The sequence below is a fragment of the Blastococcus sp. VKM Ac-2987 genome (genome assembly GCF_026967805.1).
In the GTDB taxonomy this organism is placed as follows: domain Bacteria; phylum Actinomycetota; class Actinomycetes; order Mycobacteriales; family Geodermatophilaceae; genus Blastococcus.
Genome location: NZ_JAPVBG010000002.1, coordinates 766,190 through 820,002, shown reverse-complemented (window position 1 = coordinate 820,002; position 53,813 = coordinate 766,190). Strand labels below are relative to the sequence as shown.

Below are 53,813 nucleotides of genomic sequence, written 5' to 3'. Positions count from 1 at the left end.
TCGAAGCCGGTGACCGAGAGGCCGCGGGTGCGGTCGATCTCCACGACCTGGTCCTGGCCGAGCTCGCGGGCCTCGCGGGTGTGGCCGATGAACGCGGCGACGTCGGACCCGAGGAAGTACTCGCCCTCCCCGACGCCGACCACCAGCGGGCTGCTGCGCCGGGCGGCGACCAGGGTGTCGGGCTCGGCGACGTGCGTGGCGACGAGGGTGAAGGCGCCCTCAAGCCGCTGGCAGACCGCGCGCATGGCCTCGGCCAGCCGCCCGGGGCCCGCCGGGGTGCTCTCGTAGACCGCGGCCAGCAGGTGGGCGACCACCTCGGTGTCGGTCTCGGAGGTGAACTCGATCCCGGCCGTCTCGCACTCGGCGCGCAACGCCGCGAAGTTCTCGATGATCCCGTTGTGGATGACCGCGACGGAGCCGTCGGCGGACACGTGCGGGTGGGCGTTGCGGTCGGTCGGGCCGCCGTGGGTGGCCCAGCGGGTGTGCCCGATGCCGATGGTGGCCGCCGGGAGCGGCTGGTCGGCCAGCACCTTCTCCAGGTTGGCCAGCTTGCCGGCCTTCTTCGCCGAGCTCAGCTCACCGGCGGCGACGACGGCGATGCCGGCCGAGTCGTACCCGCGGTACTCGAGCCGGCGCAGCCCCTCGAGGACGACGCCGGTAGCGTCCTGGGGGCCGACGTATCCCACGATGCCGCACATTGGACCGAGGGTACCGGGGCCGGTCGTGCAGCCGTGCTCACCCGCGGACGGGGACGCTCCGACGGGTGAGGTGGGCGAGCCGGGTCAGCGGACCGCCGCGACGACGGCCGCGAGACGCTGGGCGACCTCGTCGGCCTGCTCCTGCGTGGGGGCCTCCACCATCACCCGGACCAGCTGCTCGGTACCCGACGGCCGCAGCAGCACGCGGCCGGAGTCGCCGAGCTCCGACTCGACGGCGTTGACGGCGGCGGCGACCTCGTCGCTCGCGGCCACGGCCAGCCGGTCGTGGACGGGGACGTTGACCAGCACCTGCGGCAGCCGCTGCACCACGGAGGTCAGCTCCGCCAGCGAGGCGCCGGTCGCGGCCATCCGGGACAGCAGGGCGAGGCCGGTGAGCAGCCCGTCGCCGGTGGTGGCGTGCTCCAGGAAGACCAGGTGCCCGCTCTGCTCCCCGCCGAGGCTCAGGTCGGAGGCGCGCAGCGCCTCCAGCACGTAGCGGTCACCGACGGCGGTGGTGCTCACCGAGATGCCGGCGTCGCGCATCGCGTGGTGGAAGCCGAGGTTGCTCATGACCGTCGCGACGACGGTGTCGGACTTCAGAGCCCCGCGCTCGTGCAGGGCCAGCGCGCACACCGCGAGGATGGCGTCGCCGTCGACGACCTCGCCCGCGGCGGTGACGGCCAGGCAGCGGTCGGCGTCCCCGTCGTGGGCGACGCCGATGTCGGCGCCGCGCTCGCGGACCGCCTCGATCAGCGGACCCAGGTGCGTCGACCCGACCCCGTCGTTGATGTTCCAGCCGTCGGGGTCGCAGCCGATCGCGTGCACGGTGGCCCCGGCGCGGCGGTAGACCTCGGGCGCGGCGGTGGCGGCGGCGCCGTGCGCTGCGTCGACGACGACGGAGAGCCCGGTCAGCGGGCGGTCCACGGTCGACAGCAGGTGATCGACGTAGGCGTCGCCACCGTCGGCGAGCGCGCGGGCGCGGCCGATCTGGCCACCGGTGGGGCGGTGCCCGTCAGAGGAGCCGGAGGTCACCGCCAGCTCGATCGCGGCCTCGACGGCGTCGGGCAGCTTGTGCCCGCCCCGGCTGAACAGCTTGATGCCGTTGTCCGGCATCGGGTTGTGGCTGGCGGAGATCATGACGCCGAGGTCGGCGTCGCTGCGGCCGGTGAGCCAGGCCAGCGCCGGCGTGGGGACCACCCCGGCGAGGAGCACCTCGGCTCCGGCGCTCGTGAGACCCGCGACGACCGCGGCCTCGAGCATCTCCCCGCTGGCGCGGGGGTCACGGCCGACGACCGCGACGGGACGCGAGGTCCCGTCGCGGTCGGCGAGCACGCTTGCGGCGGCACGGGCCACCGAGAGGGCCAGCTCCGGCGTGAGGTCGGAGTTGGCCCGACCGCGGACGCCGTCGGTCCCGAAGAGTCTCCCCCCCATAACCGGTGCAGCCGTGCCGGTCAGCGCTTGGAGTACTGAGGCGCCTTGCGGGCCTTCTTGAGCCCGTACTTCTTGCGCTCCTTGACCCGCGGGTCACGGGTCAGGAAGCCGGCCTTCTTGAGGGCCGGGCGGTCCTCGGCCTCGATCTCGATGAGGGCGCGGGCGATGGCCAGGCGCAGCGCGCCGGCCTGACCCGTGACGCCGCCGCCCTTGAGCAGGCCCACGACGTCGTACTGCTCGCCCTTCTCCAGGGTCACGAACGGCTCACGGATGAGCTGCTGGTGCACCTTGTTGGGGAAGTACTCCTCGAGGGTGCGGCCGTTCAGCTTGAACTGGCCGGTGCCGGGGAGCAGCCGGACGCGGACGACCGCTTCCTTGCGCCGCCCGACGGTCTGGACCGGACGCCCCTCGGCGTCGGTCACGGTCAGAGCGCTGGTCACTGGGCCACCTGCTTGATCTCGTAGGTCTGGGGCTGCTGCGCGGCGTGCGGGTGCTCCGGGCCGGCGTAGACCTTGAGCTTCTTGAGCATCTGCCGACCGAGGCTGTTGTGCGGCAGCATGCCCTTGATCGCGCGCTCGACGACGCGGTCGGGGTGCGTGCGAAGCTGGTCGCCGACGTTGATGGTCTTCAGGCCGCCCGGGTGGCCGGAGTGGCGGTAGGCGACCTTGTCGTCCCGCTTCGACCCGGTGAGGGCGACCTTGCCGGCGTTGACGATGACGACGAAGTCGCCGACGTCCACGTGCGGGGCGTACTGGGGCTTGTGCTTGCCGCGCAGGAGCTGCGCGGTCTGGCTGGCCAGTCGACCGAGCACCACATCGGTGGCGTCGATGACGAGCCAGGCCCGGTCGACCTGACCGGGCTTGGGGGTGTACGTGCGCACGGCGCTCGTGTCCTCCGTCGTCGTCGGGATGGCTGGTGGGATCGCCTCACCGAGCACGGGAGACAGGAACGACGCGCGGGCACCAGCCGGCTTGCGCGCGCCAGCCGGTCACGATACCAGGGAGCCACCGAGCGACGCCCTCCGCTCAGGGGACCGGCCCACCGTCCGCTTCCGCGCCCCGGTCCGCTCCTCGCTCGTTCCTCGCTGCGATGCTCCCGGAGCTGTCAGCGGACCTCGCGCAGCCGACCGGTCTCGACGTCGTACACCGTGCCCCGCACCTCGTGCGAGAGCAGGTACGGGGAGTCGCGCAGCAGCCGCATCGACTCGCGCACGTCGGCGTCCACGTCGGTGAAGGTGCGCGCCGCCCACGGCGGGCGCCGGCCGGTCGCCTTCTCGACCAGGTCGGCGAAGTCGACGTCGTTGCTCTTCTGCAGGCCGCAGTCGGTGTGGTGCACCAGCACGGTCTCGCGGGTGCCGAGCAGGTGCTGGGAGATGGTCAGCGAGCGGATGGTGTCCTCGGTGATGACGCCGCCGGCGTTGCGGATGACGTGCGCGTCGCCGACCGCGAGACCCAGCAGGCCGAACAGCGGCATGCGGGAGTCCATGCAGGCCACGACGGCGACCTTCCGCGCCGGCGCGACCGGCTTGCTGCCGGGGAACTGCTCCGCCCACTGCTCGTTCGCCTCGAGCATCCGGTCGATCTCGGCCACGCGGCACCCTCCGTCTCCTGGTCGTGCCGGGGACAGTAACGGGCGGCCGCCGAGGTGCGCCCGGGGGGAATCGGCCAGGATGGGCCGGTGCGCACGGTCGAGGAACACCAGGCGGTGGTGGACGCCCTGCTGCCGGCCTCCCCCCGGGAGACGGTGCCGCTGGCGGCGGCCCACGGCCGGGTGCTGGCCGGCGACGTCGTCGCCGCCGTGGCGCTGCCGGGGTTCGACAACTCCGCGATGGACGGCTACGCCGCCCGGTGGGCCGAGGTCGGCGGCGCGGGCCTGCCCGTACGGCTGCCGGTGGCCGAGGACATCCCGGCCGGGCGCACCGACGTCGTGCCGCTGGCGCCGGGCACCGTGCACCGCATCATGACCGGCGCCCCGCTGCCCCCGGGTGCCGACGTCGTCGTCCCGGTGGAGCTCACCGACGGCGGCACCGACGTCGTCGAGCTGCGGGACTGCCCGCCCGCCGGCAGCCACCTGCGCCGCGCCGGCGAGGACATCGCGGCCGGCACCGTCGCCCTCTCCCCCGGTGCGCCGCTCGGCGCCGCGCAGCTCGGGCTGGCCGCCGCGGTGGGCGTCACCGAGCTGCCCGTCCGGCGGCGTCCCCGCGTGCTGGTGCTCTCCACGGGCAGCGAGCTGGTCGCGCCCGGCGAGGAGCTCGCCCCCGGGCAGATCTACGAGTCCAACTCCACCCTGTTGGTCGCCGCGGTCGAGGAGGCGGGCGGATCCGCCCGGCGGCTCCACTTCGTCCCCGACGACGTCGACCAGTTCCTGGCCACGGTGCGCGCCGAGCTGGCGACGGCAGACCTGCTGGTCACCAGCGGCGGGGTGAGCGCCGGCGCCTACGAGGTCGTCAAGGACGCCTTCCGCACGCTGGGCACCGTCGAGTTCGTCAAGGTCGCCATGCAGCCCGGCGGGCCGCAGGGGGCCGGCACGGTCGACGGCGTGCCGGTGGTGACCCTCCCCGGCAACCCGGTGAGCGCCTTCGTCTCCTTCGAGGTCTTCGTCCGCCCGGCGCTGCGTCGCGCCCTCGGGCACACCGCGCCCGACCGGCTGCGGGTGCCCGCCCGGCTGGCCGGCCCGCTGCGCTCCCCCGCCGGGCGCCGCCAGTTCCTGCGCGGTCGCTACGACGGCGGGGTGGTATCCCAGGTCGGCGGCCCCGGGTCGCACCTGGTGGCGCACCTGGCCCGCGCCAACTGCCTGGTGGTCGTCCCCGAGGACGTCACCGAACTGCCCGCCGACGCCGAGGTCGACGTCGTGCTGATCGAAGGAGCCCTCCAGTGAGTCCACGGCGGGTGATCAGCGCAGCGAGCGCGGGGACGGACAGGGGAACGCAGTGACCGACGAAGGAGGCAGACGATGACCGGACCGCGGCTCACCCACGTCGACGAGCACGGTGCCGCGCGCATGGTCGACGTCAGCGCCAAGGCGGTCACCGCGCGGGAGGCCACCGCCGCCGGCCGCGTGCTGGTCAGCCCGGAGGTCGTCGCCCTGCTCCGCGGGACGGGGGTGCCGAAGGGCGACGCCGTCGCGGTCGCCCGGATCGCGGGCATCGCCGGGGCGAAGCGGACCCCCGACCTCGTCCCGCTGTGCCACCCCATCGCGCTGCACGGGGTCACCGTCGAGCTCGAGGTGACCGACGACGCCGTCGAGATCACCGCCACCGCCCGCACCGCCGACCGCACCGGCGTGGAGATGGAGGCGCTGACCTCGGTCACCGTGGCCGGGCTGACCATGATCGACATGGTGAAGGCGGTCGATCCGCGGGCGTCCATCACCGACGTCCGGCTGCTGCGCAAGAGCGGCGGCAAGAGCGGGGAGTGGACCCGGTGAGCGAGCTCCCCGCGAGCGCTCGGGCGCTGGTGCTCACCGCCTCGAACCGCGCCTACGCCGGCGTCTACGAGGACCGCAGCGGCCAGGCGGTCGCCGCCGGGCTGCGCGAGCTGGGCTTCGCCGTCGAGGGGCCGCACGTGCGCCCCGACGACGTGGACGAGCTGGAGGCGGTCCTCCGGGCGGCGGTCGACCTCGGCGTCGACGTCGTGGTCACCACCGGCGGCACCGGCCTCTCCCCCACCGACGTCACCCCGGAGGCCACCCGCCGGGTGCTCGAGCGGGAGGCCCCGGGCCTGGCCGAGGCGGTCCGGCGCTACGGGGCCGGCAACGGGGTGCCGACGGCGGTGCTCTCCCGCGGCGTGGCCGGCACCGCGGCCCGCACGCTGATCGTGAACCTGCCCGGGTCCACCGGCGGCGTGAAGGACGGCCTCGCCGTCCTCGGGCCGCTGCTCCCCCACGTGGTGAGCCAGCTCCGCGGCGGCGATCACTGAGCACATTGCGGTCCTCCGGACCGCACCGCGGCCAGGTGCCGTTCCCCAGGCGCGCTGAGCGGATCCTGACCTCCGTCGCGGAGGCCTCCGGCCGCCGCTCCTGCGGTCACCTCGCGGGGCGGCTCACCTCCCGAGGTTCCCGTGCCCGTGTCAGTCGAGTTGGATGCGTTCCTGGTGGGTGTAGACGTTGCAGCCGTCGCCGCGGAGGAAGCCCACGAGCGTGATGCCTACCTCGCGGGCCAGCTCCACGGCCAGGGACGACGGCGCCGACACCGCGGCCAGCACCGGGATGCCGGCCATCGCCGCCTTCTGGGTCAGCTCGAAGCTCGCCCGGCCGCTCACCATCAGCACGTGCCCGGCCAGGGGCAGCCGGCCGGCGCGGACGCCGTCGCCGATCACCTTGTCCACGGCGTTGTGCCGGCCGACGTCCTCGCGCACCGCTCCCAGCTCCCCGCCGGCCGTGAACAGCCCCGCCGCGTGCAGCCCACCGGTCTTGTCGAAGACCTGCTGGGCGGCCCGCAGGCGGTCCGGCAGCGCGAGGAGCACCTCCAGCGGCAGGCGCACCGGGTCGGCGGCGACGTCGTAGGCGGTCTTGGTGCGGATCGCGTCGATGCTGGCCTTGCCGCACACCCCGCAGGAGCTGGACGTGTAGAAGTTCCGCTCCAGCCCGGTGTCGGGTACCGGCACGCCGGGGGCGAGGTCGACGTCGACGACGTTGTAGGTGTTGCGCCCGTCGGCGTCCACGGAGTCGCAGTAGCGCAGGCCGGCCACGTCGTCGGCCCCGCGGATCGCGCCCTCGGTGGCGAGGAAGCCGTGCACCAGGTCGAAGTCGTCGCCGGGCGTCCGCATGGTCACCGCCAGCGGCGTGCCGTTCAGCCGGATCTCCAGGGGCTCCTCCGCGGCGACGGCGTCGGGCCGGGTGGTGCGGTGCTGACCTCGGATGCGCAGCACCGGGGTGCGGCTGGTGACTCGTCCCACGACCTGGACGGTACCCACGCCCGGCGGCCTACGGTGCTGCCATGGAGGAGCTCCCGCCGTACGCGGCCGTGGTGCTGGCCGGCGGCCGGGCCCAGCGGCTGGGCGGGCAGGCCAAGCCGCAGCTGCGCGTGGGCGACCGGACGATGCTCGCCGCCGTCCTGGACGCCGTGGCCGACGCCGGGCGAAGGGTCGTGGTCGGCCCTCCCCAGCCGGTCCCGCAGGACGTCGTCCTGACCCGCGAGGACCCACCGGGCGGTGGACCCGTCGCGGCGCTGCGGGCCGGGCTGGCGGCCGTGGACGCCGAGGTCGTGGCGGTGCTCGCCGGCGACCTCCCGTTCGTGAGCCGCGCGCTGGTCGTCGAGCTGCGCCGGCGCCTGCACCGGGACGGGGTCCTCGTCGTCGACGACACCGGCCGGGACCAGCTCCTGCTGGGCGTGTGGCGCACGGCGGCGCTGCGCACGGCGGTGGGCGACCCGGAGGGCCCACGGGCGCTGCACCGCGCCGTGGCCGACCTCGCGGTGGAGCGGCACCACCCGTCCCCGCCGCCGGGCGAGGTGCCGCCGTGGCTGGACTGCGACACCCCCGAGGAGCTGGCCCGGGCCCGGGAGGTAGCTCGCCGCGGTCACGGGTAGGGCCTGGGCATGCGCATCGTCCTCGCCGGGGCCCACGGGCAGGTTGCCCGCCGCCTCGGCCGTCTGCTCACCGCCCGCGACGACACCGTCCTCGGCCTCGTCCGCAACCCCGACCACCGGTCCGACCTGGAGGACGACGGCGTCACGCCGGTGGTCCTGGACCTCGAGTCCGCGTCGGTCGAGGAGGTGGCCGAGATCCTCTCCGGCGCCGATGCGGTCGTCTTCGCCGCCGGAGCCGGGCCCGGCAGCGGCGCGGCCCGCAAGGACACCGTCGACCGCGGCGCCGCGGTCCTCCTGGCCGACGCCGCCGAGCGGGCCGGGGTGCGCACCTACCTGCTGGTCTCCTCCATGGGCGCCGACCTGGTGGCCGACGGCGCCCAGCCCGAGGGCGTCGACGACGTGTTCGCCGCCTACCTGCGGGCCAAGCTGGCCGCCGAGCAGGACCTCCTCGCCCGTCCCGCGCTCGCCGTGACCGTCCTGCGGCCGGGCAGCCTCACCGACGATCCCGGCACCGGCCGGGTCACCCTCGACCGGCACGTGGACCGGGGCGACATCCCCCGCGACGACGTCGCCGCGGTGCTGCTCGCCTTCCTGGACTCGCCCCGGGACGGCGCCGTCGTGGAACTGGTGTCCGGCGGGACGCCCGTGCCGGAGGCGGTCAGCGCCGTGCCGTGACCGGCGTCAGGCCCGACGGGCGCGGGTGACCGTCGCGCGGGCGGCCAGCTCGGCGTCGCCCGGGTAGTCCACCGCCACCAGCGTCAGCCCGTGGGCCGGCGCGACCGGCACGTCGTTCGCGCGCTCCGTGCGGGTGAGGAGGCCGGCCGGCCAGTCCAGCGGCCGCCGGCCCTCCCCGACCGCGATCAGCCCACCGACCAGGCTGCGCACCATCGAGTGGCAGAACGCGTCGGCCGAGGCGTCGACCCGCACGGTCTCGGAGCCGTCGTCCTCCCGGCAGCGGGCCACGGTCAGCCGCAGCAGTGTCCGGATCGTCGTCGCCCCCTCGCGGCGCCTGCAGAAGGCGGCGAAGTCGTGCTGGCCCAGCAGGAGGCCGGCGGCGAGGTCCATCGCCGAGGCGTCCAGCCGGCGGGGCCAGGCGACGGTGTCGGCCCGGCGCAGCGGCGAGGGCCCGGCCGGTGCGTCGGTCAGCCGGTACACGTAGTGCCGCGCGAGCGCTCCGAAGCGGGCGTCGAAGTCCGGGTGCGCCTCCGCCACCTGCGCGACGGCGATGTCCGGCGGCAGCACCCCACGCAGCCGGCGGACCAGCTTCTCCCGCTGCGCCTCCCACACGCCGCGGACCACGTCGGCGTGCACCACCTGCCCGGTGGCGTGCACCCCGGCGTCGGTGCGGCCGGCCACGGTGAGGTCCACGTCGGTCCGCAGCACCGTGGCCAGGCCCCGTTCGAGCTCGTCCTGCACGGTTCGCAGGCCCGGTTGCCGGGCCCATCCGTGGAAACCCGTGCCGTCGTACTGGACCGCGAGACGGAGACGGACGAGCCCGCCACCGGGGTCGGTGGCGGGCTCGTCCTGGCGCTGATCCGTGGTCAGCGGCCGGTCACTTCGGGTCGGGCGCGGCGTCGCCGCCCTGGTACTGCTGGCTGGCCGTGGCGGCGTCGCCGAGCTCGGCGGCCTCGATCTCCGCAGCGGCCGCGCTGGCGACCTCGGGCGAGAGGACCGGGTCCTCGACGACCGCGGCGTTCTGCCGCTCGGGCTCCGGCGTCACGTCGCCGTCGTCCTGCCGGTCACCGTCGGGGTTGTAGACGTCGGTGACGATCTCCTGCGCCTCGTCGGTGACGCTCGGGTGGGCGGGGGACGATGCGGTCACGGCCGGGGAGGTGTCCCCGCCGGGACCGGTGGTCTCACCCTCGAACGTGGCACCATGGTCGCCGCCGCCGGCGGACACGCCGGCCGCGCCCGCACCGGCGACGTTCTCGGGGTTGCTCATCGCGCGGCCGTGCCCTCGTCCTCAGCGGCCGGCGCCTCGACGACGGCCTCGTCCGGGGTGTCCGCCGAGTCCGCGCTGTCGGCCGAGTCGGCGCTGTCGACCGAGTCGACGCTGTCGGCCGAGTCCGCGGGATCGGCGGGCTCGACGGCGTCCGTCGGCTCGACGGCGTCCGCCGTGACCTCGCCGGCCGCAGAGGCCGCGCCGGCACCGGAGGCGAACTGGGTCCCACGGGCCCGCTCGGCCTCGCCGACGGCCTGCTGTGCGACGGTCAGGGCCTCGACCAGCTCGATGACCGCCATGGGGGCGTTGTCGCCCTTGCGCGGACCGACCTTGGTGATGCGGGTGTAGCCACCGGGACGGTTCTCGAAGCGAGGACCGATCTCGGCGAACAGCGTGTGGACGACGTCCTTGTCACGGATGGTCGTCATGACCTGACGACGGGCGTGCAGGTCACCGCGCTTGGCGAAGGTCACCAGCTTCTCGGCCAGCGGACGGAGCCGCTTGGCCTTCGCCTCGGTCGTGGTGATCCGCCCGTGCTCGAACAGCGAGGTGGCCAGGTTGGCCAGCATCAGCCGCTCGTGCGCGGGGGACCCGCCGAGACGGGGGCCCTTGGTGGGGGTGGGCATGTCGGTCCTTCCTCAGGCGGCCGGGCGCTCGCTGCCGGCTGCATCCGTGATGCTGCTGTCGTCCGTACTGCGGTGGTGCTGCACTGCTCGTGGCGTCAGTCTGGCGCGCCCCGCGGCAGGGCCGGACGGCGGGTGCTCCCCGCCGTCCGGCCTGCACCGGTCAGAGCTGCTCGGTCTCCTGGTAGGAGCCCTCGTCGTACTGCGCCTGCTCGTAGCCCGGGGCGAACTCGCCCGTGCCCTGGTAGGCGTCGGTCTCGTAGCCCTCGTCGTAGCTCTCGATCGAGGTGGGGATGAACCCGGGCGGGCTGTCCTTGAGCGCGAGGCCCATGGCGGCCAGCTTCATCTTGACCTCGTCGATCGACTTGGCCCCGAAGTTCCGGATGTCGAGCAGGTCGGCCTCGGAGCGGGTCACGAGCTCACCGACGGTGTGCACGCCCTCGCGCTTGAGGCAGTTGTAGGACCGGACGGTGAGGTCCATGTCCTCGATCGGCATCGAGAAGTTCGCGATGTCGGCGGCCTCGGCCGGGCTGGGCCCGACCTCGATGCCCTCGGCGTCGACGTTCAGCTCGCGCAGCAGGCCGAAGAGCTCGACCAGCGTGGAACCGGCGGACGCGATGGCGTCGCGCGGGGCGATCGACGGCTTGCTCTCGACGTCGACCACGAGGCGGTCGAAGTCGGTGCGCTGCTCGACACGGGTCGCCTCGACGGCGTAGGTGACCTTGAGGACCGGCGAGTAGATCGAGTCCACGGGGATGCGGCCGATCTCCTGGCCGGGCTGCTTGTTCTGCGGCGCGGGCACGTAGCCGCGGCCCCGCTCGACGACCAGCTCGATCTCGAGCCGGCCCTTGCCGTTCAGGGTGGCGATGTGCAGCTCGGGGTTGTGCACCTCGACGCCGGCCGGCGGGGCGATGTCGGCCGCCGTGACCTCACCGGGGCCCTGCTTGCGCAGGTACATGGTCACCGGCTCGTCGGAGTCGGAGCTGACCACGAGACCCTTGAGGTTCAGGATGATCTCGGTGACGTCCTCCTTGACGCCCGGCACGGTGGTGAACTCGTGCAGGGTGCCCTCGATGCGGATGCTGGTGACCGCCGCACCGGGGATGGACGACAGCAGCGTGCGCCGCAGGGAGTTGCCGAGGGTGTAGCCGAAACCCGGCTCGAGCGGCTCGATGATGAACCGCGAGCGCTGCTCCGAGATGGTCTCCTCGGTCAGCGTGGGGCGCTGTGCGATGAGCATTGTGTCTCCTTCAGGTCCTCCGGCACCCGCCATATGACGCCGTGAGGGGTGGTGCTGGCTCCGGCGGGCATCTGTCCGCCCGCCGGAGCCGGTGGTGCTGTGGTGCTTACTTCGAGTACAGCTCGACGATCAGCTGCTCCTGGACCGGGGTGTCGATCACCTGGCGGGCCGGGATGCTGTGCACGAGCACGCGCAGCTGGCTGCTGATGACCTCGAGCCACGGCGGCACGGGGCGCTCGCCGGCGCGGGCCTGGGCGATCTCGAACGGCAGCATGGTGCGCGACTTCTCGGCCACCTCGACGATGTCGTTCTCGGTGACCCGGTAGGACGGGATGTCGACCTTGCGGCCGTTCACCCGGATGTGGCCGTGGCGCACCAGCTGGCGCGCCATGTCGCGGGACTCGGCGAAGCCGGCCCGGTAGACCACGTTGTCCAGCCGCGACTCGAGGATCTGCAGCAGGACCTCACCGGTCTTGCCCGTCTTGCGGTTGGCCTCTTCGTAGTAGCCGCGGAACTGCTTCTCCAGCACGCCGTAGATGCGGCGGGCCTTCTGCTTCTCGCGCAGCTGGAGCAGGTACTCGCTGTCCTTGCTGCGGCCCCGGCCGTGCTCGCCCGGCGGGTACGGCCGGATCTCGATCGGGCACTTCGGGGACTCGCACTTGCTGCCCTTGAGGAACAGCTTCATCTTCTCGCGCCGGCACAGGCGGCAGTCGGCTCCGGTGTAACGGGCCACGTCTATCTACCTCTTCGTCTCGTCAGTGACCGGGTCAGACCCGGCGGCGCTTCTTGGGGCGGCAGCCGTTGTGCGGCTGCGGCGTGACGTCCTGGATCTGCCCGACCTCGAGGCCGGTGGCCTGGAGCGAGCGGATGGCGGTCTCGCGGCCGGAGCCGGGACCCTTCACGAAGACGTCCACCTTGCGCATGCCGTGCTCCTGCGCCTTGCGGGCCGCGTTCTCGGCGGCCATCTGCGCGGCGAAGGGGGTGGACTTGCGCGAGCCCTTGAAGCCGACGTGGCCGGCGGAGGCCCAGCTGATCACGTTCCCGTTGGGGTCGGTGATCGAGACGATCGTGTTGTTGAACGTGCTCTTGATGTGCGCAGCACCGTGAGCGACGTTCTTCTTCTCCTTGCGGCGGACCTTCTTGGCACCGGCCGCGGTGCGAGCCCTGGGAGGCATGTGTCTGTCGAGTCCTTCTCTTCGTGGCCTAGAGAGGCAGCACGCGTGCGCGCTGTCGCTCCCCCCTCACGGGATCTGCGACGACGCGCTCTCGCGGCTTACTTCTTGCCGGCCTTCTTCTTGCCGGCGATGGTCTTGCGCGGGCCCTTGCTCGAGCGCGCGTTGGTCTTGGTGCGCTGACCGTGCACCGGAAGTCCGCGGCGGTGCCGCAGGCCCTGGTAGCAACCGATCTCGATCTTCCGGCGGATGTCGCCGGCGACCTCGCGCCGCAGATCACCCTCGACGCGGAAGTGCTCGTCGATGTAGTCGCGCAGCTTCAGCAGGTCCTCGTCACTGAGGTCCTTGGCGCGCAGGTCCGGGCTGACGCCCGTCGCGGCCAAGGTCTCCTTGGCGTGGTGCTTGCCGATGCCATAGATGTAGGTGAGCGCGATCTCCATCCGCTTCTCGCGGGGCAGGTCGACGCCAGCCAGTCGTGCCATGTTCAGGTACTCCCTCAGCCCTGGCGCTGCTTGTGCCGGGCGTTGTCGCAGATGACCATGACCCGGCCGTGCCGGCGGATCACCTTGCACTTGTCGCAGATCTTCTTCACCGACGGCTGGACCTTCACCGGTGCCGCCCCTCATTCCTCGAAATCGATGTGCCGGTACCCCGCACGCTGTGCGGACCGGCGGTCACTTGTAGCGGTAGACGATGCGACCGCGCGTCAGGTCGTAGGGCGAGAGCTCCACGACCACGCGGTCCTCGGGCAGGATGCGGATGTAGTGCTGCCGCATCTTGCCGCTGATGTGGGCGAGCACCCGGTGTCCGTTCTGCAGCTCGACCCGGAACATCGCATTGGGCAGCGGCTCGACGACGCGACCCTCGACCTCGATGGCCCCGTCCTTCTTCGCCATGCCCGACACGCGCTCCTTGACTCGGTGGTACTGGATCCTCGTGCGCCCGCGCCGGTGCCCGGCTGGACGCGCTCGGAGATTGCAGAACATGTGGTGCAGACGCTCTCGCGAGGGCGTCCCGCGTCATGCGGCCACAGCACGACGACAGGACGGCGCGAACGCCATCGGCCACTGTACCTTGACGCCCCACCCGTCACCAACCCGGTCCCGGGTGACCGCAGTCATGACCCGGACCGCGCCCGGGTCAGGGACCGCTCAGGTGCGGGGCGTGATGCCGAAGGGGGCGAGACCGGAGACGCCGCCGTCCTCTGCCGTGAGGACCCATGGGCCCTCCGGCGTGATCGCGACCGTGTGCTCGAAGTGGGCGGCCCGGGAGCCGTCCTTGGTCACCACCGTCCACCCGTCCTCGAGCTCGACCGTCGCCGGGTCCCCGACCGTGACCATGGGCTCGATGGCCAGGCACAGCCCCTGGACCAGCTTCGGACCGCGGCCCGGGCGGCCGTAGTTGAGCACGTGCGGGTCCTGGTGCATCTCCGTGCCGATCCCGTGCCCGCCGTAGTTGTCGACGATGCCGTACGGGTGGTCCTCGGTCCGGATCTCCTGCTCCACCGCGGAGCTGATGTCGGTCAGCCGTCCGCCGGCCACCGCCCTGGCGAGCCCGGCCCACATCGACCGCTCGGTCACCGCCATCAGCGCGGCGTCCTCGGCGGAGGGCTCCCCCACCGTCATCGTCACGGCGGAATCCCCGTGCCAACCCTGCAGGATCGCCCCGCAGTCGACGGAGATGTTGTCGCCGAGGGCCAGCGCCCGGCTCTTGCTCGGGATCCCGTGCACGATCTCGTCGTTGATCGACGCGCAGATGCTGCCGGTGAAGCCGTGGTACCCGAGGAACGACGGGACGGCGCCCGCGCTCCGGATGTGGTCCTCGGCGATCGCGTCGAGCTCCCCGGTGGTGACGCCGGGGCGGACCTCGGCACGCACCGCGGCGATGGCACCGGCGACGACGAGGCCGGCGGCACGCATCAGCTCGATCTCGTGCGGGGTCTTGATCTGGATCATGCGTCCACTCCACTTCGCGAGCAGCGGAAGGCGGCCGAGGATCCCGCCCGTCATGTGCAGACCCGCCTCCGGTGCCCGGTGATCAGTCTGCGCTCGGCTGCGCGCGGTCGGCGCCCAGTGCGGCCAGCGCGCGGGCGGTGACCTCCTCGACCGCACCGATCGCGTCGATGCGGGCCAGCAGACCCTCGTCCTCGTAGAACCCGGACAGCGGCGCGGTCTGTTCCCGGTAGACCTTCAGCCGGTGCCGCACCGTCTCGGGCTTGTCGTCGTCGCGCTGGACCATCTGGCCGTCGACCAGCATGCGCCGGCCGGAGAGCCGACGGACCAGCTCCTCCTCGTCGACGACCAGCTCCAGGACCCGGTCCAGGCCGTGCCCCAGCTCCGTCAGCGACTCCCGCAGCTGCTCGGCCTGCGAGATCGTGCGGGGAAACCCGTCGAGGAGGAAGCCGCCGGCGGCGTCGGCCTCGGCCAGCCGGTCCTTCACCATCGCGACGGTGATCTCGTCGGGGACGAGGTCACCGGCGTCCATGAAGACCTTGGCCTTGCGGCCGAGCTCGGTCTGCCCGCTCACGTTCGCCCGGAAGATGTCCCCGGTCGAGATCGCGGGGACGCCGAGCTCGCCGGCGATGATCTGCGCCTGGGTGCCCTTGCCCGCTCCAGGAGGGCCCAGGAGGACGACGCGCACTACTTCAGGAACCCTTCGTAGTTCCGCTGGTTCAGTTGCGTCTCGATCTGCTTCACCGTCTCCAACCCCACTCCGACCATGATCAGGACCGCGGTACCACCGAACGGGAAGTTCTGGTTCTGCCCCTCCTGCGTGATCGACAGGAAGAGGTTCGGCAGGACGGCGACCAGACCCAGGTAGATCGATCCCGGAAGCGTGATCCGGGACAGGACGTACTGCAGGTACTCGGCGGTGGGCCGGCCCGGCCGGATGCCCGGGATGAAGCCGCCGTAGCGCTTCATGTCGTCGGCCCGTTCCTCCGGGTTGAACGTGATCGACACGTAGAAGTACGTGAAGAAGATGATCATCGCGAAGTAGACGACGACGTGGACCGGGCTGCTCTGGTCGATGATGTAGTTCTCGAAGAACCGGCGCACCGCCCCGGTCTCGCTGCCCTGCAGCTGGGTGATCAGCTGCGGCAGGTACAGCAGCGACGAGGCGAAGATGACCGGGATGACGCCGGCCTGGTTCACCTTCAGCGGCAGGTAGGTCGACGTGCCGCCGTACATGCGGCGGCCGACCATCCGCTTGGCGTACTGCACCGGGATGCGGCGCTGGGCCTGCTCGACGTAGACGACCGTGCCGATGATGACGACGGCGAAGGCGCAGACGACGGCGAAGACGACGCCGCCTCGGGTCTGCAGGATCGAGCCGCCCTCGGCGGGGATGCGCGCGGCGATCGAGGTGAAGATCAGCACGGACATGCCGTTGCCGATCCCCTTCTCGGTGAGCAGCTCGCCGAGCCACATGATCAGCGCGGTACCGGCGGTCAGCGTGACGACCAGGATGACCGTCGTCCAGACCGACTCGGACGGGATGATCTGCTCGGAGCAGTTGGGGAAGAGCTGGCCGCTGCGCGCCAGGGCGATGATGCCGGTGCTCTGCAGGACCGCGAGCGCGATCGTCAGGTAGCGGGTGTACTGGGTCAGCTTGGCCTGACCCGACTGCCCTTCCTTCTTCAGCTGCTCGAAGCGCGGGATGACCACGACCAGCAGCTGCACGATGATGCTCGCCGTGATGTACGGCATGATCCCCAGCGCGAAGACGCTCAGCCGGAGCAGCGCGCCGCCGGAGAACAGGTTCACCAGCGAGTAGATGTCGCGCTGGTCGGAGGCCTGGGCCTGCTCGAGGCAGCTGTTGATCGCCTCCACGGAGACGCCGGGCCCCGGGATCGCGGCGCCCAGCCGGTAGAGGGCGATGATCGCCAGGGAGAACAACAGCTTGCGCCGGAGGTCTGGCGTCCGGAACGCCGCGGCGAACGCCTGCAGCACGTGCCCTCCCCTGATCGGTCGAGTGAGGCTAGCAACGAGCCCGGCCGCGGAACGCGACCGGGCAGCAGACGACCCCCGCGGCGCGGTTGTCCGCGTCGCGGGGGTCGCCGGCGTCAGATGCGGGTGGTGCTGCCTCCGGCCGCGGCGATCTTCTCGGCCGCGGAGGTCGAGAAGGCGTTCGCGTGCACGTCGACCTTGACGCCGCCGAGCTCGCCGGTGCCGAGCACCTTGACCGGCTGACCGCGCCGCACGGCGCCGGCCTCGGCCAGGGTGTCCGGGTTGACGGACCCGCCCTCCGGGAACAGCGTCGCGATCCGGTCGAGGTTGACGACCTGGAAGACGACCTTGTTGGGCGACTTGAAGCCCGAGAGCTTGGGCAGCCGCATGTTCAGCGGGGTCTGCCCGCCCTCGAACCGCGCGGAGACGGTGCCCCGCGCGCCGGTGCCCTTGGTGCCGCGCCCGGCGGTCTTGCCCTTGGAGCCCTCACCGCGACCCACGCGGGTCTTGGCGGTGTGGGCGCCGCGGGCCGGACGCAGGTGGTGGACCTTGAGAGTCATGAGATGTCCCTACTAGCGCTTCGTCGGACCAGCGTCAGCTGATCTCTTCGACGGTGACCAGGTGGGGCACCGTCGCGACCATCCCGCGGATCTCGGGACGGTCCTCCTGGACGACCGAGTCGTTGATCCGCTTGAGGCCCAGCGAGCGCAGCGTCTGGCGCTGGTTGGGCTTGGTGCCGATGGCCGACTTGACCTGGGTGACCTTCAGCTGTGCCATCTCAGACCCCCTGACCCGCACGGGCGCGCAGCATGGCGGCCGGGGCGACGTCCTCGAGGGGCAGACCGCGGCGGGCCGCGATCTCCTCGGGACGGACGAGGTCCTTCAGGGCCTGCATCGTGGCGTGCACGATGTTGATCGGGTTGGACGAGCCCAGGCTCTTGGAGAGCACGTCGTGGATCCCGGCGCACTCGAGCACGGCACGCACCGGGCCACCGGCGATGACACCGGTACCGGGGCTGGCCGGCTTGAGCAGCACGACACCGGCGGCCGCCTCACCCTGCACGGGGTGCGGGATGGTGCTGGCGATGCGGGGCACCTTGTAGAAGTGCTTCTTGGCCTCCTCGACGCCCTTGGCGATCGCCGCGGGCACCTCCTTGGCCTTCCCGTAGCCGACGCCCACGGTGCCGTCACCGTCGCCCACGATCACCAGGGCGGTGAAGCTGAAGCGCCGACCACCCTTGACGACCTTGGACACGCGGTTGATGGCGACCACGCGCTCGATGTAGTTGCTCTTCTCGGCGGGCGCGCCTCCGGGGCCCCGCCCGCCGTCACGGCGGTCGCGGCGGTCGTTACCGCCGCCGGCGCCGCCGCCGCGTCGCTGTGGTCCTGGCATCAGACGTCCCTCTCGATCTGCTCGCTCGTGCTGGTGGGGTGGGTGGTCATCAGAAGTCCAGCCCACCCTCGCGGGCACCGTCGGCCAGTGCGGCGATGCGCCCGGCGTAGCGGTTGCCCCCGCGGTCGAAGACGACCGCCGAGATGCCGGCGGCCTTCGCGCGCTCGGCCACCAGGGCACCCACCTGACGGGCGAGGGCGGACTTGTCGCCCTCGGAGCCGCGCAGGCTGGCGTCCATCGTGGAGGCGCTCACCACGGTGCGGCCGACGGTGTCGTCGATGACCTGCACGTGGATGTGGCGCGCGCTGCGCTTGACCGCCAGGCGCGGACGCTCCGCCGTGCCCGCGACCCGCTTGCGCAGCCGGTTGTGGCGACGCAGCCGCGAAACGCGGCGCGCCGTGCTGATGTCGGTGCCGACGGGCTTGTGCACCCGGGCGGCCTTCTCTGCCTGAGCCATCACTTACCCGTCTTCCCGACCTTGCGCTTGACGACCTCGCCCTGGTACCGCACACCCTTGCCCTTGTAGGGGTCGGGCTTGCGGATCTTGCGGATCTTGGCCGCGACCTCACCGACCAGCTGCTTGTCGATGCCGCTGACCCGGAGGCGGGTCGGCGACTCGACGGCGAAGGCGATCCCTTCGGGGGCCTTCACCGGCACGGGGTGGCTGAAGCCCAGGGCGAACTCGAGGTCCGAGCCGCGCGCCTGGACGCGGTATCCGACACCGACGATCTCGAGGGTCTTGGTGTACCCCTCGGTGACGCCGGTGATCATGTTGGCGATCAGAGTCCGCGAGAGCCCGTGGAGGGCGCGGTTCTGCCGCTCGTCGTTGGGGCGCTGCACCCGCAGCGTGCCGTCCTCGTCGCGCTCGACGGTGATCGGCGCGGCGACCGTGTGGCGAAGCTCGCCCTTGGGTCCCTTCACGCTGACCGTCTGACCGTCGATGGCGACGTCGACACCACCGGGCACCGCGATCGGGAGTCGTCCGATCCGTGACATCTCTGCTCGCTCCTCTTACCAGACGTAGGCGAGGACTTCCCCACCCACGCCCTTCTTGTTCGCCTGCTTGTCGGTCAGCAGCCCGGTCGAGGTCGAGATGATCGCCACGCCGAGGCCGCCGAGCACCTTGGGCAGTGCGGTGGACTTCGCGTACACCCGCAGACCGGGCTTCGAGACCCGCCGGACCCCGGCGATGCTCCGCTCGCGGTTGGGGCCGTACTTCAGGTCGATCACCAGCTGCTTGAAGGGGTTGCCGTCCTTGTCGGTGTCGTCGACGCGCCAGCCGGCGATGTAGCCCTCCTGCTGGAGGATCTCGGCGATGTGCGTCTTGAGCTTCGACGACGGCATGACCGCGGAGTCGTGGTACGCCTGGTTGGCGTTCCGCACACGCGTCAGCATGTCTGCGATCGGGTCGGTCATGGTCATGGCGTAGTGGTGCCTCTCTCACCGCGGTTCCTCATGCGCCGGGTCTTCCCGGACTTGGCGCGTGGGCCTCTCGGCGATCGGTGGTGCGTTGGTGAGGGGGTGGAACGCCCGGGCCGCCGGACCCCGCGTCGTGGCGGGGAGCGACCCGGTCCTGCTCTGCTACCAGCTGGACTTGCGCACGCCCGGGAGCTCCCCGGCGTGGGCCATCTCCCGCAGGCAGATCCGGCACAGGCCGAACTTGCGGAAGACCGAGTGCGGACGACCGCACCGCTGGCAGCGGGTGTACCCGCGGACCGCGAACTTCGGCTTGCGGGCCGCCTTGTTGATCAGCGCCTTCTTGGCCATAGCTTCTCTCCTGCCCGACTCAGCGGACGGTCGTGACGACGGGCTGGCCGGCGAAGGGGAAGCCGAGCTGGCGGAGCAGCTCGCGACCCTCCTCGTCGGTGGTGGCGGTGGTGACCAGCGTGATGTCCATGCCGCGCTGCCGGTCGATCCTGTCGACGTCGATCTCGCGGAACATCGACTGCTCGTTCAGCCCGAAGGTGTAGTTGCCGTGACCGTCGAACTGCTTGGCGTTGAGGCCGCGGAAGTCACGGATGCGGGGCAGCGCCAGCGACAGCAGGCGGTCGAGGAACTCCCACATGCGGTCGCCGCGGAGGGTGACCTTCGCGCCGATCGGCATGCCCTCGCGCAGCTTGAACTGGGCGATGGACTTGCGGGCCCGGACGACGGCCGGCTTCTGCCCGGTGATGGCGGTGAGGTCGCGGACCGCGCCGTCCATCAGCTTCGCGTCGCGGGTGGCTTCGCCGACGCCCATGTTGACGACGATCTTCGTCAGCCGCGGGATCTGCATGACGTTCTCGTAGCCGAACTCGCCCTGCAGCGCAGGCACGATGTTCTCGCGGTAGTTGGCGAGCATGCGGGGCAGCTCACGGGTGGGTGCGCTCATGATCAGAGGTCCTTACCGGTGCGCCGCGAGACCCGGATGTTGCGGCCTTCCTCGTCCTTGCGGTAGCCGACCCGGGTCGGCTTGTCCTCGGAGTCGATCACCATCACGTTGCTCACGTGGATGGGCGCCTCCTGCGTGACGATCCCGCCCTGCTGGGCGCCGCGCTGCGTCGAGCTGATGCGGGTGTGCTTCTTCACCCGGCCGACGCCCTCGACCAGCACCTTCTGGAGCTTGGGGTAGGCGGCGATGACACGGCCCTTCGCGCCCTTGTCCTTGCCGGACAGCACGAGGACGGTGTCGCCCTTCTTGACCTTCATCGACGGGGTCTTCCCGCTGGCTGCCTGAGCCATGATCACAACACCTCCGGGGCGAGCGAGATGATCCGCATGAAGCGCTTGTCGCGCAGCTCCCGGCCGACCGGGCCGAAGATGCGCGTGCCGCGCGGGTCGCCGCTGTCGCGGATGATGACGGCGGCGTTCTCGTCGAAGCGGATGTAGGAGCCGTCCGGACGACGGCGCTCCTTCACCGTGCGGACGATGACGGCCTTGACCACGTCGCCCTTCTTGACGCCGGCGCCCGGCAGCGCGTCCTTCACGGTGCCGACGATGACGTCACCGATGCCCGCGTAGCGTCGCCCGGAGCCACCGAGAACCCGGATGCAGAGGATCTCCTTCGCACCGGTGTTGTCGGCGACTCGCAGCCGCGACTCCTGCTGGATCACGTCCTACTCCCCAATACTTGTGGTGACAGCCGGGCCGGAACGGTGAACCGGCTGTCCGGTACTCGCGTGCGGACGCACCGGCGGCTGATCAGCCGCCGGTGCGTCCGAAGCACGGGTACCGGGATGCGGCGCGCGACCCCCTCAGAACGTCGAGGTGCGCGCCAGTCGTTCAGGGTACTCCTACCCGCAGCGGCCCCGGAGGGCCGCCCGGTACGGGCTTACTTGGCCCTCTCGATGACCTCGACCAGCCGCCACCGCTTGGTGGCCGACGTCGGCCGGGTCTCCATGATCTGCACGCGGTCACCGATGCCGGCGACGCCCTGCTCGTCGTGCGCCTTCAGCTTGCTCGTCCGGCGGATGACCTTGCCGTACAGGCCGTGCTTCACGCGGTCCTCGACCTCGACGACGATGGTCTTCTCCATCTTGTCGCTGACGACGAGGCCCTCACGGACCTTGCGGTAGCCACGGCCGGCCAGGCCGGGACCGGACGACGTAGCGCCCACCGTCTGGGGATCGCTCATGCCACACCCTCGTTCGGGGCGACCGAGAGACCCAGCTCGCGCTCGCGCATGATCGTGTAGATCCGGGCGATGTCGCGGCGGACGGTCTGCAGTCGCCGGTTGTTGTCCAGCTGGCCGGTGGCCACCTGGAACCGCAGGTTGAACAGTTCTTCCTTCGACTCGCGCAGCCGCGAGGCGAGCTCGTCAGCAGAGAGCTCGCGCAGCTCGGGAGCGGTCAGACCGGCGGCCATCACACTTCTCCTTCACGCGTGATGAAGCGGCACTTCATCGGCAGCTTGTGGATCGCGCGGCGCATGGCCTCGCGGGCCACGGGCTCGGCGACACCGGACAGCTCGAACAGCACGCGGCCGGGCTTGACGTTGGCCACCCACCACTCGGGCGAACCCTTACCGGAACCCATGCGGGTCTCGGCGGGCTTCTTGGTCAGCGGACGGTCGGGGTAGATCGAGATCCACACCTTTCCGCCACGCTTGATGTGCCGGGTCATCGCGATACGCGCCGACTCGATCTGCCGGTTCGTCACGTAGGCCGGCTCGAGGGCCTGGATGGCGAACTCACCGAAGTTGATCTCGGTGCCACCCTTGGCCCGGCCGGATCGGCTGGGGTGGTGCTGCTTGCGGTGCTTGACGCGCCGTGGGATGAGCATGGCTCAGCTCTCCGTGTTCTCGGTCGCCGTGTTGTCGGCAGCGGTCGTCTCGGCGGCCGCGGTGGCCTCGGGACCCGCGGCCTGCGCGATGGTCTGCTCGGTCGCGGACTCGCCGGACGTCTGCGCGACGGTGCTCTCCGCAGCCGCCGGCGTCGTGTCGGCGACCGGCCCGGTGGAGGACTCCACCGCGGCCCGCCCGGCCTCGGTTCCGCCGGCGGTGGTGCCGGAGGAGCCCGAGCGGCGCTGGGGCCGCTGCGCGCGCTCACGCCGCTGCTGACGCTGGGCGAGGGCCTCGAGGGCCTCCCGCTCGGCGCGCGAGCCGCTGACGTCGCCCTTGTAGATCCACACCTTGACGCCGATGCGACCGAAGGTCGTGCGGGCCTCGTAGATGCCGTAGTCGATGTTCGCCCGGAGCGTGTGCAGGGGCACGCGGCCCTCGCGGTAGAACTCCGACCGGCTCATCTCCGTGCCGCCGAGGCGGCCCGAGCACTGCACCCGGATGCCCTTGACCTGCGGGCTCCGCTGCGCGGACTGCATCGCCTTGCGCATGGCACGGCGGAAGCTGACCCGGCTGGACAGCTGCTCGGCCACGCCCTGGGCGACCAGCTGCGCGTCGGACTCGGGGTTCTTGACCTCGAGGATGTTCAGCTGCACCTGCTTGCCGGTGAGCTTCTCGAGCTCGCCGCGGATGCGGTCGGCCTCGGCGCCGCGGCGGCCGATGACGATGCCCGGGCGGGCGGTGTGGATGTCGACGCGGACCCGGTCACGGGTGCGCTCGATCTCCACCTTCGAGATGCCGGCCCGCTCCATGCCCTTGGACATGAGCTTGCGGATCGCGACGTCTTCCTTGACGTAGTCCTTGTACAGCTTGTCCGCGTACCACCGGGACTTGTAGTCGGTGGTGATCCCGAGTCGGAAACCGTGCGGGTTGACCTTCTGACCCACTAGCGGGTCCCTCCCCTCGTGTTGCTGGTGGACTGCTGGGTGGCCGGGCCGGACTGACCGGTGTCCCGGCGCGCCTTGCGCGACTTCTGCGCGAGGACGGCGCTGGTGGCCACCTCGCTCACCTCGATGGTGATGTGGCTGGTCCGCTTGTTGATGCGGAACGCCCGGCCCTGCGCACGCGGACGGATCCGCTTGAGCGTGGGGCCCTCGTCGACGTAGGCCGCGCTGACCACGAGTGCGGCCGGGTCCAGCTGCAGGTTGTGCTCGGCGTTGGCCACCGCGCTGGCGACGACCTTGGCGACCGGCTCACTGGCCGACTGCGGCGCGAACCGCAGCAGGGCCAGGGCCTCGTCCGTGGGCAGGTAGCGGATCAGGTCCACCACCCGGCGGGCCTTCATGGGGGTCACGCGGACGAAGCGGGCCGTAGCCCGGGCGACCGGTGCCTCCTGTCCCAACTGGGAAGTCATCTGAATCTCTCTCTACCTGGTCAGCCCCGCCGCGAGCGGCGGTCGTCCTTGATGTGGCCGCGGAAGGTGCGCGTCGGCGCGAACTCCCCGAGCTTGTGCCCGACCATCGCCTCGGTGACGAACACCGGGACGTGCTTGCGGCCGTCGTGCACCGCGAGGGTGTGGCCCAGCATGTCGGGGATGATCGTCGAGCGGCGTGACCAGGTACGGATCACGTTCTTGGTGCCCTTTTCGTTCTGGGCGTCCACCTTGGCGAGCAGGTGGTCGTCGACGAACGGGCCCTTCTTCAGGCTGCGTGGCATGTCTGTCAGACTCCTTTACCCGCTCAGCGCTTCTTGTTGGTGCGCCGGCGGCGCACGATCAGGGCGTCACTGGCCTTCCGCTTGCGCGTCCGGCCCTCCGGCTTGCCGTTCGGGTTCACCGGGTGGCGACCACCGGAGGTCTTTCCCTCACCACCACCGTGCGGGTGGTCGACCGGGTTCATCGCGACACCACGGACGGTCGGGCGCTTGCCCTTCCACCGCATCCGGCCGGCCTTGCCCCAGTTGATGTTCGACTGCTCGGCGTTGCCCACCTCGCCGACGGTCGCGCGGCAGCGCACGTCGACGTTGCGGATCTCGCCCGACGGCATGCGCAGCTGGGCGAACCGGCCTTCACGGGCGACCAGCTGGACGCTGGTACCCGCCGACCGGGCGATCTTGGCGCCGCCACCGGGACGGAGCTCGATGGCGTGAACCACCGTGCCCACCGGGATGTTCCGCAGCGGCAGGTTGTTGCCGGGCTTGATGTCGGCAGCGGGGCCGCACTCGACGGGGTCGCCCTGCTTGAGCCGGGCGGGAGCGATGATGTACCGCTTCTCCCCGTCGGCGAAGTGCAGGAGCGCGATCCGCGAGGTGCGGTTCGGGTCGTACTCGATGTGCGCGACCTTGGCCGGCACGCCGTCCTTGTCGGCACGACGGAAGTCGATCACCCGGTACGCGCGCTTGTGACCGCCGCCCTGGTGACGAGCGGTGACCTTCCCGTGCACGTTGCGCCCGCCACGACCGTGCAGCGGCCGGACCAGCGACTTCTCGGGGTGGTCGCGGGTGACCTCGGCGAAGTCGGCGACGCTGGAGCCGCGTCGGCCCGGCGTCGTCGGCTTGTACTTGCGGATAGCCATTGCTGACTCAGTCCCTGTCTTCTATCTCTGGTCCGTGGATCCGGGGTCGTGGGGCGGGCGGGGAGCCCGGCCGCCTCAGACGCCCGGGCCCCCGAAGATCTCGATGCGGTCGCCGGCAGCCACGCTGACGATGGCGCGCTTGGTGTCCTTGCGCTTGCCCATCTGCGCACCGCGGCTGCGCTTGCGCTTGCCCTGGCGGTTGATCGTGTTCACGCCGAGGACCTTCACCTTGAAGATCTGCTCGACCGCGATCTTGATCTGCGTCTTGTTGGCGTCCGGTCGCACGATGAACGTGTACTGGTTGCCGTCCAGGAGGCCGTAGCTCTTCTCGGAGATGACCGGGGCGAGCAGGACGTCCCGGGGGTCGCGGACGCTCATGCCTTCTCCTCGGTGGTCTCTTCGACGGTGCCCTCACCGGCGGCGGGGGCGATGGACGGGATGCCACCGGGGATCTCGGAGGTGGCGAGGTCCGGCAGGTCGGTGCCCGGACGCTTGCCCTTGGCCGGCCCGGCCACGAACTCGGCCAGCGCCGCCTCGGTGAAGATGACCTCGTCGGCGACCAGCACGTCGTAGGTGTTGAGCTGGCCGGCCTCGATCAGGTGCACCTCGGGCACGTTGCGCAGGCTGACCCAGTTCAGGACGTCGTCCCGGTCCAGGACGATCAGCACGCGCGGGGCCTGCGTAACGGCGCGCAGGGTGGCCAGCGCCGCCCGTGTCTTGGGGGCGTCGCCGTCGACGAACGCGGAGACCACGTGCACCCGGCCCTCGCGGGCCCGGTCGGAGAGGGCGCCGCGCAGGGCAGCTGCCTTCATCTTCTTCGGGGTCTTCTGCTCGTAGCTGCGCGGCTGCGGGCCGTGCACGGTGCCACCGCCGGCGAACTGCGGCGCGCGGGTCGAGCCCTGGCGGGCGCGGCCGGTGCCCTTCTGGCGGTACGGCTTGGCGCCACCACCGCTGACCTTGCCGCGGGTCTTGGTGGAGTGCGTGCCCTGGCGGGCCGCGGCCAGCTGGGCCACGACCACCTGGTGCATCAGCGAGACGTTGGCGTTGGCGTCGAAGAGCGCACCGGGCAACGTCACGCTGCCGGAGGTCTCCCCCGCCGGGGTGCGGACGTCGACCTGGCGGTCGGTCCGCGTCTCGATGGACTGGCTCACTTCTCGTCACTCCCCACGGGGCCACCCTTGACCGCGGAGCGGACGAGGAGCAGGCCACCCTTGGGACCGGGGACCGCACCCTTGATCAGGATGAGCCCGCGCTCCGCGTCGACCTTGTGCACGACCAGCGAGAGCGTGGTCGTCTTCACCGCACCCATGCGGCCGGCCATCTTCAGGCCCTTGAACACGCGGCCGGGGGTGGACGCGCCACCGATGGAACCGGGCGACCGGTGCTTGCGCTGGGTACCGTGCGACGCGCCGAGGCCCTTGAAGCCGTGACGCTTCATGACGCCGGCGGTGCCCTTGCCCTTGCTGGTGCCGATGACGTCGACCTTGGCCACGCCGTCGAACACGTCGGTGGTCAGCTCCTGGCCGACCGTGTAGTTGCCGGCGTCCGAGGTGCGGAGTTCCACCAGGTGCCGCCGCGGCGTCACGCCCGCCTTGGTGAAGTGCCCGCCCTCAGGACGGTTCACCTTGCGCGGGTCGAAGTCGCCGAACCCGATCTGGACGGCGGAGTAGCCGTCGACCTCGGGGGTGCGCACCTGGGTCACCACACACGGGCCCGCCTTGACGACGGTCACCGGCACGAGACGGTTGTTCTCGTCGAAAACCTGGGTCATCCCCAGCTTCTCGCCGAGGAGACCGCGAAATGTGCTCGCCATGTCTGGAAACAGCCCTTACTGGATGTTGACGTCGACCGAGGCCGGCAGGTCGATGCGCATGAGCGCGTCGACCGTCTTCGGCGTCGGGTCGAGGATGTCGATGAGCCGCTTGTGGGTCCGCATCTCGAAGTGCTCGAAGGAGTCCTTGTACTTGTGCGGAGACCGGATCACGGCGTACACGTTCTTCTCCGTCGGCAGCGGCACCGGGCCGACGACGCGCGCTCCGGTCTTCGTCACCGTCTCCACGATGCGCCGCGCCGATGCGTCGATGGCCTCGTGGTCGTAGGCCTTCAGCCGGATGCGGATCTTCTGTCCCGCCATCGCCTGTTTTCGCTCCTGCCGATCGGTTGTGAAAGTTCGAGTGGGTCTGCTGACCCGCGAGCGGGTCCGCGGACCCGGCGAAGGGCGGCGGCCGGGTCCCCGGCCGCCGCCCGTCGAGGTGTTACTTGTTGATCTTCGTGACGCGCCCGGCGCCGACGGTGCGGCCACCCTCGCGGATGGCGAAGCGGAGACCCTCCTCCATGGCGATGGGCTGGATGAGCTCCACCGTCATCTCGGTGTTGTCGCCCGGCATGACCATCTCGGTCCCGGCGGGCAGGGTCACGACGCCCGTCACGTCCGTCGTCCGGAAGTAGAACTGGGGACGGTAGTTGTTGAAGAACGGCGTGTGACGGCCACCCTCGTCCTTCGAGAGGATGTAGACCGAACCCTCGAAGTTGGTGTGCGGGGTGATCGAGCCGGGCTTCACCACGACCTGGCCGCGCTCCACGTCCTCGCGCTTGATGCCGCGGAGGAGCAGACCCACGTTGTCGCCGGCCTGGCCCTGGTCGAGCAGCTTGCGGAACATCTCCACACCGGTGACGGTCGTCTTCGTCGAACCCTCGCGGATACCGACGATCTCGATCTCCTCGGAGACCTTGACGATGCCACGCTCGACGCGGCCGGTGACGACCGTGCCACGACCGGTGATCGTGAAGACGTCCTCGACGGGCATGAGGAACGGCTTGTCGATCTCGCGCTCCGGCTCCGGGATCGCGGTGTCGACGGCGTTCATCAGCTCCATGAGCTTGTCGCCCCACTCGGCGTCGCCCTCGAGGGCCTTCAGCGCCGAGACGCGGACCACGGGGACGTCGTCGCCCGGGAACTCGTACTCGCTGAGCAGCTCGCGGACCTCCAGCTCGACGAGCTCGAGGATCTCCTCGTCGTCGACCATGTCGGCCTTGTTGAGCGCCACGACGATGTAGGGGACGCCGACCTGGCGGGCCAGGAGGACGTGCTCCTTGGTCTGCGGCATCGGGCCGTCGGTGGCGGCCACGACCAGGATCGCGCCGTCCATCTGCGCGGCACCCGTGATCATGTTCTTGATGTAGTCGGCGTGCCCGGGGCAGTCGACGTGCGCGTAGTGCCGGTTCTCGGTCTGGTACTCGACGTGCGCGATCGAGATCGTGATGCCGCGAGCCTTCTCCTCGGGCGCCTTGTCGATCTGGTCGAACGCGGACGCCTCGTTGAGGTTCGGGTACTTGTCGTGCAGGACCTTGGTGATCGCCGCGGTCAGCGTCGTCTTGCCGTGGTCGATGTGCCCGATGGTGCCGATGTTGACGTGCGGCTTGGTCCGCTCGAACTTGGCCTTGGCCACTGGGTTCCTCTCCTCGTGGTTACGCAGGTGGTGCGTGCTCTGGGGATTGCGGGCTGTGCTCGGGTGGTGCCGGGACTACTCGCCCGTCACCTTCGCGATGATCTCCTTGGCGACGTTGGCCGGGACCTCGGCGTACGAGTCGAAGACCATCGAGTAGCTCGCCCGTCCCTGGGTGCGGCTGCGCAGGTCGCCCACGTAGCCGAACATCTCCGACAGCGGCACCAGGGCCCGGACGATGCGGGCGCCGGAGCGCTCCTCCATCGCCTGGATGATCCCGCGGCGGGAGTTGAGGTCGCCGATGACGTCGCCCATGTTCTCCTCGGGCGTCGTCACCTCGACCGCCATCAGCGGCTCGAGCAGGGCCGGGCTGGCCTTGCGCGCCGCCTCCTTGAAGGCGATCGATCCGGCGATCTTGAAGGCCATCTCCGAGGAGTCGACCTCGTGGTACTGGCCGTCGAGGAGGGACGCCTTGACGCCCACCATCGGGTAGCCGGCCAGCACGCCGTACTGCATGGCGTCCTGCATGCCCTGGTCGACCGAAGGGATGTACTCCCGCGGGATGCGACCACCGGTGACCTTGTTCTCGAACTCGTAGGTCGCGGAGTCGGCACTCATCTCGAGCGGCTCGATCGCGATCTGGACCTTCGCGAACTGCCCGGAGCCACCGGTCTGCTTCTTGTGCGTGTAGTCGTAGCGCTCGACGGCCTTGCGGATCGTCTCGCGGTAGGCCACCTGCGGCTTGCCGACGTTGGCCTCGACGTTGAACTCGCGGCGCATGCGGTCGACGAGGATCTCCAGGTGGAGCTCGCCCATGCCGGAGATGACGGTCTGACCGGTCTCCTCGTCCAGCTTCACCTGGAAGGTCGGGTCCTCCTCGGCGAGCTTCTGGATCGCGGTGCCGAGCTTCTCCTGGTCGCTCTTGGTCTTCGGCTCGATGGCGACCGAGATGACCGGGGCCGGGAAGGTCATCGACTCGAGGATCACCGGCTTCTGCGGGTCGCAGAGGGTGTCACCCGTCGTCGTCTGCTTCAGGCCGTTGACCGCCACGATCTGCCCGGCACCCACGCCGGCGCGCTCTTCGCGCTTGTTGGCGTGCATCTGGTAGATCTTGCCGATCCGCTCCTTGCGGTCCTTGGTGCTGTTCAGCACCGGGGACCCGGCGTCGAGCCGGCCGGAGTACACGCGGACGTAGGTCAGCTTGCCCAGGTGCTGGTCGGTCTGGATCTTGAACGCCAGCGCCGAGAACGGCTCGTCCTCGTCGGCGTGCCGGAGGACCTCGGTCTCGCCGTCGAGGGCGGTGCCCACGATCGACTCGACGTCCAGCGGGCTGGGCAGGTAGTCGACGACGGCGTCGAGCAGGGGCTGCACGCCCTTGTTCTTGAACGCCGTGCCGGTGAGCACCGGGTTGACCTGGCCGGCGATGGTCGCCTTGCGGATGGCCGCCTTCAGGCGGTCGGTGGCGATCTCCTCGCCGCCGAGGTAGTCCTCCATCAGCGAGTCGTCGAAGTCCGCGATGTTCTCGAGCAGCTTCTCGCGGTACTCCGCGGCCTGGTCGGCCAGCTCGGCCGGGATCTCCTCGACCGCGTAGTCCTCGCCCATCTTGGTCTCGCCGCGCCAGGTGAGGGCCTTCATGGTCACCAGGTCGACGACGCCGATGAAGTCGGCCTCGGCGCCGATCGGCAGCTGCAGCACCAGCGGGTTGGCCGCCAGTCGCTCGACCATCATGTCGACGCAGCGGAAGAAGTCCGCACCGGTGCGGTCGAGCTTGTTGACGAAGCACATGCGGGGGACGCCGTACTTCTCGGCCTGCCGCCACACCTGCTCGGTCTGCGGCTCCACGCCGGCGACGCCGTCGTAGACCGCCACCGCGCCGTCGAGCACGCGCAGGGACCGCTCCACCTCGACGGTGAAGTCGACGTGCCCGGGGGTGTCGATGATGTTGATGTCGTGGTCGTTCCAGGAGCACTTGGTCGCGGCGGACGTGATGGTGATGCCGCGCTCCTGCTCCTGCTCCATCCAGTCCATCGTGGCCGCGCCGTCGTGGACCTCACCGATCTTGTACGTGATACCGGTGTAGAAGAGGATGCGCTCGGTCGTGGTGGTCTTGCCGGCGTCGATGTGCGCCATGATGCCGATGTTGCGGGTCTTGCGGAGCTGGGCCTCGTTGCTGGCCATTGCTTCTCCTCTTCGTCCTGGTCCGTGTGCGGGTGCCGGGGATCGCCCGGGGCTCCCGCCGACGGCGGGCGCTGGTGGCGTGCGTTACCAGCGGTAGTGCGCGAAGGCCTTGTTCGACTCGGCCATCTTGTGCGTGTCCTCGCGCCGCTTCACGGCGGCACCGAGACCGTTGCTCGCGTCGAGCAGCTCGTTCATCAGGCGCTCGGTCATCGTCTTCTCGCGACGTGCCCGGCTGTACTGGATGAGCCAGCGCAGGCCGAGGGTCGTGCTGCGGGAGGCGCGGACCTCGACCGGGACCTGGTAGGTCGCACCACCGACACGTCGGCTGCGGACCTCGAGGGCCGGCTTCACGTTGTCCAGCGCGCGCTTGAGCGTGACCACCGGGTCGGTGTCGGTCTTGGCGCGGGCGCCCTCGAGGGCGCCGTAGACGATCGCCTCGGCGACCGAACGCTTGCCGTCGACCAGCACCTTGTTCACCAGCTGGGTGACCAGCGGCGACTGGTACACCGGGTCGGCGACCAGCGGACGCTTCGGCGCGGGGCCCTTGCGCGGCATTAGCTCTTCTCCTTCTTCGCGCCGTAGCGGCTGCGAGCCTGCTTGCGGTTGCGGACACCCTGGGTGTCCAGCGAGCCGCGGATGATCTTGTAGCGCACGCCGGGCAGGTCCTTCACGCGGCCGCCGCGCACGAGCACCATCGAGTGCTCCTGCAGGTTGTGGCCGACGCCCGGGATGTAGGCGGTCACCTCGATGCCACTGGTGAGGCGGACGCGAGCGACCTTGCGCAGCGCCGAGTTCGGCTTCTTCGGCGTCGTCGTGTACACGCGCGTGCAGACTCCGCGACGCTGGGGCGAACCCTTCAGCGCCGGGGTCTTGGTCTTCTCGACCTTGTCCTCGCGGCCCTTGCGGACCAGCTGGTTGATCGTGGGCATGGGTGGCCTGGATCTCCTACCTGCGCTGGGTGAAGCTGTCGAATACCTGCTGACTAGGTCGTGCTCTGCGGTGGTGCTCGGGTGCCGGCCCCTTGCGGAACCTTCCCGACCCCGGCCGTGTTCCATCGTCCGGTCCACGCGGTCGGGTGTGTCGCCCTTCCCGGGACCGGTCCGCGTCGGACCGAACTCGGTTGCCCCTCGCGACTCGGCGCCGCCACCCACCCCGGCCGGGCCGGGAGGACGGTCCCCGGCGACCCTGAGATTCGTCATCTCCGGCCACCCAGGCGCACCGCGAACGGGAGCAGGCCCAGGGCACCCTGGGCACGGCTGACCACGATACCCGTGCCTGCTGAGCCGGTCAAAGCCGGGTGCCTCACACCGGTCGACAGGTCGACCGGGGAGGGCGCGGGCGGCAGCCGAGGTGCCCGGACACTACCCCCGCCGGCAGCCGTGGGACAGCTCCACCGCGCCCCCCGCGACGGGACCGATAGCGTGCGGGACGGCGCCAACGGTGGTGCCGCGACACAGAGGAGTGCACGTGCGCATCGGCATCCAGGCCAGCTACAGCGGCGGCTTCCAGGAGACGGCGGCGGAGATCCGCGACCTGGAGTCGGCCGGTCTCGACCTCGCCATGGTGGCCGAGGTGTACACGTTCGACGCGGTCAGCCAGCTCGGCTACCTGGCGGCGGTCACCGAGCGGGTGGAGCTGCTCAGCGGGATCCTGCCCATCTACAGCCGCACCCCTGCGCTCACCGCGATGACCGCGGCCGGCCTGGACTTCGTGTCGGGCGGCCGCTTCACGCTCGGCCTGGGCGCCTCCGGCCCGCAGGTGATCGAAGGGTGGCACGGTCTCCCCTACGACGCCCCTCTGCAGCGCACCCGCGAGATCGTCGAGATCTGCCGCTCGGTGTGGCGCCGCGAGCGCCTGGACCACCAGGGCAAGAAGTACTCGGTGCCCCTGCCGGCCGACCAGGGCACCGGCCTGGGCAAGCCGCTGAAGCTGATCAACACCCCGGTCCGCGAGCGGATCCCGGTCATGCTGGCCGCGCTGGGCCCGAAGAACGTGGAGCTCGCCGCCGAGATCGCCGAGGCGTGGGAGCCGATCTTCTTCGTGCCCGAGAAGGCGGCGTCGGTGTGGGGCGAGTCGCTGGCCGCCGGCAAGGCGAAGCGCGACCCGTCGCTGGGTCAGCTGCAGGTCATCACCGGCGTCCCGGTGGCGATCGGCGACGACGTCGAGCCGATGCTCGACTTCGTGCGGCCGACGCTGGCCCTCTACATCGGCGGCATGGGCGCCCGCGGCAAGAACTTCTACAACGACCTCGCCGTCCGGTACGGCTACGAGGCCGAGGCCAAGACGATCCAGGACCTCTACCTCGACGGCAAGAAGGACGAAGCCGCGGCCGCGGTCCCCGACGAGCTGGTGCGGGCGTCGGCGTTGATCGGCCCGGAGTCCCACGTCGCGGAGCGGATCGCCGCCTTCCGCGAGGCCGGCGTCTCGACGCTCGTGCTGCAGCCCCTGGACAGCAGCCGCGAGGGCCGGCTGAAGACCGTGGAGACCATGAAGCGCCTCGCCGGCTGATCGCGCACGCACGGACGGCACCCCCGCCGTCCTGGCTCACCTGGTGGGGTCCTGGCTCACTGTCGACGGTGAGCCAGGACCCCTGATGATCAGGTCACCTGATCATCAGGAGGGGGACCGCGGACAGACGGAAGGGCCCCGCGGACCTGACGGTCCGCGGGGCCCTTTCGTCACCTACCGGGGATCAGCCCCGCCAGTCGTACTCCTCGAGGCGGACGGCCTCGCCGGTGCCCTGACCGAAGACGTCCGGGCTGTAGTACTGCCCGTCCTCGTAGCCGGCCATGGTGTAGACGGCGGCCCGCGCCTCCTCGGTCGGCTCGACCGTGATGTTCCGGTAGCGGCTGATGCCCGTCCCCGCCGGGATCAGCTTTCCGATGATCACGTTCTCCTTGAGGCCGAGCAGGCTGTCGCTCTTGCCCTGGATCGCGGCGTCGGTGAGCACCTTGGTCGTCTCCTGGAACGAGGCCGCGGACAGCCACGACTCGGTCGCGAGCGAGGCCTTGGTGATGCCCATGAGCACCGGACGGGCCGAGGCGGGCTCGCCGCCCTCGGCGACGACGCGGCGGTTCTCCGTCTCGAAGATCGTCCGCTCCACCAGCGCACCGGGCAGGAACTCCGTCGCCCCCGAGTCGATGATGGTCACCCGCTTCAGCATCTGGCGGATGATCACCTCGATGTGCTTGTCGTGGATCGACACACCCTGCGAGCGGTAGACCTCCTGGACCTCGCGGACCAGGTGCAGCTGCACCTCGCGGGGGCCCATGATCCGGAGCACCTCGTGCGGGTCGACCGCACCCTCGGTCAGCTGCTCGCCGACCTCGACGTGGGCGCCGTCCTCGACCCGCAGCCGCGACCGGCGCGACAGCTTGTCGTAGACGACCTCGTCGGAGCCGTCGTCCGGGGTGATGGTGAGCTTCCGGAACTGCTCGCCGTCCTCGATCCGGACGGAGCCGGCCAGCTCGGCGATCGGGGCCTTGCCCTTGGGGACGCGGGCCTCGAAGAGCTCCACCACACGCGGCAGACCGTGGGTGATGTCCTCACCAGCGACGCCACCGGTGTGGAAGGTGCGCATCGTCAGCTGGGTGCCGGGCTCGCCGATCGACTGGGCGGCGATGATGCCGACCGCCTCGCCGACGTCCACCAGCTTGCCGGTCGCCAGCGACCGGCCGTAGCAGGTGGCGCAGGTGCCCAGCAGCGACTCGCAGGTGAGCACGCAGCGGACCTTGACCTCGGACACCTGCGCGTCGATCAGCGTCTGGATCAGGACGTCACCCAGGTCGGCGTTCGCCGGGGCGATGACCGTCCCGTCCTCGGCCACCACGTCGGCGGCCAGGGCGCGGGCGTAGACGCTGGTCTCCACGTGGGCGTCACGCGTGACGACCCCGTCGACGACGGTGCCGATCGGCATGAGCACGCCGCGGTCGGTGCCGCAGTCCTCCTCGCGGATGATGACGTCCTGCGAGACGTCCACCAGACGACGGGTGAGGTACCCGGAGTCGGCGGTCCGCAGGGCGGTGTCGGCCAGGCCCTTGCGGGCGCCGTGCGTGGAGATGAAGTACTCCAGCACCGACAGACCCTCCCGGAAGTTGGCCTTGATCGGCCGCGGGATGATCTCGCCCTTCGGGTTGGCGACCAGACCGCGCATACCGGCGATCTGGCTGATCTGCATCATGTTGCCTCGGGCACCCGAGTTGACCATGACCCAGACCGGGTTGGTGGTCGGGAAGTTGTCCACCATCGCCTGGGAGACCTCGGCCCGCGCGCGGGTCCAGATCTCGATCAGCTCGCCACGACGCTCGGCGTCGGTGATGACGCCGCGCTCGTACTGGCGCTCGATCTTGGCGGCCTCGGCCTCGTGCCGGTCCATGATCGCCGGCTTCGACGGCGGCGTGACGACGTCGTCGATGGCGATCGTGATGCCCGCGCGGGTGGCCCAGTGGAACCCGGCCGACTTGAGGGCGTCCAGCGTCGCCGCGACCTGCACCTTGGGGTAGCGCTCGGCGAGGTCGTTGACGATCGCCCCGAGCTCCTTCTTCGGCACCTGGTAGTTGACGAAGCGGTAGTCCTCGGGCAGGGCCTCGTTGAACAGCACCCGGCCCAGGCTGGTCTGCACGAGCGCGGGGGCACCCGGGGTCCAGTCCTCGGGCTGCTCCCACGGCTCGTTCACCGTGCCGTTGTCGACGCCGTAGACCTCGTCGAGGCGGATCCAGGCCCGCTCCTGCAGGGCCAGGTCACCCTTGTCGTAGGCCATGACGGCCTCGGACGCCGAGGAGAAGGCACGCGGCTGACCACCGTCGGCCTCCAGCGGCGAGGCCACCAGGGTCGTGAGGTGGTACAGGCCCAGCACCATGTCCTGCGTCGGCGCGGTGATCGGGCGACCGTCGGCCGGGCTGAGGATGTTGTTGCTGGACAGCATCAGGATCCGGGCCTCGGCCTGCGCCTCGGCCGACAGCGGCAGGTGCACCGCCATCTGGTCACCGTCGAAGTCCGCGTTGAACGCGGTGCAGACGAGCGGGTGGATCTGGATGGCCTTGCCCTCGACCAGCTGCGGCTCGAAGGCCTGGATGCCCAGGCGGTGCAGCGTCGGCGCGCGGTTGAGCAGCACCGGGTGCTCGGTGATGACCTCTTCCAGCACGTCCCAGACGACGGGGCGCGCGCGCTCGACCATCCGCTTGGCGGACTTGATGTTCTGCGCGTGGTTGAGGTCGACCAGCCGCTTCATGACGAAGGGCTTGAACAGCTCCAGCGCCATCTGCTTGGGCAGGCCGCACTGGTGCAGCTTCAGCTGCGGGCCGACGACGATGACAGAGCGGCCGGAGTAGTCGACGCGCTTGCCGAGCAGGTTCTGGCGGAACCGGCCCTGCTTGCCCTTGAGCAGGTCGCTCAGGGACTTCAGGGGCCGGTTGCCCGGGCCGGTGACCGGCCGACCGCGACGACCGTTGTCGAACAGCGCGTCCACGGACTCCTGGAGCATCCGCTTCTCGTTGTTCACGATGATCTCGGGGGCGCCGAGGTCCAGCAGGCGCTTCAGCCGGTTGTTCCGGTTGATCACGCGGCGGTACAGGTCGTTCATGTCGCTGGTCGCGAAGCGGCCACCGTCGAGCTGCACCATCGGGCGCAGGTCCGGCGGGATGACCGGGACGCAGTCCAGCACCATGCCCATGGGCGAGTTGCGGGTCTGCTGGAACGCCGCGACGACCTTCAGCCGCTTGAGGGCCCGCAGCTTGCGCTGGCCCTTGCCGCTGCGGATGGTCTCGCGCAGCGAGGCGGCCTCGGCGTCGAGGTCGAAGCCGGAGAGCAGCTTCTGCAGCGCCGCGGCACCCATGCCGCCCTCGAAGTACTCGCCGAAGCGGTCGCGCAGCTCGCGGTACAGGCCCTCGTCGGCGATGAGCTGCTTGACCTCGAGCTTGCGGAAGGTGTCCATCACCTCGTCGAGGCGGTCGATCTCCCGCTGGGAGCGGTCCCGCAGCTGGCGCATCTCGCGCTCGCCGCCCTCGCGCACCTTGCGGCGGACGTCGGACTTGGCGCCCTCCGCCTCCAGCTCGGCCAGGTCGGCCTCGAGCTTCTGCTGGCGCGCCTCGACGTTCGCGTCGCGCTGGCCCTCGAGGTTGGACTTCTCCGCGCTGATCTCGGCCTCGATGGTCGGGAGGTCGCGGTGGCGCGCCTCGTCGTCGACCGAGGTGATCATGTAGGCCGCGAAGTAGATGATCTTCTCGAGGTCCTTGGGCGCCAGGTCGAGCAGGTAGCCCAGGCGCGAGGGGACGCCCTTGAAGAACCAGATGTGCGTGACCGGCGCGGCCAGCTCGATGTGGCCCATCCGCTCGCGGCGGACCTTGGCCCGGGTCACCTCGACGCCGCAGCGCTCGCAGATGATGCCCTTGAACCGGACGCGCTTGTACTTACCGCAGTAGCACTCCCAGTCCCGGGTGGGACCGAAGATCTTCTCGCAGAAGAGACCGTCCTTCTCCGGACGGAGGGTCCGGTAGTTGATGGTCTCGGGCTTCTTCACCTCACCGTGGCTCCACTGGCGGATGTCGTCGCCGGTGGCCAGCCCGATGCGGAGCTCGTCGAAGAAGTTGACGTCGAGCAAGGTGTGACCCCTTTCAGGGGCTAGTGCTTCGCTTCTATGGCTTGGAGGTGGTGGCCGGCCGGCCCCGATCGCTCAGGGCCGGCCGGCTACCGGTCAGACGTCTTCGACGGACGACGGCTCGCGGCGGGACAGGTCGATGCCCAGCTCCTCCGCGGCCCGGAAGACCTCGTCGTCGGTGTCGCGCAGCTCGATCGCGTTGCCGTCGCTGGAGAGGACCTCCACGTTGAGGCAGAGCGACTGGAGCTCCTTGAGCAGCACCTTGAACGACTCCGGGATGCCCGGCTCGGGGATGTTCTCGCCCTTGACGATGGCCTCGTAGACCTTGACGCGGCCGAGGATGTCGTCGGACTTGATGGTGAGCAGCTCCTGCAGCGCGTAGGCCGCGCCGTAGGCCTGCATCGCCCAGCACTCCATCTCGCCGAAGCGCTGGCCACCGAACTGCGCCTTGCCACCCAGCGGCTGCTGCGTGATCATCGAGTACGGGCCGGTCGAGCGGGCGTGGATCTTGTCGTCGACCAGGTGCAGCAGCTTCAGGATGTAGACGTAGCCCACCGAGATCGGCTCGGGGAAGGGCTCCCCCGACCGGCCGTCGAACAGCCGCGCCTTGCCGGTCTCCTTGACCATCCGGTCGCCGTCGCGGTTCGGGATCGTCGAGCCCAGCAGGCCGACGATCTCGTCCTCCTTGGCGCCGTCGAACACCGGGGTCGCGGTCCGGGTGCCCGGGCCCGCGGCCTTCGCCTTCTCGGGCAGGTTCTTCGCCCAGTCCGGGTCCCCGTCGACCTGCCAGCCCTGCTTGGCGACCCACCCGAGGTGGGTCTCCAGCACCTGCCCGACGTTCATCCGGCCGGGCACGCCGAGCGGGTTCAGGACGATGTCCACCGGGGTGCCGTCCTCGAGGAACGGCATGTCCTCCTGCGGCAGGATCTTCGAGATGACGCCCTTGTTGCCGTGGCGCCCGGCGAGCTTGTCGCCGTCGGAGATCTTGCGCATCTGGGCGACGTAGACCCGGATCAGCTCGTTGACGCCGGCGGGCAGCTCGTCGCCGTCCTCGCGCGAGAACACGCGGACGCCGATGACCTTGCCGGACTCACCGTGCTTGACCTTCAGCGACGTGTCGCGCACCTCGCGGGCCTTCTCGCCGAAGATCGCCCGCAGCAGCCGCTCCTCGGGGGTCAGCTCGGTCTCGCCCTTGGGCGTGACCTTGCCGACGAGGATGTCGCCGGGGACGACCTCGGCACCGATGCGGATGATGCCGCGCTCGTCCAGGTCGGCCAGCACGTCCTCGGAGACGTTCGGGATGTCCCGGGTGATCTCCTCGGCACCGAGCTTGGTGTCGCGGGCGTCGACCTCGAACTCCTCGATGTGGATCGAGGACAGGACGTCGTCCTGCACGAGGCGCTGCGACAGGATGATCGCGTCCTCGTAGTTGTGGCCCTCCCACGGCATGAAGGCGACGAGCAGGTTCTTGCCCAGCGCCATCTCGCCCTCGTCGGTGCAGGGACCGTCGGCGATGACCTGGCCGGCCTCGACGCGCTGGCCCTCGTCGACGACGGGGGTCTGGTTGATCGAGGTCCCCTGGTTCGAGCGGCGGAACTTCAGCAGCCGGTAGGTCTGCCGGGTCCCGTCGTCGGCCATGACCGTGACGTAGTCGGCGGTGGAGTCCTCGACGACACCGGCCTTCTCCGCCACGACGACGTCGCCGGCGTCGACGGCGGCACGCAGCTCCATGCCGGTGCCGACCAGCGGGGCCTCGCTGCGCAGCAACGGCACCGCCTGACGCTGCATGTTGGCGCCCATGAGCGCGCGGTTCGCGTCGTCGTGCTCGAGGAACGGGATCATCGCGGTGGCGACCGAGGTCATCTGCCGCGGCGAGACGTCCATGTAGTCCACGTTCTCGGGGGCGAGGTAGTCGACCTCACCGCCCTTGGTGCGGACCAGGACGCGCTCCTCGGCGAGGCGGCCCTGCGCGTCGAGCGGCGAGTTCGCCTGCGCGACGACGAAGCGGTCCTCCTCGTCGGCGGTCAGGTAGTCGATCTGGGTGGTGACCTGACCGTTCTCGACCTTGCGGTACGGCGTCTCGATGAAGCCGAACGCGTTCACCCGGCCGAACGAGGACAGCGAGCCGATCAGGCCGATGTTCGGGCCTTCCGGCGTCTCGATCGGGCACATGCGGCCGTAGTGGCTCGGGTGGACGTCGCGGACCTCCATGCCGGCCCGCTCACGGCTCAGACCACCCGGACCCAGCGCCGACAGGCGGCGCTTGTGGGTCAGGCCCGCGAGCGGGTTGGTCTGGTCCATGAACTGGGACAGCTGGCTGGTGCCGAAGAACTCCTTGATGGAGGCGACGACCGGCCGGATGTTGATCAGGGTCTGCGGCGTGATCGCCTCGACGTCCTGGGTCGTCATCCGCTCGCGGACCACGCGCTCCATGCGGGAGAGGCCGACCCGGATCTGGTTCTGGATCAGCTCGCCGACGGTGCGCAGGCGGCGGTTGCCGAAGTGGTCGATGTCGTCGGTGCCGTGCTCGGGCTCGCCGGCGTGGAGGCGCACGACGTACTCGATGGTGGCGACGATGTCGTCCTCGGTCAGCGTGGAGGTGCCCTGCGGCACCGCGACGCCCAGCTTCTTGTTGACCTTGTACCGGCCGACCTTCGCCAGGTCGTAGCGCTTGGGGTTGAAGAACAGGTTCTCCAGCAGCGCCTGCGCCGACTCGCGCGTCGGCGGCTCGCCCGGCCGCAGCTTGCGGTAGATGTCGAGCAGCGCCTCGTCCTGGCCGGCGATGTGGTCCTTCTCGAGCGTGGCCAGGACCGTGGGCGACCACTGGAAGTGCTCGCGGATGCGGTCCTCGCCCCAGCCGAGCGCCTTGAGCAGCACGGTGACGGGCTGGCGGCGCTTGCGGTCGATGCGGACGCCCACGGTGTCGCGCTTGTCGACGTCGAACTCCAGCCACGCACCGCGGCTGGGGATGACCTTGGCGGAGAAGACGTCCTTGTCCGACGTCTTGTCCAGGGTCTTGTCGAAGTAGACGCCCGGGCTGCGGACCAGCTGGGAGACGACGACGCGCTCGGTCCCGTTGATGACGAACGTGCCCTTGTTCGTCATGATCGGGAAGTCGCCCATGAACACCGTCTGGCTCTTGATCTCGCCGGTGGTGTTGTTCATGAACTCGGCGGTGACGAACAGCGGCGCCGCGTAGGTCATGTCCTTGTCCTTGCACTCCTCGAGGGACGCCTTGACGTCCTCGAAGCGCGGGTTGGAGAAGGACAGCGACATCGAGCCGCTGAAGTCCTCGATCGGGGAGATCTCCTCGAGGATCTCGGCCAGGCCGCCGACGGCCTCGGCCTGCTCCTCGGGCGAGAGCGTGGCCCGCCACTCGGGGCTGCCGACCAGCCAGTCGAAGGACGCGGTCTGCAGGGCGAGCAGATCCGGGACCTCGAGCGGCTCGGAGATCTTGGCGAAGGAGACGCGCAGCGGCGCGCCGGGGATCTTCTGCTGGTCGGCCTCGCCGGTGCGGGGGCCGTCCTGTGGAACCGGGGTGGTCTGGGTGCTACCCGACTCGGTGGTGCCGGGGGTGATGCTGGTGGGGCGAGAGCCTGCCAAGATGCGTCCTTCCAAGGACCTCACGACGTGCGGGCGGTGGGTGCGGGTCGTCCTGGGTCGTCGTCGGTAATGGCGAGGCTGTCCGCGACGGCCGCGATCGCCCGCTACGACGGTCAGCGCGGGCGACGCCAGGAGGATTCCCGGGCACCCGTCGTGACCCGTCTCGGCGGGCAGGCAGTCAGAGGGCAGCGCAACAGGAGACCCTACCCCTGGTGTTGCGCGATGTCCACGCGGGGGGTACCGGTGCGACCGGCACCACAACCCTGGACGAGGACCGCGACCGGCCGGCGGGGCGTGCGCCACCACCATGATGCACGCCGCCCCGCCCCGGCGGGACCGCCACGCCGGGGCGGCAGGGGAGCCGCGCCCCGCCCGTGGCGGGCAGCGCCGGCTCACCGGCGCATCACCCGCCGGCCGCACCCGGACGTGCGACAGGGGCCGCCCTCCTGGTGGAGGACGGCCCCTGTACGAGGTGAAGCGCTCCCCGGCCGGGCCGGGGGAGGCGTCACGTCGCCGTGACGTACCCGGCGGTCGGGACCGCCGGGTGGGGGGTCACTTGACGGTGACGGTGGCGCCGGCGCCCTCGAGGGCGGCCTTGGCCTTCTCCGCGGCGTCCTTGGCGACCTTCTCCAGGACGGGCTTCGGCGCGTTGTCGACCAGGTCCTTGGCCTCCTTGAGGCCGAGGGACGTCAGGCCGCGCACCTCCTTGATGACCTGGATCTTCTTGTCGCCGGCAGCCTCGAGGACGACGTCGAACTCGTCCTGCTCGGCAGCGGCCTCGTCGCCACCGCCGCCGCCACCGGCGGCCGGGGCGGCCGCGACGGCGACCGGGGCAGCCGCGGTGACGTCGAACGTCTCCTCGAACTGCTTCACGAAGTCGGACAGCTCGAGGAGGGTCATCTCCTTGAAGGCGTCGAGCAGCTCGGTGCTGGAAAGCTTGGCCATGGTGTCTCCTTCTGGGATCAGTCGTCGCTGGCCGCGTCGGCGGCAGCGGTGTCAGCGGTATCGGTCGTGGTGTCGGCAGCAGCGGCGTCGGCGGTGGAGTCGGCACCCTCGGCGGGCTTCTTCTCCTTGAGCGCCTCGGCCAGGCGGGCGACCTGCGACAGCGGGGCCTGGAACAGCCCGGCAGCCTTGGTCAGGTTGCCCTTCATCGCGCCGGCCAGCTTGGCCAGCAGCACCTCGCGCGGCTCGACGTCGGCCAGGGCGGTGACCTCGGCGGGGCTGACGGTGCGGCCCTCGACGACACCACCCTTGACGACGAGCAGCGGGTTGGCGCGCGCGAAGTCGCGGATGGCCTTGGCGGCCTCGACGACGTCGCCCTCGATGAAGGCGATCGCGGTGGGGCCGTTGAGCAGCGGGGCCAGGTCGGAGTGACCGACCTGGTTCGCGGCCCGCTTCGTCAGGGTGTTCTTGACGACGGCGTAGCTGCTGCCCTCACCGAGGGATCGGCGCAGCTGGGTCAGCTGGGCCACGGTCAGCCCGCGGTACTCGGTGAGCACCGCTGCGCTGGACGACTGGAACCGCTCGGTGATCTCGTCGATCACCGCGGCCTTCGCCTGCGTGGGCATGGGCCTCCTCTCGTCTGTCGGGCGACCACTGGACGCTGCACGACGACGGGCGATCGACGCCCCGGAGACACGAGACGCCCCGGCGCAGGCGCACGGGGCGAAGGGCGGGCGCACGTGGGCGCCCTGCTCTCGAACCGTCCTCCTGCGCGGGTCGTCCGACATCTGCGGACCTTCGATCGCACGTGGACGTGCGACGACCAGCGGTCTTGGGGGGAACGTCGACAAGGGTACGCCATGTCGGCACGTGCCCGGGAGGCACCCCGGCCGGACGTGCGAGGGCCCCGCAGCGCGGTGCGCTGCGGGGCCCTCGGAGCACGTCGCTCAGGCAGTGCCCATGGTGTGGCTACGCGCCCCGGTCCGCGCCTCGCTCGTTGCTCGCTGCGATGCTCCCGGGGCTGTCGCTCAGGCGCTGGGCTCGTCCACCGTGAGGTTGCGGGTGCGGTTCGGGTCGACCGGGATGCCCGGGCCCATCGTGGTGGAGATGGTGACCTTCTTGACGTACCGGCCCTTGGCCGAGGAGGGCTTGGCCCGGAGGACCTCGTCGAGGGCGGCGGCGTAGTTCTCGACCAGCTTGGCCTGGTCGAACGACGTCTTGCCGATGACCAGGTGCAGGTTGGCCTGCTTGTCGACGCGGAAGTTGATCTTCCCGCCCTTGATGTCGTTGACCGCCTTGGTGACGTCGGGGGTCACGGTGCCGGTCTTCGGGTTCGGCATCAGGCCGCGGGGGCCGAGGATGCGGGCGATGCGGCCGACCTTCGCCATCTGGTCAGGGGTCGCGATCGCCGCGTCGAAGTCCAGGAAACCGCCCTGGATCCGCTCGATCAGGTCCTCGGAGCCCACGACGTCGGCGCCGGCCGCCTCGGCCTCGGCCGCCTTGTCGCCGGTCGCGAACACGATGACGCGGGCGGTCTTGCCGGTGCCGTGGGGCAGGTTGACCGTGCCGCGGACCATCTGGTCGGCCTTGCGCGGGTCGACGCCCAGGCGCATGGCGACCTCGACGGTGGCGTCGTAGGCGGTCGTCGACGTCTCCTTGGCCAGCGTGGCGGCCTGGAGCGGGCTGTACAGGGTGTCGCGGTCGACCTTGTCGGCCGCGGCGCGGAACTTCTTGCCGTGCTTCGCCATGGGGATTCCTCTCCGGGGGCGGATGCCCCGGTCATGTGGTGTCCGGGCCTGGCGGGGCCCTCCCACAGGTGCTGGGTGGTGCGGGTGCGGGCTGGTCAGCCCTGGACCGTGATGCCCATCGACCGCGCGGTGCCGGCGATGATCTTCTCGGCCTGCTCGAGGTCGTTGGCGTTGAGGTCGACCATCTTGGTCTGGGCGATCTCGCGCACCTGGTCACGGGTGACCGTGGCGACCTTGGTCTTGTGCGGCTCGCCCGAGCCCTTCTCGACACCGGCGGCCTTGAGCAGCATGCGCGCGGCCGGCGGGGTCTTGGTGACGAACGTGAAGGTCCGGTCCTCGAAGACCGAGATCTCGACCGGGACGACGTCGCCGCGCTGCGACTCGGTCGCCGCGTTGTAGGCCTTGCAGAACTCCATGATGTTGACGCCGTGCTGGCCGAGCGCCGGACCCACGGGCGGCGCGGGGGTGGCCGCACCGGCCTTGATCTGGAGCTTGATGACCGCGGTCAACCGCTTCCTGGGGGGCATGACTTCCTTCTTCTGGGACTGAACAGCTCGTACGGGTTACCGGGTCAGATCTTCTGGACCTGGCTGAACGACAGCTCGACGGGGGTCTCGCGGCCGAAGATGGACACCAGCACCTGCAGCTTCTGCTGCTCGGCGTTGATCTCGTTGATGGTGGCGGGCAGCGTCGCGAACGGACCGTCCATGACGGTGATCGACTCGCCCACCTCGAAGTCGACGACGGCGGCCGGGGCGGCCGGGGCACCGCCGGTCGACGCGGCGGCCTCGGTGGCCCGGGGCGCCTGCGGCGCGGTGGCGGGCACCAGGATCTTGACGACCTCGTCGAGGGTCAGCGGCGAGGGCTTCGAGGTGGCCCCCACGAAGCCGGTGACACCGGGGGTGTTGCGGACCGCTCCCCACGACTCGTCGTTGAGCTCCATGCGGACCAGCAGGTAGCCCGGCAGCACCTTGCGGTTGACCTGCGAGCGCTTGCCGTTCTTGATCTCGGTGACCTCCTCGGTGGGCACCTCGATCTGGTAGATGTAGTCCTCGACGTCCAGCGACTGGATGCGCGCCTCGAGGTTGGTCTTCACCTTGTTCTCGTAGCCCGCGTAGGAGTGCACGACGTACCAGTCGCCCGGAGCGATCCGCAGCGCCTTCTTCATCGCCTCGGCGGGGTCCTCGTCCTCCTCCGGCTCGACGTCGGAGTCGGGGGCCGCCGCGGCCAGCGGGTCGCTGACGAGGGTGTCCGGGTTCCCGGTCTCGATCTCCGGCGCCACGTCGGAGACGGCGGTGTCGGTGTCGAGGTCGGCGGTGTCGCTGGAACCCTCGGCGGAACCGGTCTCGCCGGCGCCGGTCTCGACGTCGGCGGTGCCGCGCTCGTCGAATCGGGCGTCGTCCAGGTCGGTGCCTTCGACCGCACTGTCGGTCTCGAAGGGCTCGCGGGGGTCGGTCACTGCTTCTCCTCGCTGGCGCTCGTCGGCGTCGTGACCGACGGTGCTGCGCTCATCGGTGATCTCGCAAGCTCGATCACGGGGGTCTCTTCCTTGTCAGGGGGTGTGCAGGCGCGGGACGACGGTCAGCCGAAGACGGCGATCACGCCCTGCGCGAAGAGGAGGTCGAGGCCGGCGACGAGCGCGACGATGAAGGCCACGAAGATGATCACCACGGTGGTGTAGGTGATCAGCTCGCGGCGGCCCGGCCAGATGACCTTGCGCAACTCGGCGACGACCTCGCGCAGGAACCGCGCGAGCGAGCGGCGGGGCTGCATCTCCTCGGCGCGGGCCCGCTCCGCCGCGGCCCGCGAGCGGGTCCCGGCGCCGTCCCGGCCGGCCGCGGTGGCCGATCGCCCGGCCCGGCCCGTGCCGGCAGCCGGCTCGTCGTCCTCGTCACCCTCGGCGGTGATCCGGCCCCGACGGCGGCCGTGCCGGTCACCGGTGCCGGCGACGACCTTGTCCTCCTCGGACTCCGCCTCACCGGCGATCTGGTCCTCGGCGGCCTCGAGCGCGGACGCGTCGTCGACCCCCGGGGCCTCGCGGTCGAGCTGCTCGTCGGTGAGCTCGGCGTCGGAGGCGGCGCGAGCGTCGTCCTCGCGGTCCGGCTTCTCGTCGCTCACTGCGCCTCGCTCGCCTCGTCGTGGTGGCCGCTCGCGCGAGGGCCGTCGGTCGGTGGTCTTCGTGTCCTGCTGGCAGGGGTGACAGGACTTGAACCTGCAGCCTGCGGTTTTGGAGACCGCTGCTCTGCCAATTGAGCTACACCCCTGTGCCCTGGGTGGGCCCGGAACGGCGTCCTCGCCATGACGGCACCCGACCTCGGGAGGAGATCCGGGGCACGCCGGTGACGGGGTCAGCTGCCCCAGAGCCGCAAGTGTACGGGACCGGTTCCGCCGGGAGCCAACCTCCCGGCCGGGGCGCACCCCGGGGGTGGTTCGGCGCCGGAGCCGTGACCGGGGCCCGCGCGCGGAGGGTGGTCTTTGACACGATGGTCCCATGACCGCCGCCTCCTCCTCGGAGTCCGCCGCCCCCACGACCCCGCTGCCGCCCACCGAGCGGCGCGTGTCCCGCCGCATCGGCGCGATCACCGAGTCCGCGACCCTGGCCGTGGACGCCAAGGCGAAGGCGCTCAAGGCCGCCGGGAAGCCGGTGATCGGCTTCGGTGCCGGTGAACCCGACTTCCCGACGCCCGACTACGTGGTCGAGGCGGCCATCACCGCGGCCCGCACCCCGGCCATGCACCGCTACACCCCCGCGGGCGGGCTGCCGGCGCTCAAGGAGGCGATCGTCGCCAAGACCGCGCGCGACTCGGGCCTCCAGGTCACGCCCGCGCAGGTCCTGGTGACCAACGGCGGCAAGCAGGCGGTCTACGAGGCGCTGGCCACCATGCTCGACCCGGGGGACGAGGTCCTGCTGCCCGCCCCGTACTGGACCACCTACCCGGAGGCGATCCGCCTGGCCGGCGGCGTCCCGGTGCCCGTGATCGCCGACGAGCAGAGCGGGTACCTGGTGTCTGCCGCCCAGCTGGAGGCCGCCCGCACCCCGCGCACCAAGGTGCTGCTGTTCTGCTCGCCGTCCAACCCGACGGGCGCGGTCTACCCCCTCGAGCAGGTCGAGGAGATCGGCCGCTGGGCCGTCGAGCACGGTCTGTGGGTGCTCACCGACGAGATCTACGAGCACCTGACCTACGGCGGCGCGACCGCGCCGTCCATGCCGGTGGTCGTCCCGGAGCTGGCCGACCGATGCGTGGTCGTCAACGGGGTCGCGAAGACCTACGCGATGACCGGGTGGCGGGTCGGCTGGATCGTCGGCCCGGCCGACGTGGTGAAGGCCGCGACCAACCTCCAGTCGCACGCGACGTCGAACGTCGCCAACGTCTCGCAGGCCGCGGCCGTCGCGGCGCTGAACGGTGACCTCTCCGCGGTGGCCACCATGCGCGAGGCCTTCGACCGGCGGCGGCAGACGATCGTGTCGATGCTGCGGGACATCCCCGGCATCGCCTGCCCCGAGCCGCAGGGCGCGTTCTACGTCTACCCGTCGGTGAAGGGGCTGCTGGGCCGGCCGATCGCCGGGCGGACCGCGCAGACCAGCGTGGAGCTGGCCGAGCTCATCCTCGAGGAGGCCGAGGTGGCCGTCGTCCCCGGCGAGGCCTTCGGCACCCCGGGCTACGTCCGCATGTCCTACGCGCTCGGTGACGACGACCTCGTCGAGGGCGTCACCCGCATGCAGCGCCTGCTCGGTCAGGCGGGCTGAGCACCGGCCCCGTCCTCCTCGCGCGGCGTGCGAGGAGGACGGGGCCGGCCTCGGTGCCGGGTCATGGGATGCGGACGACCGCGCGGGCGAGCGAGAGGACCTTCTCACCGGAGCTGGTGACGGTCAGGTCGATCCGGGCGCGGCCGTCGTCCCCCACGGAAGCGACCCGGCCGCGGACCACGACCTCGGCACCGGCGTCGTCGTCGGGCACGACGACGGGACGGCCGAAGCGCACCTGGTACTCGACGAGCGCCGCCGGGTCGCCGGTCCACTCGGTGACGGCGCGGGCGGCCAGCGCCATGGTGAGCATGCCGTGCGCGATCACCCCGGGCAGCCCGACGGCCGTGGCCACCCGGTCGCTCCAGTGGATGGGGTTGAAGTCCTTGGAGGCGCCCGCGTAGCGCACCAGGTCGGCGCGGGTCACCGGGAAGGTCCGGTCCGGCAGCTCGGTGCCGACGGCGATCTCCGGCCGGCTCATGCCGCTCCCCCGTCCGCTCCCCGGGCGACGAGCATCGTCGTCGCCGTGCAGACGGCCTCGCCGTCCTCGGTGGTCAGCTCGACCCGCGTGGTCAGCAGGTCGTTGCCCCCGACGCTGCGCACCGCCTCGATGCTGGTGGTGGCGACCAGCCGGTCACCGGCGCGGATGGGCCGGTGGTGGGCGAACCGCTGCTCGCCGTGGACCACCCGGCTGTAGTCCAGGGAGACGTCCGGGTCGTCCAGGACGACGTTGGCCGCGCCCAGCGACACGACGACGGCGTACGTCGGGGGCGCGATGACGTCGGGGTGGCCGGCGGCACGGGCGACCTCCGGGTCCAGGTGCACCGGATCGGTGACACCGACCGCGGCGGCGAACTCGGCGAGCACCACCCGGCCGACCTCGTGGACGGCAGAGGGCGGGTAGCTGCGCCCGACCAGTCCTCGGTCCAGCGTCATGCTCCCGCCCTCCTGCTCAGTCGCGGACCGCGGTCAGCGGGTCTCGCGGTGCAGCGTGTGCTTGCGCTCGCGCGGGCAGTACTTCTTCAGCTCGAGCCGGTCGGGGTCGTTCCGCCGGTTCTTGCGGGTGATGTAGTTGCGGTTCTTGCACTCCTGGCAAGCCAGGGTGATCTTCGGACGGACGTCGGTGGCTGCCATGGAGTTCTCCTAGCCTTGTGGGACAGGGCCGCGGGTCGGGCCCTGCTGCCGGGCCGGCACGGGGCCGACACGGCGACGGACCCCGGGGCGGGGTCCGTCGTGAGTAGCGGTGACCGGACTTGAACCGGTGACACAGCGATTATGAGCCGCTTGCTCTACCAGGCTGAGCTACACCGCCGGGATGACCTCGCGGGCCGGTCTCGCGACAGGACCGGTAGGTCGGGTTACTGCCAGAGCCCCTTTACGGAATCGAACCGTAGACCTTCTCCTTACCATGGAGACGCTCTGCCGACTGAGCTAAAGGGGCGTTGCTCGGAGCCTCGGAGACTGTACCTGGCCGTGCTGACCGGGTCTGCGCCGGGGCGCAGGTCCCTTCCGAACCGTGCGGGGAAAACTCTAGCAGTCAGGTCCGGACGAACAGACGACGGTGGGTGGCGCCCGGCGCGGCCGACCGCACGCCCGTGCGCGCGAGCAGCCACTTCTCCAGCCGGTCCTCCGGCAGCGGGCGGCTGATCAGGAACCCCTGCAGCTTGTCGCAGCCCATGGCCATCAGCTGGTTGCGGGTCATCTCGTCCTCGACGCCCTCCGCCACGACGCACAGGCCCAGGTTGTGCGCCAGCTCGATGATCGAGCGGGCGATGAACGACTCCCCCTGGCTGGTGGCCATCGTGAGCACGAAGGACTTGTCGATCTTGACCTCGTCGATGGGCAGCTGCCGCAGCTGCGACAGCGACGAGTAGCCGGTGCCGAAGTCGTCCATCGACAGCCGGAGACCGAGGGCGTGGAGGTCCTCCAGGACCGCGCTCTCGCGCACCGAGTCGTCGACGACGCTGCTCTCGGTGAGCTCCAGGACGAGCAGCTCCCCGGGCACCTGGTGCCGCGCCAGGGCGCCCCGGACCCGCTCGACGAGGTCCGGCTCGCTCAGCGAGCGGGCGGAGACGTTGACCGCGACCGACAGCGAGATGCCCTGGTCCAGCCAACGCCGGCAGCGTGCGAGCGCGAGGTCGAGGACGTGGTCGGTGACGTCCTCGGGCGGGATGGCCCCGTACCGCGGGTGGGTCCAGCGGACCAGCGTCTCCACCGACACGATGTCGGAGGTGTGGGCGTCGATGACCGGCTGGTAGACGACCCCGATCTGGCCGTCGGCCATGGCCTGCTCCAGCTCGGTGCCCAGCTGCAGCCGGCGGAGGCTCTGCTGGTCGAGCACCGGGTGGTAGCTCGCCACACCGCCGGAGCTCCCCGCCGCCAGCAGGGCGACGTCGGCCCGCTGCATGAGCGTCCCGGCGTCGGTCCCGTGCACCGGGGCGGCGGCGACGCCGATGGTCAGCGACACCTCGAGGTCGAGCCCGGCCACCCGGACACGGGTGGCCGCGCCCTCCCGCAGGCGCCGCGCGGCCTGCTCGGTGGCCGCGAGGGAGAGGCCGGGCAGCAGCACCGCGAACTGCTCGCGCTCCATGCGGGCCAGCAGCGCCCGGGGCGGGGCGTGCTCGCGCAGCAGGCCGGCGGTGACCAGCAGCAGTTCGTCGCTGGCCGCGTGGCCGAGGGTGTCGGTGACGTCGGCGTAGGTGCCGAGGGAGGCGAGGATCAACCCCGCCTCCCCGCCACCGCCGGGCGACACCAGCCGGCTGACCTCGTCGGCGAGCCGCTGCCGGTTGGGCAGGCCGGTGAGCCGGTCGTGGTCGGCGTCGTAGCGGATGCGCGTCAGCAGCTGCTGCTGCCGGATCGCGGCGTTGACGTGGGTGAGCATGGAGTCCAGCGCGCCGCGCTCGCTGCGGCCGAAGGACACGATGTCGCTGCGGCGGTCGCAGACCTCGAGGTAGCCCGGTTCGCCGGCGGCCGTGGTCACCGGCGCGCCGAGCAGCTCGGACACGCCCCGGCGGGCCAGGGCGGCGGTCTCGGGCCCGTCGGCGCGGCCCACCGAGACCCGGATCGCCCCGCCGGTGGAGGCGACCGCGCGGCGCCGCACCAGGTCGTCGGAGTCACCGGGCCCGTCGTACCAGTCGGCGCCGTCCTCGGTGGCCACGACGAGCCGGGGCCCCTCGTCGAGGTAGGGCGGCAGCCAGAGCGCGACCCGCTCGGCGTTGAGCAGCTCGCGCACGGCCTGGACGATCTGCCGGGTGCCGGCCTCGTCGGGCTCGATCTCCTCCACCCGGCGGGCGAACTCGTAGACCCGCTCGAGCGAGTGGCTCTCGCGGGTGACCGCGGCGAACCGGCGGTAGACCAGCACGAGCGCCACGGCCATGGGCACGACCAGCAGCCACGACCACAGCGTGGTGTGCAGCAGCAGGAGGACGACCAGCCCGATCGTGACCGCGACCGGCTGGACCACGACGACCGGGACGAACAGGCTGGTCCAGATCGCGCGGCCGGGGTACCCCTGGGTGAAGGTGATCGCCCCGGCGACGAGGCCCGCACCCACCACGTTCGCGGCGAACACGGCAAGCAGGCAGGACAGCCAGGTCGACGGCGCGGCGAGAGCACCGGTCGGCAGGAGCGTCAGGATGGCGGTGGCGACCCCGGCCTCCAGCACCGCGACCGCGGTGTTGAAGGCAACCTTCGCCGCGGGGAGCCGCTGGGCCAGGAGTACGACCGCCACGGCAGCCGCCCGGGTGGCAGCGGTCCATGCGCCACCCACCTCGAGCAGCGCGATGACGAACGCCACCTCGCTCGCCGAGCTGTGGAAGCTCTGCCGGCGGAACTCGACGTGGACATTGACCCACTCCGCGGCCACCGCGGTGAAGAGCACTGCGAGGAGCACCGGCGCCGAGACTCGCAACGGCTGATCGGCGAGCAGCAGCAGGACCCCGACCGGGCAGGCGACCGACAGACCCAGCAGCGCGACCGTCCACGGGCTGCGCGCAGGGCGCGGCCGCCGAGGCTCGCTGATGTCCTGCTCAGGCACGTGCAACCGCGCTCTCTCCCGGGTCGATGGGCGGGCGAAGGCTAACAGCGACTTCCTTCACCACCAGCCCCATCCGCCCCGGAAGGGTCAGTCGGTCCCGTGCCGGAACGTGCCGTTCACGTCCAGGGAACCCTCGGGGGTGGCCGCTCCGCGGAACGGCCGCCCCCGGGACGGGCGGGAGGGGCGGTCAGGCCGACCGACGCGTCCACTTGACGCCACGCGTCCACTTGACGCCGCGGCTTGCCTGGACATTGCGCTGCACGGTGCTGTTCATGGCGTCTCCCTCTGGGCACGATTGATTGGCTGAGCGGCAGCCATCTACGCGCGGGGGCAGAGCGTCGTCGAATACGGACCGCGCGTGAGACACTCCTTCCCGTCACCATTAGCGACAAGCATGTCGGTGATGACACGCCGCGTCCGCCGTCATGTCGTGACCAACCGCCACTTTGATCACACGGTCCGTGAGTCGGCGCGCCGGGCGGCGCCGCGGGCGAGGGGCGATACTCCCCGGCGCCGGAACGGGGCGGCGGACCGCCGTCCCGGGTCCGCCGCCGCCGTCGTCCACAGGGGTCACCGGCGTGTGCGTCGGATGGGTGAACCGCCGTCCACAGCGTCCACAGTTCGTGTCCACAGCTGGTGGACGACCGGCCCCGGGTGCCTAGGCTGCCGCGCGTGCGCCCCGCCCAGGACGACCGCGAGCGCGGGTCGACGCTGCCCTTCGTCCTGGTGTGCTGGCTGGTCGCCGCCCTGATGACCCTGGGCGCCATCGCCGCCTCCGACGCCTTCCTGGAGCAGCAGAGGGTCCAGTCGGTGTGCGACAGCGCCGCCCTCGCCGCGGCGAACCAGGCCGACGAGGCCGTCGTCTACGCGCGGGGGGTCGGCACGGAGCTGCCGCTCACCCGTGCCGCGGCGCAAGCCGCGGTGGCCGACCAGCTGGCCGACGGCGGGGTGCAGCTGGACAGCTGGGCAGCCGAGACCGACGGCGCGGAGGTGACCGTGCGGTGCACCCGCCACGTCGACATCGCCTTCGGCTGGCTCTTCCTGGGCGGTCAGCAGCTCGAGCGGACGGCCGTCTCGAGCGCCCGGGCGCCCACGCTGCCCTGATCCCACCCCGGGAACGGCGACGGCCCCCGACCTGGTGGTCGGGGGCCGTCGTACCGGGTGTGGCGGGTGAAGGATTCGAACCTTCGTAGGCTAAGCCGACGGATTTACAGTCCGCTCCCATTGGCCACTCGGGCAACCCGCCGCGATTGGTACGCGGGAGAGAGTAACAAGACGCGGGCCCGGCACGTGACGGGTCCCCACCGACGGGCCGCTGCAGCGGCCCCGTCCCGCACGGAGAGGAACGACATGGCCGACGCATCCTTCGACGTCGTGAGCAAGGTCGACCGCCAGGAGGTCGACAACGCCCTCAACCAGGCGGGCAAGGAACTCTCGCAGCGCTTCGACTTCCGCGGCACGAACGCCACCATCGCCTGGGCCGGGGAGGATGGCGTCACCCTGCAGGCCGACACGGAGGAGCGGGTCGCCGCGGCGCTCGAGGTGTTCAAGGAGAAGCTGATCAAGCGGAACATCTCGCTCAAGGTGCTCGACGCCGGCGAGCCGCAGTCCTCCGGCAAGAGCTACAAGATCGGCGCGACGATCAAGCAGGGCATCGAGTCCGACACCGCCAAGAAGATCGCCAAGCTGATCCGCGACGAGGGCCCCAAGGGGGTCCAGGCGCAGATCCAGGGCGACCAGCTGCGGGTGAGCGGCAAGAAGCGCGACGACCTGCAGGCGGTGCAGCAGCTGCTGCGCGGGGCCGACCTCGACGTCGCCCTGCAGTTCGACAACTACCGCTGATCCACGCGGAGGGCCGCCTCGTCCTGCCGTGGCAGGACGAGGCGGCCCTCGGTGGTGTTGCGCCGGTCAGGCGATGGAGCGCACGTTCGACCCGCGGTCAGCGGACCGCTCGTTCGCCGCACCGTCGGTGTCGACGACGGCGCGCAGGAGCAGCCCACCCTGCAGCTTGATCAGGCGCGAGGTGAGCGTCGCCACGTAGCGCACGCCCACCCGCGGGTCGAGCACGGTGCGCGGCGTGACGTCCAGCGCCGCCCGCCGGACCTTGGCGACCAGCTCAGCGGGGCTGGGCTGGTGCAGCCAGGCCGGACCCGCCGGGCCCTGGGGACCCTGCACGCCGGGCAGACCGACGGGGCCCACCGGCCCGGACCGACCCTGCTCCCCCTGTGCGCCCTGCAGGCCGAGGACACCTGCCGCGCCCTGCTCGCCCCGGGAGCCGGGCAGGCCCTGCACGCCGCGCAGGCCCTTCTCGCCCTGGTCGCCGGTCTCGCCGATGACCCCGCGCGGACCCTGGGCGCCCAGGAGTCCCTGCTCACCGCGGGGACCCTGCTCGCCCTGCTCACCGGCCGCACCGAGCAGGCCGGTCTCGCCGCGCGCCCCGGTCTCGCCGGCAGCACCCTGCTCGCCCTGCTCACCGGGACGACCGGTGGAGCCGGGCAGACCCTGCTCGCCCTGCGGGCCGGTCTCCCCCTCCGGACCCTGCGCACCGATCTCGCCCTGGACGCCGGCCTCGCCGCGGGGACCGATCGGCCCCTGCTCGCCCTTGTCGCCGCGCTCGCCGGCGGGGCCGACCTCGCCCTTCTCGCCCTTGTCGCCGCGCTCGCCGGCGGGGCCGACCTCGCCCTTCTCGCCCTTGTCGCCGCGCTCGCCGGCGGGGC

General features: G+C 71.1%; 65 protein-coding genes and 4 tRNA genes (1 of these 69 cut by a window edge). 9 read left to right on the top strand and 60 right to left on the bottom strand.

Features of this window, described 5'->3' with window-relative positions:
• From glmS to O2W17_RS12890, 5 genes are all read right to left on the bottom strand, one after another.
• Positions 1-698, bottom strand: partial view of a glutamine--fructose-6-phosphate transaminase (isomerizing) gene (gene glmS / locus O2W17_RS12910; protein WP_269192819.1) — the start only. It extends 1,165 nt beyond the left edge of the window; only the first 698 of its 1,863 coding nucleotides appear in the window; the start codon lies at positions 696-698; its stop codon lies beyond the left edge, outside the window.
• Positions 699-782: 84 nt separating this feature from the next.
• The gene (glmM, locus tag O2W17_RS12905; RefSeq protein ID WP_269192818.1) at positions 783-2,129 is read right to left on the bottom strand and encodes a phosphoglucosamine mutase; all 1,347 of its coding nucleotides are present in this window, start codon (positions 2,127-2,129) and stop codon (positions 783-785) included.
• Between the two features lie 20 nt (positions 2,130-2,149).
• A complete protein-coding gene (gene rpsI, locus O2W17_RS12900; RefSeq protein WP_346620114.1) occupies positions 2,150-2,569 on the bottom strand; it encodes a 30S ribosomal protein S9 in 420 nt (139 codons plus the stop codon).
• A complete protein-coding gene (gene rplM / locus O2W17_RS12895; protein ID WP_269192817.1) occupies positions 2,566-3,009 on the bottom strand; it encodes a 50S ribosomal protein L13 in 444 nt (147 codons plus the stop codon). Before rplM ends, rpsI begins: the two co-directional genes overlap by 4 nt.
• Positions 3,010-3,233: 224 nt before the next feature.
• Complete coding sequence (locus O2W17_RS12890; protein WP_269192816.1) at positions 3,234-3,719, bottom strand: beta-class carbonic anhydrase; 486 nt, start codon at positions 3,717-3,719, stop codon at positions 3,234-3,236.
• Positions 3,720-3,806: 87 nt separating this feature from the next.
• On the opposite strand from O2W17_RS12890, the gene moeA reads away from it, so the two are divergent.
• The 3 genes from moeA to O2W17_RS12875 all read left to right on the top strand — a co-directional run bounded on the left by moeA (position 3,807) and on the right by O2W17_RS12875 (position 6,046).
• A complete protein-coding gene (gene moeA, locus O2W17_RS12885) occupies positions 3,807-5,006 on the top strand; it encodes a molybdopterin molybdotransferase MoeA (protein WP_269192815.1) in 1,200 nt (399 codons plus the stop codon).
• A 75-nt stretch (positions 5,007-5,081) separates the two neighbouring features.
• A complete protein-coding gene (moaC, locus tag O2W17_RS12880; RefSeq protein WP_269192814.1) occupies positions 5,082-5,555 on the top strand; it encodes a cyclic pyranopterin monophosphate synthase MoaC in 474 nt (157 codons plus the stop codon).
• Complete coding sequence (locus tag O2W17_RS12875) at positions 5,552-6,046, top strand: MogA/MoaB family molybdenum cofactor biosynthesis protein (RefSeq protein ID WP_269192813.1); 495 nt, start codon at positions 5,552-5,554, stop codon at positions 6,044-6,046. Before moaC ends, O2W17_RS12875 begins: the two co-directional genes overlap by 4 nt.
• Positions 6,047-6,196: 150 nt before the next feature.
• Here the strand turns inward: O2W17_RS12875 and fdhD are convergent, their stop codons facing one another.
• Positions 6,197-7,024 carry a formate dehydrogenase accessory sulfurtransferase FdhD gene (gene fdhD, locus O2W17_RS12870; RefSeq protein WP_269192812.1) on the bottom strand — a complete coding sequence of 276 codons (828 nt, stop codon included), beginning with the start codon at positions 7,022-7,024 and terminating at the stop codon, positions 6,197-6,199.
• A gap of 41 nt (positions 7,025-7,065) precedes the next feature.
• Here fdhD and mobA point away from each other — a divergent pair, with 41 nt between their 5' ends.
• Positions 7,066-7,656 (top strand): molybdenum cofactor guanylyltransferase, encoded by a 591-nt coding sequence (gene mobA / locus O2W17_RS12865; protein ID WP_269192811.1) that lies wholly within the window; start codon positions 7,066-7,068, stop codon positions 7,654-7,656.
• Between the two features lie 9 nt (positions 7,657-7,665).
• Positions 7,666-8,331: an NAD(P)H-binding protein gene (locus O2W17_RS12860; RefSeq protein WP_269192810.1), complete on the top strand. Its 666-nt coding sequence runs from the start codon at positions 7,666-7,668 to the stop codon at positions 8,329-8,331.
• Between the two features lie 6 nt (positions 8,332-8,337).
• Here the strand turns inward: O2W17_RS12860 and truA are convergent, their stop codons facing one another.
• The 37 genes from truA to rpsL all read right to left on the bottom strand — a co-directional run bounded on the left by truA (position 8,338) and on the right by rpsL (position 31,356).
• Positions 8,338-9,201, bottom strand: coding sequence for a tRNA pseudouridine(38-40) synthase TruA (gene truA / locus O2W17_RS12855; protein ID WP_269193297.1), 864 nt, complete (start codon positions 9,199-9,201; stop codon positions 8,338-8,340).
• A 7-nt stretch (positions 9,202-9,208) separates the two neighbouring features.
• Positions 9,209-9,598 (bottom strand): hypothetical protein, encoded by a 390-nt coding sequence (locus O2W17_RS12850; RefSeq protein WP_269192809.1) that lies wholly within the window; start codon positions 9,596-9,598, stop codon positions 9,209-9,211.
• Complete coding sequence (rplQ, locus tag O2W17_RS22205; protein ID WP_331254301.1) at positions 9,595-10,224, bottom strand: 50S ribosomal protein L17; 630 nt, start codon at positions 10,222-10,224, stop codon at positions 9,595-9,597. Before rplQ ends, O2W17_RS12850 begins: the two co-directional genes overlap by 4 nt.
• Before the next feature lie 160 nt (positions 10,225-10,384).
• Positions 10,385-11,461: a DNA-directed RNA polymerase subunit alpha gene (locus O2W17_RS12840; protein ID WP_269192808.1), complete on the bottom strand. Its 1,077-nt coding sequence runs from the start codon at positions 11,459-11,461 to the stop codon at positions 10,385-10,387.
• Between the two features lie 106 nt (positions 11,462-11,567).
• Positions 11,568-12,194, bottom strand: coding sequence for a 30S ribosomal protein S4 (gene rpsD, locus O2W17_RS12835; RefSeq protein WP_269192807.1), 627 nt, complete (start codon positions 12,192-12,194; stop codon positions 11,568-11,570).
• A gap of 34 nt (positions 12,195-12,228) precedes the next feature.
• Positions 12,229-12,636, bottom strand: a complete 408-nt coding sequence (gene rpsK, locus O2W17_RS12830) for a 30S ribosomal protein S11 (RefSeq protein WP_026857037.1) — start codon at positions 12,634-12,636, stop codon at positions 12,229-12,231.
• A 98-nt stretch (positions 12,637-12,734) separates the two neighbouring features.
• On the bottom strand, positions 12,735-13,115 hold the full coding sequence (gene rpsM, locus O2W17_RS12825) for a 30S ribosomal protein S13 (RefSeq protein ID WP_269192806.1): 381 nt from the start codon (positions 13,113-13,115) through the stop codon (positions 12,735-12,737).
• 14 nt (positions 13,116-13,129) lie between these two features.
• Entirely contained in the window at positions 13,130-13,243 is a 114-nt protein-coding gene (gene rpmJ / locus O2W17_RS12820) for a 50S ribosomal protein L36 (RefSeq protein ID WP_012950458.1), read from the bottom strand.
• A gap of 64 nt (positions 13,244-13,307) precedes the next feature.
• Positions 13,308-13,529: a translation initiation factor IF-1 gene (gene infA / locus O2W17_RS12815; protein WP_012950459.1), complete on the bottom strand. Its 222-nt coding sequence runs from the start codon at positions 13,527-13,529 to the stop codon at positions 13,308-13,310.
• Positions 13,530-13,784: 255 nt separating this feature from the next.
• Complete coding sequence (gene map, locus O2W17_RS12810; protein WP_269192805.1) at positions 13,785-14,588, bottom strand: type I methionyl aminopeptidase; 804 nt, start codon at positions 14,586-14,588, stop codon at positions 13,785-13,787.
• An 82-nt stretch (positions 14,589-14,670) separates the two neighbouring features.
• Positions 14,671-15,273, bottom strand: coding sequence for an adenylate kinase (locus tag O2W17_RS12805; RefSeq protein WP_269192804.1), 603 nt, complete (start codon positions 15,271-15,273; stop codon positions 14,671-14,673).
• Positions 15,273-16,583 carry a preprotein translocase subunit SecY gene (gene secY, locus O2W17_RS12800; protein WP_269192803.1) on the bottom strand — a complete coding sequence of 437 codons (1,311 nt, stop codon included), beginning with the start codon at positions 16,581-16,583 and terminating at the stop codon, positions 15,273-15,275. Before secY ends, O2W17_RS12805 begins: the two co-directional genes overlap by 1 nt.
• A gap of 113 nt (positions 16,584-16,696) precedes the next feature.
• The gene (gene rplO, locus O2W17_RS12795) at positions 16,697-17,140 is read right to left on the bottom strand and encodes a 50S ribosomal protein L15 (RefSeq protein ID WP_269192802.1); all 444 of its coding nucleotides are present in this window, start codon (positions 17,138-17,140) and stop codon (positions 16,697-16,699) included.
• Between the two features lie 34 nt (positions 17,141-17,174).
• The gene (gene rpmD, locus O2W17_RS12790) at positions 17,175-17,357 is read right to left on the bottom strand and encodes a 50S ribosomal protein L30 (protein WP_222173664.1); all 183 of its coding nucleotides are present in this window, start codon (positions 17,355-17,357) and stop codon (positions 17,175-17,177) included.
• A gap of 1 nt (position 17,358) precedes the next feature.
• On the bottom strand, positions 17,359-17,973 hold the full coding sequence (gene rpsE / locus O2W17_RS12785; protein ID WP_026857030.1) for a 30S ribosomal protein S5: 615 nt from the start codon (positions 17,971-17,973) through the stop codon (positions 17,359-17,361).
• 49 nt (positions 17,974-18,022) lie between these two features.
• Positions 18,023-18,430 carry a 50S ribosomal protein L18 gene (gene rplR / locus O2W17_RS12780; protein ID WP_269193296.1) on the bottom strand — a complete coding sequence of 136 codons (408 nt, stop codon included), beginning with the start codon at positions 18,428-18,430 and terminating at the stop codon, positions 18,023-18,025.
• Positions 18,430-18,969, bottom strand: coding sequence for a 50S ribosomal protein L6 (gene rplF, locus O2W17_RS12775; RefSeq protein ID WP_269192801.1), 540 nt, complete (start codon positions 18,967-18,969; stop codon positions 18,430-18,432). The genes rplR and rplF overlap by 1 nt, the downstream gene beginning before the upstream one ends.
• A 15-nt stretch (positions 18,970-18,984) precedes the next feature.
• Complete coding sequence (rpsH, locus tag O2W17_RS12770) at positions 18,985-19,389, bottom strand: 30S ribosomal protein S8 (RefSeq protein ID WP_442864573.1); 405 nt, start codon at positions 19,387-19,389, stop codon at positions 18,985-18,987.
• Between the two features lie 165 nt (positions 19,390-19,554).
• Positions 19,555-19,740 carry a type Z 30S ribosomal protein S14 gene (locus O2W17_RS12765; protein WP_089336472.1) on the bottom strand — a complete coding sequence of 62 codons (186 nt, stop codon included), beginning with the start codon at positions 19,738-19,740 and terminating at the stop codon, positions 19,555-19,557.
• Between the two features lie 19 nt (positions 19,741-19,759).
• Positions 19,760-20,344, bottom strand: coding sequence for a 50S ribosomal protein L5 (gene rplE, locus O2W17_RS12760; protein WP_442864572.1), 585 nt, complete (start codon positions 20,342-20,344; stop codon positions 19,760-19,762).
• A 2-nt stretch (positions 20,345-20,346) separates the two neighbouring features.
• Entirely contained in the window at positions 20,347-20,694 is a 348-nt protein-coding gene (gene rplX, locus O2W17_RS12755) for a 50S ribosomal protein L24 (RefSeq protein ID WP_442864571.1), read from the bottom strand.
• Positions 20,695-20,696: 2 nt separating this feature from the next.
• Entirely contained in the window at positions 20,697-21,065 is a 369-nt protein-coding gene (rplN, locus tag O2W17_RS12750) for a 50S ribosomal protein L14 (protein ID WP_014377983.1), read from the bottom strand.
• Positions 21,066-21,283: 218 nt separating this feature from the next.
• A complete protein-coding gene (gene rpsQ, locus O2W17_RS12745) occupies positions 21,284-21,586 on the bottom strand; it encodes a 30S ribosomal protein S17 (RefSeq protein ID WP_269192799.1) in 303 nt (100 codons plus the stop codon).
• Positions 21,583-21,816, bottom strand: a complete 234-nt coding sequence (gene rpmC / locus O2W17_RS12740) for a 50S ribosomal protein L29 (protein ID WP_097194642.1) — start codon at positions 21,814-21,816, stop codon at positions 21,583-21,585. The genes rpsQ and rpmC overlap by 4 nt, the downstream gene beginning before the upstream one ends.
• Entirely contained in the window at positions 21,816-22,232 is a 417-nt protein-coding gene (gene rplP, locus O2W17_RS12735; RefSeq protein ID WP_104523783.1) for a 50S ribosomal protein L16, read from the bottom strand. The genes rpmC and rplP overlap by 1 nt, the downstream gene beginning before the upstream one ends.
• A gap of 3 nt (positions 22,233-22,235) precedes the next feature.
• Positions 22,236-23,177 carry a 30S ribosomal protein S3 gene (gene rpsC / locus O2W17_RS12730; protein WP_269192798.1) on the bottom strand — a complete coding sequence of 314 codons (942 nt, stop codon included), beginning with the start codon at positions 23,175-23,177 and terminating at the stop codon, positions 22,236-22,238.
• The gene (gene rplV / locus O2W17_RS12725; RefSeq protein WP_442864569.1) at positions 23,177-23,644 is read right to left on the bottom strand and encodes a 50S ribosomal protein L22; all 468 of its coding nucleotides are present in this window, start codon (positions 23,642-23,644) and stop codon (positions 23,177-23,179) included. Before rplV ends, rpsC begins: the two co-directional genes overlap by 1 nt.
• A gap of 20 nt (positions 23,645-23,664) precedes the next feature.
• Positions 23,665-23,946, bottom strand: a complete 282-nt coding sequence (gene rpsS, locus O2W17_RS12720) for a 30S ribosomal protein S19 (protein WP_091536448.1) — start codon at positions 23,944-23,946, stop codon at positions 23,665-23,667.
• A gap of 23 nt (positions 23,947-23,969) precedes the next feature.
• Positions 23,970-24,803: a 50S ribosomal protein L2 gene (rplB, locus tag O2W17_RS12715; protein WP_269192797.1), complete on the bottom strand. Its 834-nt coding sequence runs from the start codon at positions 24,801-24,803 to the stop codon at positions 23,970-23,972.
• Between the two features lie 75 nt (positions 24,804-24,878).
• Positions 24,879-25,181 carry a 50S ribosomal protein L23 gene (gene rplW, locus O2W17_RS12710; RefSeq protein ID WP_269192796.1) on the bottom strand — a complete coding sequence of 101 codons (303 nt, stop codon included), beginning with the start codon at positions 25,179-25,181 and terminating at the stop codon, positions 24,879-24,881.
• Positions 25,178-25,954 (bottom strand): 50S ribosomal protein L4, encoded by a 777-nt coding sequence (gene rplD, locus O2W17_RS12705; protein WP_269192795.1) that lies wholly within the window; start codon positions 25,952-25,954, stop codon positions 25,178-25,180. Before rplD ends, rplW begins: the two co-directional genes overlap by 4 nt.
• Positions 25,951-26,616 carry a 50S ribosomal protein L3 gene (gene rplC / locus O2W17_RS12700; RefSeq protein ID WP_269192794.1) on the bottom strand — a complete coding sequence of 222 codons (666 nt, stop codon included), beginning with the start codon at positions 26,614-26,616 and terminating at the stop codon, positions 25,951-25,953. The genes rplD and rplC overlap by 4 nt, the downstream gene beginning before the upstream one ends.
• 15 nt (positions 26,617-26,631) lie before the next feature.
• The gene (rpsJ, locus tag O2W17_RS12695) at positions 26,632-26,937 is read right to left on the bottom strand and encodes a 30S ribosomal protein S10 (protein WP_014377994.1); all 306 of its coding nucleotides are present in this window, start codon (positions 26,935-26,937) and stop codon (positions 26,632-26,634) included.
• Positions 26,938-27,058: 121 nt separating this feature from the next.
• Positions 27,059-28,252 carry an elongation factor Tu gene (gene tuf / locus O2W17_RS12690; protein WP_269192793.1) on the bottom strand — a complete coding sequence of 398 codons (1,194 nt, stop codon included), beginning with the start codon at positions 28,250-28,252 and terminating at the stop codon, positions 27,059-27,061.
• Between the two features lie 75 nt (positions 28,253-28,327).
• Positions 28,328-30,427, bottom strand: a complete 2,100-nt coding sequence (fusA, locus tag O2W17_RS12685) for an elongation factor G (protein WP_269192792.1) — start codon at positions 30,425-30,427, stop codon at positions 28,328-28,330.
• A gap of 84 nt (positions 30,428-30,511) precedes the next feature.
• Positions 30,512-30,982 carry a 30S ribosomal protein S7 gene (gene rpsG, locus O2W17_RS12680; protein WP_091929116.1) on the bottom strand — a complete coding sequence of 157 codons (471 nt, stop codon included), beginning with the start codon at positions 30,980-30,982 and terminating at the stop codon, positions 30,512-30,514.
• Positions 30,982-31,356 (bottom strand): 30S ribosomal protein S12, encoded by a 375-nt coding sequence (gene rpsL / locus O2W17_RS12675; RefSeq protein ID WP_012950487.1) that lies wholly within the window; start codon positions 31,354-31,356, stop codon positions 30,982-30,984. The genes rpsG and rpsL overlap by 1 nt, the downstream gene beginning before the upstream one ends.
• A 538-nt stretch (positions 31,357-31,894) precedes the next feature.
• Here rpsL and O2W17_RS12670 point away from each other — a divergent pair.
• Positions 31,895-32,935, top strand: coding sequence for an LLM class F420-dependent oxidoreductase (locus tag O2W17_RS12670; protein ID WP_269192791.1), 1,041 nt, complete (start codon positions 31,895-31,897; stop codon positions 32,933-32,935).
• A 184-nt stretch (positions 32,936-33,119) separates the two neighbouring features.
• Here O2W17_RS12670 and O2W17_RS12665 read toward each other — a convergent pair whose 3' ends face one another.
• From O2W17_RS12665 to O2W17_RS12625, 9 genes are all read right to left on the bottom strand, one after another.
• Positions 33,120-37,025 (bottom strand): DNA-directed RNA polymerase subunit beta', encoded by a 3,906-nt coding sequence (locus O2W17_RS12665; protein ID WP_269192790.1) that lies wholly within the window; start codon positions 37,023-37,025, stop codon positions 33,120-33,122.
• Positions 37,026-37,118: 93 nt separating this feature from the next.
• Positions 37,119-40,625, bottom strand: a complete 3,507-nt coding sequence (gene rpoB / locus O2W17_RS12660; RefSeq protein ID WP_269192789.1) for a DNA-directed RNA polymerase subunit beta — start codon at positions 40,623-40,625, stop codon at positions 37,119-37,121.
• Positions 40,626-41,177: 552 nt separating this feature from the next.
• Complete coding sequence (rplL, locus tag O2W17_RS12655; RefSeq protein ID WP_269192788.1) at positions 41,178-41,570, bottom strand: 50S ribosomal protein L7/L12; 393 nt, start codon at positions 41,568-41,570, stop codon at positions 41,178-41,180.
• A 17-nt stretch (positions 41,571-41,587) separates the two neighbouring features.
• Positions 41,588-42,193 carry a 50S ribosomal protein L10 gene (gene rplJ / locus O2W17_RS12650; protein WP_269192787.1) on the bottom strand — a complete coding sequence of 202 codons (606 nt, stop codon included), beginning with the start codon at positions 42,191-42,193 and terminating at the stop codon, positions 41,588-41,590.
• 402 nt (positions 42,194-42,595) lie between these two features.
• Positions 42,596-43,315: a 50S ribosomal protein L1 gene (gene rplA, locus O2W17_RS12645; RefSeq protein ID WP_269192786.1), complete on the bottom strand. Its 720-nt coding sequence runs from the start codon at positions 43,313-43,315 to the stop codon at positions 42,596-42,598.
• A 95-nt stretch (positions 43,316-43,410) separates the two neighbouring features.
• Positions 43,411-43,842, bottom strand: coding sequence for a 50S ribosomal protein L11 (rplK, locus tag O2W17_RS12640; RefSeq protein WP_269192785.1), 432 nt, complete (start codon positions 43,840-43,842; stop codon positions 43,411-43,413).
• Between the two features lie 44 nt (positions 43,843-43,886).
• Positions 43,887-44,774 carry a transcription termination/antitermination protein NusG gene (nusG, locus tag O2W17_RS12635; protein WP_269192784.1) on the bottom strand — a complete coding sequence of 296 codons (888 nt, stop codon included), beginning with the start codon at positions 44,772-44,774 and terminating at the stop codon, positions 43,887-43,889.
• 122 nt (positions 44,775-44,896) lie between these two features.
• Positions 44,897-45,433, bottom strand: a complete 537-nt coding sequence (gene secE, locus O2W17_RS12630; protein ID WP_269192783.1) for a preprotein translocase subunit SecE — start codon at positions 45,431-45,433, stop codon at positions 44,897-44,899.
• Between the two features lie 70 nt (positions 45,434-45,503).
• Positions 45,504-45,579 (bottom strand) — tRNA-Trp (locus O2W17_RS12625).
• A 227-nt stretch (positions 45,580-45,806) separates the two neighbouring features.
• Between O2W17_RS12625 and O2W17_RS12620 the strand changes: the two genes are divergently transcribed.
• Complete coding sequence (locus tag O2W17_RS12620; protein WP_269192782.1) at positions 45,807-47,063, top strand: pyridoxal phosphate-dependent aminotransferase; 1,257 nt, start codon at positions 45,807-45,809, stop codon at positions 47,061-47,063.
• Positions 47,064-47,124: 61 nt separating this feature from the next.
• Here the strand turns inward: O2W17_RS12620 and O2W17_RS12615 are convergent, their stop codons facing one another.
• The 6 genes from O2W17_RS12615 to O2W17_RS12590 form a co-directional block, all read right to left on the bottom strand.
• Positions 47,125-47,541, bottom strand: coding sequence for a MaoC family dehydratase (locus O2W17_RS12615; RefSeq protein ID WP_269192781.1), 417 nt, complete (start codon positions 47,539-47,541; stop codon positions 47,125-47,127).
• Positions 47,538-47,996 (bottom strand): FAS1-like dehydratase domain-containing protein, encoded by a 459-nt coding sequence (locus O2W17_RS12610; RefSeq protein WP_269192780.1) that lies wholly within the window; start codon positions 47,994-47,996, stop codon positions 47,538-47,540. The genes O2W17_RS12615 and O2W17_RS12610 overlap by 4 nt, the downstream gene beginning before the upstream one ends.
• 33 nt (positions 47,997-48,029) lie before the next feature.
• Positions 48,030-48,194, bottom strand: a complete 165-nt coding sequence (gene rpmG, locus O2W17_RS12605) for a 50S ribosomal protein L33 (RefSeq protein WP_014378026.1) — start codon at positions 48,192-48,194, stop codon at positions 48,030-48,032.
• Between the two features lie 104 nt (positions 48,195-48,298).
• A tRNA-Met gene (locus O2W17_RS12600) sits at positions 48,299-48,372 on the bottom strand.
• Between the two features lie 56 nt (positions 48,373-48,428).
• Positions 48,429-48,501, bottom strand: a tRNA-Thr gene (locus tag O2W17_RS12595).
• Positions 48,502-48,597: 96 nt separating this feature from the next.
• Positions 48,598-51,096 carry a putative bifunctional diguanylate cyclase/phosphodiesterase gene (locus O2W17_RS12590; protein ID WP_269192779.1) on the bottom strand — a complete coding sequence of 833 codons (2,499 nt, stop codon included), beginning with the start codon at positions 51,094-51,096 and terminating at the stop codon, positions 48,598-48,600.
• A 672-nt stretch (positions 51,097-51,768) separates the two neighbouring features.
• Here O2W17_RS12590 and O2W17_RS12585 point away from each other — a divergent pair.
• Complete coding sequence (locus O2W17_RS12585) at positions 51,769-52,200, top strand: pilus assembly protein TadG-related protein (protein WP_269192778.1); 432 nt, start codon at positions 51,769-51,771, stop codon at positions 52,198-52,200.
• A 60-nt stretch (positions 52,201-52,260) separates the two neighbouring features.
• Here the strand turns inward: O2W17_RS12585 and O2W17_RS12580 are convergent.
• A tRNA-Tyr gene (locus O2W17_RS12580) sits at positions 52,261-52,342 on the bottom strand.
• 104 nt (positions 52,343-52,446) lie between these two features.
• Here O2W17_RS12580 and O2W17_RS12575 point away from each other — a divergent pair.
• Entirely contained in the window at positions 52,447-52,938 is a 492-nt protein-coding gene (locus tag O2W17_RS12575; RefSeq protein ID WP_269192777.1) for a YajQ family cyclic di-GMP-binding protein, read from the top strand.
• A gap of 66 nt (positions 52,939-53,004) precedes the next feature.
• Here O2W17_RS12575 and O2W17_RS12570 read toward each other — a convergent pair.
• A partial coding sequence (locus O2W17_RS12570; protein ID WP_269192776.1) for a collagen-like protein occupies positions 53,005-53,813 on the bottom strand: 809 nt, incomplete at its 5' end.

What these genes read in the sequence shown, in the direction of transcription:
- glmM (WP_269192818.1), bottom strand. Translation starts at nt 2,129, where the DNA reads ATGGGGGGGAGACTCTTCGGGACCGACGGCGTCCGCGGTCGGGCCAAC.
- moaC (WP_269192814.1), top strand. Translation starts at nt 5,082, where the DNA reads ATGACCGGACCGCGGCTCACCCACGTCGACGAGCACGGTGCCGCGCGC.
- mobA (WP_269192811.1), top strand. Translation starts at nt 7,066, where the DNA reads ATGGAGGAGCTCCCGCCGTACGCGGCCGTGGTGCTGGCCGGCGGCCGG.
- O2W17_RS12860 (WP_269192810.1), top strand. Translation starts at nt 7,666, where the DNA reads ATGCGCATCGTCCTCGCCGGGGCCCACGGGCAGGTTGCCCGCCGCCTC.
- O2W17_RS12850 (WP_269192809.1), bottom strand. Translation starts at nt 9,598, where the DNA reads ATGAGCAACCCCGAGAACGTCGCCGGTGCGGGCGCGGCCGGCGTGTCC.
- rplQ (WP_331254301.1), bottom strand. Translation starts at nt 10,224, where the DNA reads ATGCCCACCCCCACCAAGGGCCCCCGTCTCGGCGGGTCCCCCGCGCAC.
- O2W17_RS12840 (WP_269192808.1), bottom strand. Translation starts at nt 11,461, where the DNA reads ATGCTCATCGCACAGCGCCCCACGCTGACCGAGGAGACCATCTCGGAG.
- rpsK (WP_026857037.1), bottom strand. Translation starts at nt 12,636, where the DNA reads ATGCCTCCCAGGGCTCGCACCGCGGCCGGTGCCAAGAAGGTCCGCCGC.
- rpsM (WP_269192806.1), bottom strand. Translation starts at nt 13,115, where the DNA reads ATGGCACGACTGGCTGGCGTCGACCTGCCCCGCGAGAAGCGGATGGAG.
- infA (WP_012950459.1), bottom strand. Translation starts at nt 13,529, where the DNA reads ATGGCGAAGAAGGACGGGGCCATCGAGGTCGAGGGTCGCGTCGTCGAG.
- map (WP_269192805.1), bottom strand. Translation starts at nt 14,588, where the DNA reads ATGATCCAGATCAAGACCCCGCACGAGATCGAGCTGATGCGTGCCGCC.
- rplO (WP_269192802.1), bottom strand. Translation starts at nt 17,140, where the DNA reads ATGACTCTCAAGGTCCACCACCTGCGTCCGGCCCGCGGCGCCCACACC.
- rpmD (WP_222173664.1), bottom strand. Translation starts at nt 17,357, where the DNA reads ATGGCACAGCTGAAGGTCACCCAGGTCAAGTCGGCCATCGGCACCAAG.
- rpsE (WP_026857030.1), bottom strand. Translation starts at nt 17,973, where the DNA reads ATGCCAGGACCACAGCGACGCGGCGGCGGCGCCGGCGGCGGTAACGAC.
- rplR (WP_269193296.1), bottom strand. Translation starts at nt 18,430, where the DNA reads ATGGCTCAGGCAGAGAAGGCCGCCCGGGTGCACAAGCCCGTCGGCACC.
- rplF (WP_269192801.1), bottom strand. Translation starts at nt 18,969, where the DNA reads ATGTCACGGATCGGACGACTCCCGATCGCGGTGCCCGGTGGTGTCGAC.
- rpsH (WP_442864573.1), bottom strand. Translation starts at nt 19,389, where the DNA reads ATGACCGACCCGATCGCAGACATGCTGACGCGTGTGCGGAACGCCAAC.
- O2W17_RS12765 (WP_089336472.1), bottom strand. Translation starts at nt 19,740, where the DNA reads ATGGCCAAGAAGGCGCTGATCAACAAGGCGGCCCGCAAGCCGAAGTTC.
- rplE (WP_442864572.1), bottom strand. Translation starts at nt 20,344, where the DNA reads ATGAGCGCACCCACCCGTGAGCTGCCCCGCATGCTCGCCAACTACCGC.
- rplX (WP_442864571.1), bottom strand. Translation starts at nt 20,694, where the DNA reads ATGGCTCAGGCAGCCAGCGGGAAGACCCCGTCGATGAAGGTCAAGAAG.
- rpsQ (WP_269192799.1), bottom strand. Translation starts at nt 21,586, where the DNA reads ATGAGCGATCCCCAGACGGTGGGCGCTACGTCGTCCGGTCCCGGCCTG.
- rpmC (WP_097194642.1), bottom strand. Translation starts at nt 21,816, where the DNA reads ATGGCCGCCGGTCTGACCGCTCCCGAGCTGCGCGAGCTCTCTGCTGAC.
- rplP (WP_104523783.1), bottom strand. Translation starts at nt 22,232, where the DNA reads ATGCTCATCCCACGGCGCGTCAAGCACCGCAAGCAGCACCACCCCAGC.
- rplV (WP_442864569.1), bottom strand. Translation starts at nt 23,644, where the DNA reads ATGACTTCCCAGTTGGGACAGGAGGCACCGGTCGCCCGGGCTACGGCC.
- rpsS (WP_091536448.1), bottom strand. Translation starts at nt 23,946, where the DNA reads ATGCCACGCAGCCTGAAGAAGGGCCCGTTCGTCGACGACCACCTGCTC.
- rplB (WP_269192797.1), bottom strand. Translation starts at nt 24,803, where the DNA reads ATGGCTATCCGCAAGTACAAGCCGACGACGCCGGGCCGACGCGGCTCC.
- rplW (WP_269192796.1), bottom strand. Translation starts at nt 25,181, where the DNA reads ATGAGCGTCCGCGACCCCCGGGACGTCCTGCTCGCCCCGGTCATCTCC.
- rplC (WP_269192794.1), bottom strand. Translation starts at nt 26,616, where the DNA reads ATGGCGAGCACATTTCGCGGTCTCCTCGGCGAGAAGCTGGGGATGACC.
- rpsJ (WP_014377994.1), bottom strand. Translation starts at nt 26,937, where the DNA reads ATGGCGGGACAGAAGATCCGCATCCGGCTGAAGGCCTACGACCACGAG.
- fusA (WP_269192792.1), bottom strand. Translation starts at nt 30,427, where the DNA reads ATGGCCAGCAACGAGGCCCAGCTCCGCAAGACCCGCAACATCGGCATC.
- rpsG (WP_091929116.1), bottom strand. Translation starts at nt 30,982, where the DNA reads ATGCCGCGCAAGGGCCCCGCGCCGAAGCGTCCGCTGGTCGCCGACCCG.
- rpsL (WP_012950487.1), bottom strand. Translation starts at nt 31,356, where the DNA reads ATGCCCACGATCAACCAGCTGGTCCGCAAGGGCCGCGAGGACAAGGTC.
- rplL (WP_269192788.1), bottom strand. Translation starts at nt 41,570, where the DNA reads ATGGCCAAGCTTTCCAGCACCGAGCTGCTCGACGCCTTCAAGGAGATG.
- rplJ (WP_269192787.1), bottom strand. Translation starts at nt 42,193, where the DNA reads ATGCCCACGCAGGCGAAGGCCGCGGTGATCGACGAGATCACCGAGCGG.
- rplA (WP_269192786.1), bottom strand. Translation starts at nt 43,315, where the DNA reads ATGGCGAAGCACGGCAAGAAGTTCCGCGCCGCGGCCGACAAGGTCGAC.
- rplK (WP_269192785.1), bottom strand. Translation starts at nt 43,842, where the DNA reads ATGCCCCCCAGGAAGCGGTTGACCGCGGTCATCAAGCTCCAGATCAAG.
- O2W17_RS12620 (WP_269192782.1), top strand. Translation starts at nt 45,807, where the DNA reads ATGACCGCCGCCTCCTCCTCGGAGTCCGCCGCCCCCACGACCCCGCTG.
- O2W17_RS12615 (WP_269192781.1), bottom strand. Translation starts at nt 47,541, where the DNA reads ATGAGCCGGCCGGAGATCGCCGTCGGCACCGAGCTGCCGGACCGGACC.
- O2W17_RS12610 (WP_269192780.1), bottom strand. Translation starts at nt 47,996, where the DNA reads ATGACGCTGGACCGAGGACTGGTCGGGCGCAGCTACCCGCCCTCTGCC.
- rpmG (WP_014378026.1), bottom strand. Translation starts at nt 48,194, where the DNA reads ATGGCAGCCACCGACGTCCGTCCGAAGATCACCCTGGCTTGCCAGGAG.
- O2W17_RS12575 (WP_269192777.1), top strand. Translation starts at nt 52,447, where the DNA reads ATGGCCGACGCATCCTTCGACGTCGTGAGCAAGGTCGACCGCCAGGAG.